This window comes from Methanosphaera sp. BMS (assembly GCF_003268005.1).
GTDB lineage: Archaea > Methanobacteriota > Methanobacteria > Methanobacteriales > Methanobacteriaceae > Methanosphaera.
Map to the genome: position 1 here is coordinate 2,471,201 of NZ_CP014213.1, position 57,671 is coordinate 2,528,871.

Consider the following 57,671-nt stretch of genomic DNA (forward strand, 5'->3'; position numbering starts at 1 on the left):
CTCAACGTAAAAATATAGCTAGAATGAATGAAATAGCACGCGTTCTTATTAAATATGGATTCAATGTACTTGTAAGTAGACTGGGTTTAAGTTATAATATACTGCTTAGAAATAAGGATATCCATGATGATATGAGTGAGGATACTAATGTACGTATTAGAATGGTACTCCAGGAGTTGGGAACTACATTTATCAAGCTAGGACAAACATTAAGTACATATCCGAACTTAATCGGTTTCGATCTGGCCGATGAATTATCAAAATTACAGGAAGACAATTCCGTAACAGATTATGAATTGATAAAAACCACAATCGAAGAAGAACTTGGTAAACCGGTGGATGAAATATTTGAGGAATTTTCAAAGGAACCTATAGCATCTGCAAGTATTGGACAAGTACATACTGCATTTTTAAATAATAAATTAGTTGCAGTTAAAGTTCAGCATTATGGTATAGAAGAGAAGGTAAAGAGTGATTTAAAAATAATGCACGCATTAGCTGATAGAATCCATAAAAATGTTAGTGCATTGACTCCATATAATATTCCCGGACTTATCGATGTATTTCAAAGGGATATGCATAAGGAATTGGATTATACATTTGAAGCTATGAATATGCTTCATTTAGGTTCTTTACTAAAGGATGATGAAGTATATGTTCCTGAAGTATACTCAGATTACACGACAAAAAGAGTACTTATCATGGAATATTTGGAGGGTGTAAGCTTAAACAAGGTAATAGCAGCTCCAGATGATGAATATGACAAAGAAAAAATTGCAACTGTAGGTGTGGATTCATTTATTAAACAGATATTGGTGCATGGTTTTTTCCATGCCGATCCTCATCCTGGAAATATATTCGTACTTGACGATGATCGTCTGGCATTTGTGGATTTCGGTATGGTAGGGCATTTGAATGATGATTTAAAGGGAGACATTGCTAAGCTATTCGTATTTTTATCTCAGCGTGATGCAAGGTTAATTTCCAAACAACTGTTTTATATGGGAATTGTAAAGGATGATTCAAACCTTAAAGAGGTTGAGTATGAAATAATTGATATAATGGATCGATATTACGGTATGGAATTCAATGACTTGACCGCGATAATGCGTGGGATAATGGAGGATGGCTTATTGAAGAAGTATGAAATAGTAATCCCCCGTGATATCATGATGCTTGTAAGGGCATTGAGTATGGTTAATGATGTTGGAAAACAGTTATGTCCCGATTTCAACACTACTGATATCATACGGCCATACGCATTAAGGATGGTTGGTCAAAACTTTAAACCCGGAAGATTGGCTGCCATGACAACTGAAACATATGTTGATATTGAAAATATGGCTAGAAAATTACCAACTTCATTAAACAACATATTTGAAGTATTTGAAAACGGTAATGTCAAGTTATCATTGGATTATGATGATTTTCAAATGTTAGTGGGGTTGGTCTCAAGAATAGTTAATGAGATAGTGCTTGCAATTATAATTGCCGCATTGCTTGTCGGTTCATCATTGATAATGAATACCCAAAGTACCATTAGTTTCTATGGTTATCCAATTCTAGGATTTATTGGATTTTCATTCAGTGCTGTTTTAGGTATTATACTGGTCATATTAATTCTTATGCGTGGAAATTATCTGTAGATGTCTGTTTATAATAACTAATCAGATAACTCATTTTGCTATTTTTTTTGATTATGCTTTTGCACTGATTTTTAAACTCTATCCTATTTTTTAAAATAAAGAAATATTTAACAGAATTCTATTTTTTCATTATAATGATACGTATTATATGATAAATAGTAAAATAAGTAATGATTTAATTAAATTTTAAAAAAAGAGTAATGATTAAAAGAAACTATCTAAGCTTGTTTGTTTTTCATTATTCATAATCTGTTCTTCAGAATAACCAATAGCTTCCAATATTCGTAGTGTTGCCGGTAAAACTTGATGTTCAATATAATACTCCGGATCGTATTCTTTATTTCCCATCAGTTCAACAGGTTGAGCACGTCTACTTATGGGTTCATTGCCTTTGGTTATAACATATTGAATAATTGAACCGCTTGTTACTTTTATACCATGCATTCTAAGTTTTTCAGCAGCAATTACATGCGGTGCTATTTGTTTATAATTTTCTGGTTTTTTAGTAAGCTTAGTATGTATAATAAGATCTGATACATCTACACTACCGCTATTAAGACGTTTGATAACATCCTTAACTATCTTTTTAGCCTTGTTAGGTGATGCATCCTTTAAAATAGCCTCTAGAATGTCATGTTGTGTGTTCTTGGCAACAGGTGCCCAGTCACGACGAACAAGTTCTAGACCTTTAACAACAATGGTGCCCTCTTCTATAAGAGCATACCTTTTTTTGGTTACGAAGAAACCTCTGTCATAATAACCTTCCAGTTCTAACTCCATATCCTCCGGAAGGTTTTGGTTAATGGAGCTAAGAAGCTCCGTTACCTGTTCTTCGATTTTTGCTGGAATACTCATTCGATTAATACGCCGTTAACTATTCCATTTTGTCCTGGTCTTGAAGTAATTCTTACTTGACCAAGTTCGGTTTCTACAATAGCCCCTTTTGTAACGATGTTTCTTCTGATAAAGTGGCTGTTTGCACTGTTATCGAGTACAGTTTTAATTTCAACGCTTTTACTGGAGTTATCTTTAGGATCGATTACGTTGATTTTGTTAGCAACAGTTGCTCTGATTTTTTTACCGTTTCCTCTTACAACTATTTCTTTTTTAACTTCGTCTCCTATTCTTGTTTCTGCTGCTACTCTACCGAATTCAGCGTTTCTTTTATTTCTGTTTCTTCTGGATCTTGCACCAGTAGGTTTTCTTAATGAACTACCTTGCCAAATTGCCATGTTTATTCACCTCATTTTTTTTCTTATATTACATGTACATGTTTATTATTTTAAGTTAACTTTTTTGAATGAATAGTATAATTAAATAAACTCGTAATGCTCATATTTTATAAGAAAATTCAAGAGCATTATTCATCTAATGACTTAATCAGATTAAAAAACAAGTATTAAATACTATACTATTTTTACAATAATACTATAATATATGATGTTACTCATTATATATAATTTTTGCATGTTCAACATCGCGACTCTTTAAAAAATTATGGGAGATGGGGTTTTTCAATGATACTTTCTTCATTTAAGTGTATTCTTGCTAATATTCCTTTGTTTATTCTATACTTTCTTTTATATTTCTTAGACATTGTTTTGGAGAAAAAATTTCGATTTTATTGTTTGTAGGGGCTATTTTTGGCTCTTTTGTGTATAATTTAAAGTTTCTGAATTGGTCTCGTAATCTGTTTTTGATGAATGTTTTGATTTATCTTGTATACTCGTTTAATTCTGACATTAATGTAGTTAGTAGTTCAAATGATTAAGTATAATCATCATTATCGAGTATTTCATATAATTTATATTTTAAATTAGTGTATTTCTGTTTTATGGTGGTTGTATCGTTCGTATGTTTTTGATAAGTTTTCTAAATCTCAATAGAAGAAATATTTTACAATAATTTTCCCTTGTTTTCTTGTATTTTTTTTCATTCGTTTTATTTTTCTTCCAATATATGTATTGATTGTTTTTTTAGTATGAAACACACAGTATTGATGGTTAAATCCTAATTTAGCTATTATTGGCCTGTATTTTTTATCTAAATCGGTAGTTATGCATTTGACACTTATATTCTTAGCGTATTTTCTTAAGAACACTTCAACATTTTCATGATTATATCTTTTATCAGCTATGATTTAATCTTGGTATAACTCATATAATGCAAAACGGTATTTCCATTTTTTCTTCAGTTTAATCCATTGAACATCAAATAATAAATAACCTCTGGAAGCTAACGGAGTATATTTTAACTCTTTAGATAATTCTAAAATGTAATTTTCGATTGATTGATGTGATATAACGTGTTTATATCTTCTTTCCATATCTTATTTTGCTTGAAATAAAGTAATGTCCGTTTCTATAAATTTATTCAGTAGGCCTTCTTTAAAATTATTGGTAAAATTAGCTGATTTATCCACAATTGATGTTAAATCAGCCATAAATGTTCGACTACATCTTGCACACTCATATCTTGGTACTTTAACCCTTACATTTTGGATATCATAAAAATGAAGTGTTTTTCCATTCCATTCATGTACATATATTTTTCGTCTATTACAATAAGGGCATTGACGTTTAATATTCTCTACAATTATCCCCTCATTTGTATATTTGTATAAACATTAACAGAGTCCTTATTAAGCAGTGTAAGAATCTTATTAATTTTAGAATGCATAGATACTAAGTTACCGAAGACTTCACAAATTTGTATTGTCCTGTTGACAATTCACTTATTGTATTTTCTTTCCCTGAGCTACACATGAAAATATATTGTAAGAATCAATATATACACTTATATGCTCTTGAAATTATTATTAAAATTTAATTCAGGTATTTTATGTCATATTGAATTTATATGAAAAATTTTGATTTAAAATAAGCTCTGAAAATCTTTATTTTTGGTAATGGTTATTTTTATTTTTGAAAAATTTTTTTGAAAAATTTAAAGCTCTCAGAAAGAGTTATTCCTTCAATAAATAATGGTAAATGGCATATATTTTAAGAAAAAACTATTAAAGGATTCACCGGGTATCCATATTAGATAGGAAAAAGCAGTAATACTTTTTTGCAAAGTACACCCCCTAAATTAATACAACCCCCACAATTTTTTAAAGTCTCATTGTTTATTTTAATAGTTATGTTTATTAATAACTTAAGACATAACGTTTGATGTTGTTAATCGATTTAGATGTGAAGATATTTAAATTGATTTATACATTTAACAACAAATTAACTGTTTTAATAATTAATTAATCAATAAAAGAATAAAATAGGAGGCTAATATTTATTAATTATAAGAAGATTATCTTGTTTTTGTTTATTATTCTCTCTTGTATTAGTGTAGTATGTGCTATGGATGTCAGCAAATCAAGTAATGCAGACATTAGCACTACGGCAAGTGCAAGTTATGATAATAATATAAAACAGGACATTGATGAAGAGTTATATGATGATGAAATTATTCCTGATAATAATTTCGAGGATGGATATGAAAATTCCGAGATAATAGAATTAAACGATACGACAATTGATGATGAGGAGGAAGAATTTATCGAAGATGATAAATCCACAGATTCAGCCCGTCATAACCCAGATAATATTAAGGGAAGTGGAGATACTAGTGCTATTGTAAGTAACACCACCACGGCTTTAAGTGTAAAGGTAGTTCTAAGTAAACTCACATCCACTACATATAATACTACTTTTAGTGGTGTAAACAACTGTACGGTTTATTATACTTTAAATGGTGCTAATCCAACAACCGGCAGTACCAAATACACAAAGGCATTTGTTTATGATACGAGTAAGACTTTGAAGTATTTTGCCGTTAAAGAAAACGGTGAATGTGGTGCAGTTCTATCCATGAAGCTTAGTGAAGGCTCAACGCCATACATTGTATACAAGACGCCGATAACTAATCAGGCACAAGACGTATACATTTCATATACCTTGCCCACAACCAGCATATATTATACAATCGACGGCAGCACGCCAACAACAAGCAGTACCAAGTATAATGCACCCATAAAGATAAATAACTATACTGACCTACGATTTATCTCAGTATACGGATCAATAACCAGCAACGTCTATAGTTATCGTATGAATGCGGTTAAACCCGTGCTAACAATCAAAAACATTACCGATGTACGTGACAACTATCAGAACATAACGGTAAAAATAAACAAGGCAGGTACAATTTATTATACGAGAAACGGATCAACACCCAATACCAGCTGCAACACATGGACTAACAACACCAAGGTAATGATATCAATAAAAACACAGGTAAGAGCAATACTAATAGATAACGAAGGATTCACATCAACTGTAACATTTTACCAGCCACCGAAGGTAATCACACCACCGATAACGGCAATAAGACCACTGACAACACTGGAAAACAACAAACAAAGAATACAATTCAGCATAAACAAACTAAACTGCACAGTATACTATACAACAGACGGTACAACTCCAAACAATAGTACAACAGTAAAAACAGCCAAAAACAATGATAAAATATACCTAAACAAAAACACACGACTAAAATACTACACACAAGATGACATACAACTTTACAAATCAAAAGTATACAATTACACACCAGTACAGCACCAGGACGAACGACCAACAATCACCATCATAAACGTAACTAACATCTGGAGCAACGGACAGCAAAAAATAATCATACAATCCAATCAGCCAGGAAAATTCAACATAACAAAATACAACCAGACACAAGCACCAACAGAAACACTAAACAACTACGGAAGCTACACAACAGATACCAATACTAAAATAGAAATATACACACAGTATAACACTAAATACTCCAAGACAATCGAGTATCATCCAATTAATGGGTCTAAAACTGTTATGAGATATAATTATACTGTGAATTTTTCAAATATTACTCAGTATGAGTATATTTTCTTTACAGTAGGAAATACTGAATATAAATATCATATGTATAACTCTAATTTAAATAATTATATATTTTTAAGTTTTTCTAATTATACTGTTACAACTAGTACTGTAGACTTTGCTAATGTTGAAGGTTGCATCATACATAAATCAGACATCTTAAGTGTTAAATTTAAGGTAAAAGAGTACGGAGAAATAAATTATGTTAATGTAATCTTTAAATCTTTTACTTCTAAATATGAGAATATAATATTATATTCAAATGATTTAAAATTATTTACAATTACATTAGAGAAAAAACGAATTAAAAAGGAACAAGTAGAAACCATATTCCAAACAAACTCAAACCTGTTTATTAAAAATGAAACATTAACATTTAAACCAAAAGAAGTATATGGATGTGGACAATATGATGTACTACAAACATATTTATTAACAAATCAAGCGATGACTACAGAATACGTTAACCAATCAATAAATTATTTTAAAAATCGTGACCCTAACCTAGATTTATTTAGGATAACACCCCAGGACAGAACAATACTCACAGCAATAATGACATTATGGCAATATGATCAATATGCAAACTACTTGACATATGTATATAACCTAACAGCCATTAGAAGTGATGAAACATTAATCATCACAGGAATAAACTATGACCGGGTAAACTATATACAATATAATGACTTGAAAATGGGATTAGTAACGACGGGAAATGCTACGAATAAATATTTGTTTAATATGCAATCCACGGCAAGATTACCTGAAATAGCAAGAATATCATTAAATTTAATAAAGGAAAAATTAGGAAGAACCGTTGCATCAATGTTTTTAAATTTAGATAAAAACTCAAAAGTATATCGAATTATTAACAATCAAACGAAAACAATAAAGATATGTTCTGAAGATTTGGAGAACATATATGTATTATTTAATGTAGAAACAGGAATAGTGGAGACGATAATCTCTTTAGATAATTGTATTTATAATGGTGCAATATCATATCCTTTAATAGAATATAATGATACAGAAAACAACAGTAAAAACATTAAAAAATCATCAACGATGGAATGTTTTGAAGATAATTGTAATAATAATATGCTAAATAATTCTCATTCATTAATAGGATTCTCTTCAGATAGTGGATGGGCAATAATAGAAAATGCTGTGGGTGGATTTTTAGCAGGAGCAGGTGTATCGATTCTAATAGGAGTAACTTCACCTGAATCTGAAATATTGATTGCTGCAGGTGTTTTAATTGGTTCTGGAATATTTATATTAGCTGATTCTCATGGATTATTCTCTGGACATGCTACTTCTGAAGATATTCTTAATTTTCAGATTGATCTTACTATATTAGCTGTTGACCCAGCAATTACTGGTGTGTGTAATATTGTTGTAAGGAACGCATTTCTTAAAGTTACTGGTGAAGAATTATTCAAAATTAGTGAATTGGAAACATCACAGGAGATTAGAAACTTTTTAACGACAATGGATGAAATTAGAAATGGACTTATGGACTGGGTTAGAGACAAGATTGAAGGATATATATTTGAAAAAACATATGACAACTTAACTAGTTTGTGATTATAATGAATTGGATACTCTTATTTCTATTTAACATTTTGTTCTGGGGAATAATATTCATATTACTTATTGAAAAAGGCATAGTATATAAGTTACCTTTATTTAATAGTGGATATACTATAGTTAACAGGAAAGATTTGGAAAATGATGATGTTGATTTTATGATTTATCATAAAAATAACTCATTATCTTTTCTTAGAAAAAGACAATTTGATGAAAATGGGTATATGAAATTGTTAAATGATAAGGGAATAATCTTTTTTAAATTTATTGAAGCGTTATTCTATTTTTTAATATTTGCACCATGCATAATATTGTTTCCCAATATCTTCTTGACTAATGCATTTATTGCTTTTATTCTAATAATAGTATACGATGCTTTCATGATTTTACTTCGATTTAGATTATCTGATGAATCAATAAGTAACATTAAAACACCAAAGAAATTTAGTTATATAGGATATATGGTTTATTTTAATAGAATAAATGAGATTGCTAGTTTATTCATATTAATCCCATGTTGTAAAGGTAATTATTTGGCTATTATCTTATTTATAGTGGTACTAACAAAAATGCATTTTAATTTATTTGCAGATATATTTGATAAGCATTTCAATTTGAAACTATTGAATGAAAAACTTATTAAGAAACTAATTCAAATAGAGAAATATTTTACATTATTAACGTTGCTATTATCATTCAATTTAATATGATTGGATATAATTGTATCATTTAATCAATAAAAAAGTTTCATTTAATTCAATAATTGGGTTGAAAGGATTAACATGGGTTTTTTAATAGGGGTAATCTGATTATGGGGAGCATAATCTTTTATGTTTTCTAAAAAGAAGTTGGAAGGGGGTTATATGGAGTTACTATTAAGCAGAGAATATAATAAATTGTTAAAATCAAGGGATTATGGGCATAGAATAAAAATTCCAGAAATATAAGAGATAAAAATATCATTTAAGTGGAAATTATTCCAATTAAAAATGGGCAAATGTTTAAGGCAAATTTCACTTATGAAGCACAAAAATATCCACTGGATTTAGATAAAGACAAAGTTATGGGTATTGATCTTGGAGTAAATAATTTTACAACAATAGTTACAACCGAAGACGCCATACATCGTGTACAGGAAAAAATTAAAAAATCAAATGGCAGTGTCCCAAATGCAGTCGGACTTCCTATAAATTTAATATTTTTTCAGTGGGTTGTATTACAAAGACTGGTAGGATAAAATCTTTTTTTCCTAAATATACTCTATAACTCCATCTGGATCTATTAGCCCTCATTTTTCTATCAACACTCTTATCTGTTCTATAATGTTTCTTTAACTTATTACCACATGTAACATTGAAAAATAATTCGACTAAATTATTTGTACTGGGTATTTCATTATTTTCAATGTGTTTAGTTAATTTATCAAATTTTTTATCTATTTTGTCAAGGGCATTGACTATAGAATCGGGTAATTTATCTTTCTCTTCTTTTAATCTGTTTAATCTATTTTTGGCTGTTTTAAGAGTTTTTGATTTGAATATTAAGGATATCTTATCCATATATTTATTTAGTTCTTTATCTTCCTTATTTAACGTTCGGATTTCTTGATTTGGTGTGGAGATCTGTCTGTTTTTGGATCGTATTTTTTCATATAATTTACGCTGTTTAGTCTCGTTTTTTTCGAAATCTACCTCGTTTATGAATGTATTGATTATTCAATTCTGTTAATTTTTCTTCAATAGTCTTAATTTTCTTTGATTTATTTTTCCTTTTCGTATTATTTCTATTTATTATCTTATATGGTTTATCACGCACATTCTGGATAGCATGAAAAGTACATAATGCCTGTTCTATTTCAAATTCTTTACAAATTGATGGATACATTGTATGACCATCAGTAATCATACATTCTCTAGGTAAATTTGATAAAATCATATTCCAGTACTTTAAAGTAGTGTTAGAATCAAATTTATCGTGACTAATAATCATGGCAGATGCATATTTTGTGTTAGCATCAAGCAATTGTAATTTTGCTTTTTTATTTTTGGATACTTTCATAAACTGTTCATCATAATTATAGTTTCCACATGCTCTATTTCTTCTTTTTCAATTTCGGCATCAATTTCTTTTTCAACGGCAGTTAATATTTCATCACTAGTTTGGTCTTGGTTATTATACACAATAGACTTTGGTATTCTTATTCCAAAAATAGCTTCAAAAATTTCACTCATTTTACGATAAGATATCTTTTCAATAAATTGAAGTCTAGAACCCAATTGTTTCATATTATTAGTATAATTAGAACCATCATCAATAAATTTATCTAATTTAGCCCTGTGTTTCTTACCACATTCCTTATCAAGACACCTATAAACAATTCTATAATCATTTGATAATTTATTAGGATAAAATTCTTCAACGGTACTCTCAACCAATTCTAATCCACAATCAGGACGAATTGGATTTGATTTAAAATACAAAACGCTATCAATATCGGAGTTAAAGAATTCTAAAAACGTTATAACATCAGGTGAAACAGTATCTGGTAACATGACCAATAGTTTTTCTTCTTCACCGAAAAATTTAACTACTTCAAAATTAATACATATATCTGTAGGGGTTATTTTGCTTAACATAATATTATATAACTCCCTACACCTATAAACTTATTTTATAACCCTAAACTAACTATAACAAATTTAATAAACCAATATAAATAAACAACGACATATATCAACCATATGTCTAAATACTAATAAAATGGGTCTATTAATTAAATAACATTAAATACATGATTTAATTGAATATTACATAATTGTGTGGCATCATGTTCTATTTTAACATAAATTTAATTAATGAAAAAATAAAATGATTTATCAGATAATGTTATATGGTTTACAGACATCAAAACTCAGACTGTATTTTGGATACTGCCCATGTTTGTCATTATTTGTTTTGAACAAAGGTGAAAATTTAGTATTCAATGCAATATGGATTTGGCCCGGGTTTTAATTCTTAGTAATAAGAAGAAAGGGTGGCTGTATTGTTTATTGTTTTACTTGCTTTAGGATGAAAATTGAGTATTTATCCGTTACATGTTTTTATGGAAGTTTTTTTCCTTCTTAACTTTATATGGGTAATACTTTTTTTGTCTTATAATTATTTTTGCCAAGTCTCTGCATAGAAAAGGGATAAAATAAAATATTACCTTAAACATATCTATAAATTAATATATAATTTAACATAATGGAAGGATTTATTAATGGCATATAATGATGATAAAATTAATATGGTTCATGGAGCTGGTGGAGAAGTAATGCAAGATATGATATCAGACATCATATTGGGAAATATTTCAAAAACCAGTGTAAATGGCGGAATAGGCTTAGAATCTTTGGATGATAGTGCAACAATACCACTTGATGATGAACATGTTGTAGTAACAACCATTGACAGCCATACTGTACAACCATTATTTTTCCCGGGAGGGGATATTGGTCGTATTTCAGCTGCAGGAACATTGAATGACATATCTGTAATGGGAGTAAAACCCGTATCTTTAAGTAATGCAATGGTAATAAGTGAAGGATTTGAAAGAGAAGACTTGGAAAAAATAATCAAATCCATGAATGAAACCTGTGAAGAAGTGGATGCCGCAATAATCACGGGAGATACCAAAGTAATAGACAGTGATAAGTTAGACAGTATGATAATCACAACTGCCGGTATAGGAATAGGACGTAAGGATGAAGTCGTACGGGACTCTGGACTGGAAGTTGGAGATAAAATAATCCTGACAGGTAGTGTAGGGGATCATGGAATGGCAATCATGTCCAAACGTGAAGGATTCGGTTATGAAACAGAACTAAAATCAGATGTAGCACCTGTATGGAGTATGGTCGAGGCAGCCAAAGAAGTTGGAACGATAACTGCAATGAAGGATCCAACACGTGGTGGAATAGCAAATGCATTAAACGAAATGGCAACCAAGGCTTCTGTAGGAATGTATCTTGATGAAGAAAGAATTCCAGTAAAACCCGAAGTGGAAGCAGTTTCCGATATGCTCGGTATTGATCCTTTTGAAGTAGCAAATGAAGGTAAAATAGTGATGGGTGTAAAGGCAGACACTGCCGAAGATGCACTTCAAGCAATACAAAAAACAAAATATGGAAAAGATGCACAAATTATAGGTGAAGTTGTTGAAGGTAAACGTGTAATAATGGAAACCGTTATAGGCGGTGAAAGATTAATCGAACCGCCAATTGCAGATCCTGTGCCTAGGGTATGTTAATTAGAAGGAGGTATACTAATGGAACATTTTACAAAAAGATTATCTGCATGTATAATCGATTTTATCGTGGTATTTTTATTAATTTCAATAGTTAATAACCTTTTGTTTGTTCCAATATCATTACTTAAAGTTCCATTCATATCTGCATATTATCCTTATGCAGTAACGATTATAGTAACAATTGCTTATTTTACTATAATGGAAGCTAAAACAAATAAAACAATCGGTAAAAAGGTAATGAAATTATATGTATCTGATGAAGAGGGATATATTTCATACTATTCAGCATTCATAAGAAATATAACCAAATGTTTTTGGATACCATTAATATTCGATGTTATTATTGGTAAAGTGTTAGGTTTCCCATCAAGGTTATTTGATAAACTAGCCGGAACTGATGTCTATGCAGATTCCGAATTGGAATTATATGACGAAAACAGTATTGGTGAAAACAATCTAACACAATATGAAGATAAATCCGCAATGGAAGATACTAAAGAAGGTGCTGACAAATCAACATCTTTAAACAAAAAAACAGAACCTGTAGGGGAATATAAAACAGCCATAGAAGAAGTTGATGATGATGCCGATGAAGTAATCATTGATAACTCTAACGAAGTAACTAAAGAATCAACAGGCTTCTCAGAGGAAGATACAACACTTTCGGAAGAAGTTTCAGAAGTAGCCCCTGAAGAAGTTTCAGAGGACGTTTCCAAAGAAGAAGTTTCAGAAGAAAAACAGGTGGATGAAGCAGAATTTATCTTTGCAGATGATACTGATATTCACAAAACCTATGACAAGAAAAGAGAAAACAAGGAAAAGAAAGCTAAAAAAGTTACCAGCGTCAGTACCGATGTTATAGAAGAATCTAAAATTAAAGCGGCTAATAAAGAAACATCATACGAAGACGAAATATTGGATTTAATAATTGAAGAAGAAGAGGAATCTGATTCATTTGTTGAATTAACAAGAGATGATTTTTAAATCTTCAATAAACTAAATTATAGGAGTATATACATTGTTAGACATAAAACTATTCAGAGATAACCCAGAAAAAGTGTTGGAATCTGAGAAAAAAAGATTTAGAAGTACTGAAAATGTAGAAAAAGTTATTGAATATGATAATTTATGGAGGGACGGTTTACAAACACTAAACAATCTTCGTTCAGAAAAGAATAAATTATCCAAATCTTTCAAACAAGCCAAAAAGGATGGTAATATCCAAGAGGTTGTTGAAAAATCAAAACAGGTAGCTAATGACATAAAAGAGTTACAGCCAAAAATAGCAGAATATGAACAGATACGTGATGAATACCGATATAAGGTAGGAAACATCATTGATGAGAAGGTACCTGTATCCGATACTGAAGACGATAATAAGATTATCCGAACATACGGAACAAAAAAGGAATTTGACTTCACTCCATTAAACCATGTTGACATCATGGAATTAATTGACGGGGCAGATACACAGACTGCAGCACAGGTATCCGGTTCAAGATTCTACTATTTAAAAGAGGACATTCTCTTTTTAAATTTAGCATTGATTCAATTTGCATTAAACGAATTAACAATTCAAGGATACACACCTCTTCAGACACCATTCTTCATCAAAAGTCAGGTAGCTAAGGAAACATCAGAGCTGGGTGAATTTGAAGAAACACTTTACAAAGTAGAAAATGAGGATTTATTCCTAATAGCAACGGCAGAACAAACATTAGCAGCACTTCATAGGGATGAAATAATAGATTCTGAAGAATTACCTAAAAGATACTGTGCATTATCAACATGTTTCAGAAAAGAAGCAGGTTCTCATGGAAAAGATACCTTGGGAATTTTCCGTGTACATCAATTCGAAAAGATAGAGCAATTTATTTATTCAGCCCCAGAAGAATCTTCCAATGAACATGAAAAACTACTTGAAGTAACCGAACAGATATATCAAAAGTTAGGTTTAAGCTATCAGATAGTTGCCATTGTGTCCTCAGCCTTAAATGACAATGCCGCAATAAAATATGACCTTGAAGCATGGTTCCCGGGATCCGGTGCATATAGGGAATTGGTCTCATGTACAAACTGTACTGATTATCAGGCAAGAAAAACAAAAACAAGAGTTGGAAAAGCAGGTGCTAGTGATTCACAGATATTACACACATTAAACAGTACAGCCATAGCTACCGAAAGAACAATATGTTGTATTATAGAAAATTATCAGCAGGAAAATGGGGATGTATTAATACCTGAAGTGTTACAGCCATACATGAATGGTAAAACTGTTATTAAAGCTAAAAAATAGTTTATAATAGACTCCTTTTTATTTTTTTTAAAAAGACTTAAAAAAGTTCACACTAACTAAAAAAATTTTTTATCAGAGCATGTCTTATCTTAAATTTCATTTAAGCTTTTATATTACTTTAAACAAAATAGTAATTATAAATAATAATTTTCATATTTAATTACTAATTAGATAGTCATGCATTATTTGAAAAATCATTAATTTACAACGAGGCGATAATTATGGAAATAAGCGAAATAATGACTGAAAAAGTTCAAGCAGGATCAGTGCCAGGTACAATAAGTTCTATCTATGAAATTTTAAGGGAAGAAAATTTATCTGGAGTTCCTATTGTTAAAAAACAAACAGGTGAATTGGCAGGAATAATCACACGTTCCGATTTAATTAAAAATCCTGATGAAGATCAGGTTGCAATGGTTATGACAAGAAATCCTATAACTGCAGCTCCAGATGAAGATGTGAAATCTGTTGTTAGAAAGATGATTAATAATAATATAAGAAGAATACCTATAACTGTCGATAATATGTTGGTGGGTATCGTAACCTCATCGGATATTACAAACAAGGCTTTGTGGAAAATTGAAAACAACGAGCCTGTTGAAAAGTATATGGTGCATAATGTTCCAACAGTATGGGATAAAACTCCACTTCCAGTTGCATATTCAATATCCAACTTCTTTAACTTTAAATCAGTTATAGCATTAAATGATGATAGTAAAGCATCAGGTATACTAACAGAAACAGACTTCATACATGAAAGTAGGGTTGTTGAAGAACAAACGGTTCATAATAGTTCTGTAAGTACTGAAGGGGATAAATGGACCTGGAATAGTCAAAGCGTAATGTACATACTTAAAAATAAATTAAAATTCTCTGATAAATTGGTCAAAGATGTATATGGGGATAAATTAGTATCAGTTACACGTAAAACATCAGTTAAGGAATGTGCAAACTTACTAAAAAAACATAATATTGAACAGGTTCCTGTATTAAACATGTCTGATGAACCTATTGGACTTGTAAGAAGTAGTGATTTAATGCGCGCAATGATTGAATAACCATCGGTGGTTTATTTCAATCATCTTTTTTTTTAATTTTAAATTTAACTTTGATTTTCAGCTATTTTTTTAATGTATTCAAGAACAGCTTTGGCATCATCATGCTTGACGTCAAACTTATTCTTTTTAAGATATTCATTTAGATTAACCTTTTTCTCATTGTTTATGGATGATTTGGATATCACATATTCAAAGCTACGTTTAGGATAGTATATGTTTTTTGACGTTAAAAGCAGTTCGTTCATTTCCTCTTGATTTATGATATCATCTTTGCATGCTTTGTTGAAGTTATATTTCATGTTAATCCAGGAATCGGACAGTTGTTCATATGTTTCGGGATTCAAGCTTACTGCTACGTCATCATCTGACTCAATTACTCCGTTTTTGTAATCCTCAAATATGTTTCCGACTCCTATCATCCCGTAGGGGTATAATTCACAGGCCCTTAAGGCACCCATACTTGCACCACCCACAACTGTTATGTTATTGTCGAGTGCCTTAAGTATTTCCTTATGGGCTACTGCCGGACTTTGATGAAATACGCCGTCTATTATTCCTATAATGTCTATGTCATCTTCATTTTCAAGCAGTGCAGATAGGTCTCCCCTTTTTATTGGAGGTTTATACTCTGCCTTTAGAATTTTTTCTGCTTCGCTAAATGAAATGGATAAACCGGTGTATACAATTATTTTTTTCATTTTTTTCTACCTAATAATTCTTCATCAAGTTTGATTAGACGTTCTATGGATTCTTGATTCATATTCTTGTCGGTCCATTTTTTGATTACAAAGTCCAAATCAACCTTTGTTACTCCGTGAACAAGGTTATCCGCATGTGCCACAATCTTTTCTTCCAGTGTTTGAGGTATGTAATTTCTTTCTGGTAGCTTCAATTGTGCGGCTTCCTGTGGTGTTATTCCGGCTCCTATATGTCTTTCAGTTATTTTACATATTTTTTCATCTATGTTTATCTTTCTGAGCAGGTCTGCACCAAGATAGGCATGTCTTATGTCATTTGTAATTGTTCTTCCAACATCATGTAACATTGCCCCACATTTGATTAGCTCTAAATCAACATCCTCATAATATTGGGTAATGTCTTTTGTTCTTTCATAGACTGTTTTACTATGGTCTATAATATAATCACTACATCCTAGTTTTTCATAGGCATATTCGATTATTTCATCTGCATTATTCATGTTTAGCTCCTTAAATAATGTTTTCAAACAGTAAAAAAATTTAAAATAAGTAAGTTTAAGGGGGTTATTCTTCATTTATTATGTAGGATGATTTCCATTGTTTTATGTCATTGATGATGCTTTCATTATCTTCATAGTCTAGTTTTTCATTACATCTTGGACATATGAATTGGAAATCGCTTGCTTCATCAAATGCATATCTACATCCATTTGGACATACAAAGAACATGTTTGTTTCTTCATATTTTAGTGATTCTTTTATTTCTTCGTTATGCTTATTATATTCCTTTTCGATTAATCTTGCAGCTTTTCTTGAGTCAAATTTCCAGTAATATGTGAACCATTGGGTTTCCGGATCTTTTACTCTGGTATAATTTGATATTCCTGCATCGAAGAATTTGTATAATATTTTTCTAACGAAGTTTAGTTTGATACCTGTAGCTTCTGCTATTTGTTCATCAGTTACTTCGGCAGTAAATAGGCAGTCTAATATTTTTGCACTGGTATCTGAATCATTTGTAAGATCATATGCTAATTTTTTTACATTATGTTCATTTAAGAATTTAGAATCATAATCAAAGTTATATACTATTTTTTTTCTAGCCATTATCTTATCTCACTTTTACTTTTATTCTCTACATTATTGTTTTATTTTGGGATTGGCGAGTACAAAATCATATTTAAAAATACATTCTTTTTAAGTATTTGTATTGTGTATTATCAATAAAAAATCTGGTTAAATCTTTAATTTGTAGAGTTTAATCTTTAGATTTGTTTTATGTATGGATTATGTTATCATACATAAATTACTAATATATTACTTTATAGTTAATTATATAAATAGTTATTTAATCCGAAATATAACTGCCGTATATGTTGGATATACTGTTAAATCATGTCGATAACATCGATTTTAGGGTATCGAATTTTCTTATATGGAAGTGGTAGTATTCAAAAATCACTTCTTTTTGATTGAAGTTTTTCATAAGCATATGCAATCTCAATCAGTTCATCACATTTTGGTGGATGGTGGAAGTAATATTGTTGGCCCGGTTTTTTTTGATATACTTTTCAACAAATACTGAATATATTCCAAGACCTTTTTTACTGTTTCAGATTGGAAGAAGTGCTTACTTATCCTTATCATTTCATAAGAACATCCATCGATAATCAAATGATTTCAGTTTAAAAAAAAGTTAATTCTTGGTATTATAACTTACCAAGAGTATCTCCTCTAAGACCACGTCTAAGTGTTTCAAGGGAGATTATGTCATTGAAGTTGATATTTCCAAGGTTAACATCATTTCCGAGTTTTAATATTAATTCGACCTGCTGGTTTTTATTTGGAGCTTCCCACATAACTTTTTTATTGTCAGTATTTTCATGTATATGATTTAACTCCTCATTTTTAATGTTTCCTTTATCGTCATAGATACCTATATTTTTACCGCTTTCTCTGCCTTCAATTATGACCAAATCTGATCCATGCTCCAAATCCCTATTAATCAAATCAATTCTTTGCTGTGTTGAATACTGATGATCCATTTCTGGATTTTTCTTACCAATCTCACTTAACGTATAAAAACCGGAATCTTTTGCCATTTGTATGGCTTCATATCTTGCGGTATCATCTATTGTTGTAGATCCATCAGATATTTCCACGGCATCAAAACCAAGTTTGTCCAGCTGTTCAAGGAATTCCTCCACTTTGTTGTAACTATTTGCAAGTTCAAATAATGTTCCGCCCGTATATGTTTTAATGTCATATGATTGGTATAACTGATTTTTGTCTTTGATTAATTCCTCCTCATATAATATGGATGTTCCCCACCCAAATTTCAATAAGTTAAAGTATTCTCCAGTTAATTTTAAGGAGTCTTCCACATATTTATATCCGAATCCTTTATCCAAAACCATGGTATTGGTAGCGACGCTTTGGATTTTATCTAAAAATGAAAATGCCTTCATGTATCTTTCCCCATTATTTTGTCATTAATAAAAAATCATTTCTTAATCTATATTTTTAATAATTTGATTATTAATTTTATCTACTAAGTCAAAGTATTTAAATCATGACATAATAAATATATCATTTTAAGGGCTCTGTAGAAAACCTTGCTTTGAGTGAAGTATGAGTAATAACTCAAATATAATTTTTTACAGAGGGAAATATTCTATTTCAATATTATCCTTTCTTCATCAATATACAATTCTCACTCATATTGAGTAATTGTATTTGTCATTTGATTCCTGCCTAATTGCCGCCAACGCAGCATAGTAAATGGTACAGGCGATCCCCGGGAAACCCTCGGTTCATATAAATAAATATAATAATCAATATTGTATTTGATTAATTATTTTTAATCCTTCCTGATGTATATTTTTAGCAGCATTAATGTCCCTATCATGTCTATTACCACAATGGGGGCATGTCCATGTTCGGTTGTTTAGTGTTAGGTCTTCTTTGTGGTATTTACAGTTGTTGCATGTTTTGCTGGAGGGGTACCATTGGTCTATGTGTATTAGTTTTCGTCCGTGTTCGTATGCTTTTTGTTCTAGTATTCTGATGAACATGTGCCAGGATTTTTCTTGTATACTTCGTGATAGTCTGCTGTTTTTTAGCATGCCATTAATGTTTAGTGTTTCCATAGAGATTACGTGATATTTTTCTGTTAATCGTTGTGCTATCTTATAGAAATGATAGTCTAGTATGTTATGTCTTTTTTCATATGCTAAGGCTATCTTCTTTTTGATTTTATTGCAGTTTTTGCTGCCAATTTCTTTTTTGGATAGTTTTCTTTGAAATCTTCGTATTTTCTTGTCTAATTGTATGATCTTGTTTTGTTGTGGGAAATGTATTATTTCGCCCGTGTTTATTGTGACAAAACGTGATATTCCCAAATCTATACCACAACTACGATCATTACTCTTAAAAACATTCCTTGTGACATCTTTACATAAAATAGAAACAAAATACTTACCGGATGCTTTTTGTTTAACAGTGACAGATTGTATTTTGCCGGATATCTTTTGATGTGTACGAAATCGAATCCAACCCACCTTAGGAAGACGAATCCATTTATCCATAATTCTGATGTTGTTATTGATATTATTGGTTTTATAAGATTGTACCGGATTATACTTACTTTTATAGCGTGGATACTTGCTAAGGTGTTTAAAAAATCTGTCAAAAGCATTTTCTAAATTTTTCAACGATTCAATCAAAGCTTGTGAATCAACTCGTTTTAACCAAGTCTTAGACTTCTTCAACTCAGTCAACATAGCCGAACAATCATAAAAAGACAAATACTTTCCACTATCTGAGTATAAAGTCTTTTTAGCATCCAGAAAAGTGTTAAAAACAAAACGGCAACAACCAAACTGATTAATAAAAAAACTCTCCTGAACCTCATCAGGATAAATACGAACAACAAAACTCTTATACATAACAACTATCTACACACCAATAATAATAAAATATTAAATTTATATAATAAAATATTATTAATGGTATAGTTAATAATTTTATTTAAAGTAATATATAAATATTTTGATAAAAGTATTACTTTTAATTGTTTTTTTTTCGACTCTGTAGAAATCCCTATTTTTGTACAATTTGAATAGGATCGGTAAATATTATAAGATATATTTTTTTAGTTTTGTTTCTTTTATTTGTAAATTAGTACTTCTACTGCTGTTTATTCCACTAAATTTTCTTTTTTTCAACACTATTTACTCCTTCAACTTGGTTTCTGAATCTGTATATTTGAGGTCTGAATATTGCTCTACATTTGCTTCTATAGGTACCGCTTTTTTTGTCTTGTTTTTATAGGTATCTAGGGGTAATGCGGTTGTTTCTTCAGTTATTGTTTGTTTAATAACTTCAGTATCATATACTTTGTCTACAATATGTATGTTGGTTTATAACATCCTATTGCCAGTATTGCACTTATTGCAAAGTTTGTATCGTATTTTTGGTCCTTTTATAGCATTGTGGTGTCTTATTAACATATATTGTGAATCCACAGTGATATGATTTTTTGATATAACTTCGGCGTGTTTTTTTTAGTTCTGTTGTTGTAATATATGTCGGAATATGAATTAGTGAATCCTGTTCCATCTAAACTGAAGTAACATTCAGATACGGGGTAAGTGTTGTAAAAGTAATGTTTTTATTTGATTTAATTTTTTAACGGGTAATTTTTTAACGGGTAATTTTTTTGAAGAATTTTTGGATAGTTGTATAATGGGGGATTGTTTTAAGCTTTAAAGCCTTTTGTAATTTAGTAGATATCTTTAAATTTTCTATTGTATTCCTATAATCGTATTTATTGTATGTTTTGTATGCTAAAATTGCAAATAATTGGGGTTGTGTGTATTTTTGTTTAGAATATTGTGAAGAATACTTTTTAAATGTTAATTTAGCATAATTATATGCAGTTAAAACAAAATCTAACATCATGTTGCCAGTTAAATCAACTTTTTCAATTTTTGATAATTGATATAAAGAAGGGGTTTCATGTCTTGGCATTCCAAAAATCGAAAAGTTTAAGTTGTCTAGAATGCATATAATTATTTATAGAATAGATATTTCTGGTTTGCATAATAATACCTATTCTATTTTTATTATAAATACTTGTTTTTTCATGTATTACTTTTTAAACTATAATTATGTTGCTGTTGAATATGAGGTTGTTTTTTTTTTAGTTGTATGTGGTTTGGTAGTTGAGTGGTGTGTTTTGGTTTAGTATGTTTCTGTGTGTCCATCGTATTTGTTGTTCTCGTATTCTTCTTTTTAGTCCTTCTAGTGTTCTGTATATTCTTTTTTGACATCTTGGTAGGGTTGTTCTGTAGTAGTTTTCTACTCTGTTGTTTGTTGCTGGTATTGATTCGTTTTCTAGGTGATTTAGCATTACGTCTAATTTGGATTCTATTTTATCTAAGAATGATGCTATTATGGGGTTTAGTTGGTCTTTTTGGTTGTGTATTGTGTCGTATCTTCTTTTTGCTTGTTTGAATGTTTTGGATTCCCATATTTTATGTACTCGTTCTTTTTGTTTGTCAATTTTTTTGAGTTCCTTTTCTATTTCTTTGATTTCTTTTTTGTAGTCTTTTATTTTGTTTTCGTATTTTTTTATTCTTTTTTCTTGTCTTATTGTTTTTTTGTCTGAATATGGTGTTCTTCCTGTATAAATCTTTTTTACTGCCTTGATATTTGCTATTTTTTCTTTATTATCTTTGATTTTTCCTTCTAGTGTTTTGATTTGTCTGTTTTTTCTGTTTATGTATTTGGTTAGTGGTGTCATGAGGTTTTGCATTATGTGGAAGAAGCATCGATGTTGTATTGCTCCTACTGCTTCTATTATGCTTTTGTATCCTTTACGTCCGTCAGTAACTATGACTTCAACTGGTTGATCTTTCAATGATTCTTCTAGGAATTCTTGTATGGTTTGGTTATTGTAATCTTCTTCACATACAAGAAAATCGCCTATAATAAGTTTATTATGGTAATCTATCAATGTAAGTCTTAAATATAGTTTTTTATTTACAAAGACGTACTGTTCGTCAAAGCAATATATGCCGGAAGCTTTTATATCGAGTTCTTTTATTCTTTTGAATTGTAGGTGTTCTAAATATTCGAAGAGTTCTGTTGAGTATTTTTTATGATAATAGAACAAGGTAGATCTGTGGGGTTTTGCACCCATTTGATTGGCTATTTCCTCTGATTTTTTCTCATATGATTCATAATTAACCAAATTAATCAATACGCTCTTTTCTTGTACTGATTTAGTATACGTACAATTTTTTTCTTTAATAGATTTTGCTGAAGCCATACAACTACTGTTTTCACATTTTCTATGGTTATATTTTTGTAAATGTATTTCATCTGTATTGTTGATATAATCAGACTTATATCCATTACGTGTAAGAGGTTTATTACATACATGACAAATAGTTTCTCTTTTTATGATACGTAATTTTTTATTACATATTTTACAGATAACTAAGAGGTGTTCAATTAATTCGGGATTGATATCTTCGTAAACTTCTACATCACCAGAGGGACCACAAAAAATAAATGGAAGTTCACTCAAACATTTATATGTGGAGTTTGTATTTTTCTTCATAATAATATATATTACTCCACACATTATATAAACATTTATACAACCTTATTTTCAAAAATAACATTCTAAACAATATTAATATTTATAATAGACTTAATATTTATCACAATATTAATAAATAATGATATAAATCACTGTTTTAATAATTTAAACAAAGCCCTAATTAAATATTATAAAAACTTACCTAAAACTATTAAAATAATGAATAACAAATATATAATTATCAATTCAAAATAAAAAGAGTTTGTTATTTTTAGATTAAAAAATAAAGATTAATTTATGCAATAATTTCTAATTAAAGTTTTAATAATACTTTAATTTCTGATTTAAGCAACCTGATTTTCAACAGCAACTAATTATTCTTTAAAATCATGTTTACACTTGCTTCAAGTGTAACATGTAAATTTCAAGTGTAAAATTTATGTATTTTAGTATTTTAATTATTTAAAAAAGAGTTTTAAAAATATTTTTTTCATTTCAGTATAGGTTTTCTACAAAGCCATTTTAAGAATAAAAATGAAAAATATTAAATGTTGCTACTGGAAATATGTTTACTCATATAACTCAACTTTATATATTTCCAAGAACAAATAAATATAATAATATAAGATTAATTATTTTAAAATAATTATGTATCTAATAATTAATATTGACAAATATTATAAACTATAATATCATAATAATAGGTATAAAATGAATTAACAAATTCATTATGGAAATAAAAATAGTTTTATCTGTTTTTTTCAAGTATCTATTATAATAACTATTAAAAATAGTTTTTAACGATGGTGTTAACGTAATTATTTATAAAATAATTAAATAATACCAAAGTATTAAAAACTATATATTAATTTATAATTATTGTGAGGGTGTTAAGTGAAATCTCTAATAAAAGATAGCTTAAATGATACAAAAGCTAAAACTACAGAAAGACCAAATATCGCTAGTTCAGGTCTAGATGATGTAAACCAAAAATTAGTTGATATTATAAACAGAAGCAGAGCAAAAATATTTGTTATAGGAGCTGGTGGAGCAGGAAACAATACTATATCCCGTCTTGGTGAAATAGGTATTGAAGGAGCAGAAACTATTTCTATAAATACCGATGCACAAGATTTATTCTTCAGTAAATCCAATGAAAAAATATTAATCGGTGAAGAAACCTGTGGTGGATTAGGTGCAGGTGGAATTCCAGATGTTGGAGAAGCAAGTGCTGAAGAAAGTGAAGAAGAAATAAAAAGAATGATTGATGGAGCAGACATGGTATTTGTTACTTGTGGACTCGGTGGTGGAACAGGAACAGGATCAGCACCAGTTATAAGTAGAATAGCACAAAAATGTGGAGCATTAACCATAGCTGTAGTTACAATGCCATTCAGTGCAGAAGGTTTAAGAAGAAGAGAAAATGCTGAAAAAGGACTTGAAAAATTACAAGCAGCAGCTGACACAGTATTGGTTATTCCTAATGATAAATTATTGGAAGTAGCTCCAAGTCTACCAATAAATAAAGCATTCATGGTTTCAGATGAATTATTAGGAAGAGCCGTAAAAGGCATAACAGAATTGATTACAAAACCAGGACTTGTAAGTTTAGACTTCGCAGACATAAAAAGCGTAATGAAAGACAGTGGAATGGCAATGATTGGTATGGGTGAATCAGATACCGGTGATAGAGCTATTGAATCAGTACATGAAGCTCTCAACAGTCCATTACTTGACTTAGACATATCCAACGCTAAAAGTGCACTTATTAACATAACAGGTAGTAACGATCTAACATTAAATGAAGCTGAGAAAATAGTACAAATCGTAGCTGATGAATTAGACCCAGAAGCAAACATCATTTGGGGTACACAGATACAAGATGATCTTGCAAGCACTGTAAGAACAACTATTGTAGTAGCAGGTGTAAACTCTCCATCAATCCTTGGTTCATCAAATGATGGATATAAGGAAAAACCACGTGGAGAAGAAAAATCAACATCAGATACGGACTTAGAAGGATTTATTGATGACGTATTCTAAATATGAGTTTCATATTTAATACCTCATTTTTTTTCTTGTAGGTAATACTATTTTTTATAGTTTTCTATTTTTCGTATTTTATTCATGCATAGCTTTTTAAGCACAGGGGCATGTTAAAAAAAATTTATGAATATCAAAAAATATCATTAAAATTTTTAAAAAAATTCATTTGATCAAAACTCCTATAAATGTATGTAGTTTAACGTTAGGAGAATGAAAATAATTTTAAAAATTATTTCATGGATGGATCATATGGTTATGTTTAAAAAACCCGATGATAAACTTATTTTCTACTTCTATAAAATAAAAAGATTTATTAATAGTTAGAAGTATATATTATATATGATCCCTATCTTAGGTTTTAAATTTCTCATTTTATGAATTTTTAATGCAGGTAGTTATAATGAATATAAACAAAGAATCAATAAGTAGTTTTTTAAAACAGTGTGAAAGAGTTTTACGAGTGTCCAAAAAACCTGATATGGATGAATACAAAACCGTAGCAAAAGTTACAGGTTTAGGTATTATAATTATTGGGGTAATTGGATTCATAGTATCAATACTATCTCAAGTAATATTCTATTCATAAGCAAAATAATAGTAAAATAAGAGTATTCGTATACTCTTTATTCAAAATGAAGAAAGTTATCTCAAAGAGGAAAAGTGAAAAAATGATATATGCAATGAGAGCAATAATGGGTCGTGAACAAGCGGCCGTAGATTTATTAGCACAAAGTGTTAAACATGAAGACTTAGGAATAACAGCAATTTTATTACCGGAAGGTATGAAAGGTTACTTCTTTGTTGAATCTACCAAAGTATTAGATATTAGGCATCATGCATTAAAAGTTCCTAATTTGAGAGGTATAATCGAAGGCGAAGTATCTTTTGATGAAATTACTCAATATTTAAACCCAGAACCTGCTATGAGCAATATAGTCAAAGGCAGTATTGTTGAATTAACTTCTGGTCCGTTTAAAGATGAAAAAGCAAAAGTTGTTCGTGTCGATGAAGCCAGAGAAGACGTGGTATTGGAGTTAATTGAAGCAGCAGTCCCAATACCAGTTACCGTCAAGGGTGACCAAATCAGATTAATACAAAAGGAGGCTGAATAGTGGCTAGTCAAACTATTGAAATCCTAGTGGATGGTGGAAAAGCCACACCGGGACCACCATTAGGTCCAGCTATAGGTCCATTAGGTATTAATATGATGCAAGTTGTTGAAGAAATCAACAAAAAAACTGCTGATTTCAGTGGTATGAAAGTACCAGTAAAAATAACTGCTGATATGGATACTAAAGAATTTGAAGTATCTGTAGGAACACCACCTACAACAGCTCTAGTTCTTGAAGAATTAGGTATACAAAGTGGTTCACATGAACCAGGTACTGAAGTAGCAGCTGATTTCACAGTTGAACAAGCATTTAAAGTTGCAAGAATGAAATTCGATGACTTACTTGCAAACGATTACAAACACGCAGTTAAAGAAGTAATCGGTACATGTGTAAGTATGGGTATAAACGTTGAAGGTAAAGACGGACGTGAAACTCAAAAAGACATCGATAATGGAGATTATGACGATGTATTTGCACAGTAAATACTTCGTTAGGTTTTTGTAACTAATATTATTATTTAATGATATATTAATCTAAATGATTAGACTTTAAATATAAAAATTTTATACAATGTACGTGGTACATATTTTATACACGTTGGACTCGATGATTGATTCATCGGTTCATTGGAGGAAATTGAATGTCACAAGAAATTGAAGAAGCAGTGAAGAAGGTTTTAGAAGAATCAAAACCGAGAAACTTCACACAGTCTATTGATGTGGTCATAACCATCAACGATTTAGACGTAAACAAACCAGAAAACCGTTTAGATGAAGAAGTGCTTCTCCCTAATGGACGTGGAAAAGATGTAACAGTTGCATTTATTGCTGAAGGTGAATTAGCATACCAGGCTGAAAAAGCTGGTGCAGACATTGTAATTGACAAAGAAAAATTAGAAGAATTAGGTAAAAACAGACCTGAAGCTAAAAAATTAGCAAACACCTATGATTTCTTTGTTGCACAAGCAGATTTAATGCCAACAGTTGGTAGATTCTTAGGACCAGTTTTAGGGCCTAGGAAAAAAATGCCTAAACCAATTCCAGCAAGTGCAAATCCAGAAGTTATATTAGGAAGACTCAAAAGCACAGTTAAAATAAGAGTGAAAGACCAACCATTAATACAATCTATTGTAGGATCAGAAGATATGACTGAAGCTCAAATAGCTGAAAATATTGATGCTGTAATAGATGTTCTTGATAGAAATCTAGAACAAGGTTCCAAACAAATTAAGGCAATGTACTTAAAAACAACAATGGGACCTGTAACGAGGGTGATTTAGATGCCTCATGTTGCAGATTGGAAAAAAGAAAAAGTAGCTGATCTTGAAAACCTAACAAATTCTCATGAAATTGTAGGAATTGTAAACTTGGCTGATATACCAGCACCTCAATTACAAACTATGAGAAAATCTTTATCAGGTAAAGCAATCTTAAAAATGTCACGTAAAAATTTCATTAAAATTGCTTTAGAAAACGTAGGTAAAGAAAACATTGAAGGTTTATCAGATTATCTGGAAGGACAACCAGCAATGGTCTTCACTGAAATGAATCCATTTAAACTATTTAAAATCTTAGAAGATAGTAAAACGGAAGCTCCAGCAAAAGCTGGTGCTATAGCTCCAGCTGATATAGTAGTTCCAGCAGGAGATACATCATTCCCACCAGGTCCAATTCTTGGTGAATTACAGCAAGCCGGTATTCCAGCAAAAATAGACAAAGGATCTATTGTTGTACAAGAAGACGCAGTTGTTGTAGAAGAAGGAGAACCTGTTCCTAAAAACGTAGCAGATGTTTTAACTAAATTGGAAATATATCCAATGGAAGTGGGAATAGATTTATTAGCAGTATATGAAGACAATACAATTTACACTGCTGATGTTCTTAAAATTGATGAAGAAGAAACTAAAACAAGTATTGCAAGTGCTTATCAAAGTGCTATTAATTTATCAGTATTTGCAGGTATATTAAACAGCGAATCTGCTCCTTTACTCATACAGAAAGCAGCAAGAGATGCTATGAACTTAGCTATTAACGCTAACATATTAACCTCAAAAACAACTGATCAAATATTATCCAAAGCATATGCACAGATGCTTGCTATTGCATCACAATTATCAGATGATGCTCTTGATGATGAGTTAAGAGAAAAATTATCATCACAACCACAAGCAGCAGCACCTGCAGAAGAAGCAGTTGAAGAAGTCGAAGAAGAAGAGGAAGAAGAGGAAGAAGATGCAGAAGTATCTGCAGCAGCAGGTCTTGGAGCTCTCTTCGGATAATTTGGCTTTGATTTAAGGAATTAATTGTAATCTTTTTGTAGTTAGGGGTTACTTTTAATATATATATAAAAAAAGATTAAAAAAATAAAAAATTTAAAACTACAAAAAACATATATATAAATTAAAAAGGTGTATTAACATGGAATACGTATACGCAGCATTATTATTAAACGCAGCAGACAAAGATATTAATGAAGAAAACGTAGCAGCTATTTTATCAGCAGCTGGAGTAGATGCAGACGATGCTAGAATCAAAGCTTTAATCGCAGCATTAGAAGATGTTGACATTGAAGAAGCTATCGCAACAGCAGCAGTAGCAGCACCTGCAGCAGGAGCAGCAGCACCTGCAGCAGCAGCAGAAGCTGAAGAAGAAGTAGTTGAAGAAGAAGAAGATGAAGAAGACGAAGAAGAAGTAGCAGCAGCAGGTCTTGGTGCTTTATTCGGATAAGTTCATTATCCATCTTCTTTTTAATCTTTTTTTCTTATGTTAATTAATCAGTTCTATTTTTATTTTTAACTTGTCAGATCTATTTTTTACTTATCTTATCCCAAATTCAATTTATAATTATTTGTATTATGGATTTTCCTTTTAAACCATTAACGTTTATATTATCTAACTGTCCTTTTTTACAGAAAATAATCATGTCCCAATATATGTCTATACCTAACTGATTTTTCATTTACTTGTTATGTGAAAAATTTTTCAGAATAAGACCTCATCATTACCCATCGTAAATTTTCAGTTTTTTCAACGATTATTCAAATCATTATATTCAAAAACATCTTTAATATAACGCTAAGTTATGGTGAATGTAATTGATATAATTAAACATGTGACGAATATAACTAATTACATCATCATTTTTATTATTATGATACTTGAACATATACATCATGCAACACAATAATTGAAAAATAATAACAGATAACTGTCAATGCTTAAAAAATCATCCGACCACGTCGGTTAAAAAAAGGGAAAAGTGGGTGGTTAGTTTGTTATCTTAATTTTTGTCGTACTATTTCTTTGTGACTCGTAGGCCAGTCTGTCCTGTGTTATGACTTCAATCGTGGCGTAGTTCTTGGATGCCGGTACGGGGATATTTTTAAGGTTTAATATTCCATCGGTTGTGTAGAAGTACTGTACATGGGTACCGTTTTTGAGTGTTACCCCATTAACTTTTATTATGAGTTTATTCGGTCCAGTAACCACATTGCCAAGGTAGTCTTTGATGGTAATCTTCATGGATAAAGTGTGTGTCTTGTTGTTTATCGTAGCATTGACTAGGTTGATTGTTATGTCGGATCTTTCTAGTTGGAATGTTGTCGTGTTTTTGATGTTATCTGCGTAGTTTTTGTTGTAGTATACTGCTAGTATTGTATGGTTCTTTGGTGTCATGGTCTTGGTGTCGGTTACGCATGATAATCCTAGGGGTACGGTGTAGTTTATCGTTGCCACGCCGTTTACTACTTTGACTTTAAGCATTTGGCCATTCGCATCTTTGAGTGTTACTCCGTTTATCTTGAAGTATACGAAGTCATCACCTGAAGATATTAAGTTGGTTGTTTTTTTACCACCAGTGGTGTCATATATTTTAGCGGTTATTGTCAGGTTCTGTCCCTGCTTAATTTTTTTCGTATTTGTTGTTACTGTTATCGTTGCTGTTCTAGGTTTTGGTGTTATTTTAGTGGTTGTGCTGTTTGATGCTGTGTAGTCCGTGTTTTCTATGTAGTGTGCTGTGATTTGATTTGCATTTCTCATACTGGAATCGGCCGTTATAGTTGCAGTTGCAACACCGTTTACTACTTTTATCTTGAGTGGGTTGTCACTACCGGATAGTTTACAGTTATCCTTGATTGTCACACCGTTTAGTTTAAAGATTACATTTCCATTATTGACTGCTATTGCATTTGATGCAGTTACTTTTGCTGTAAGTGTGATTTCATCTCCAAGATATGCCGTAACAGTATTTATCGTAGTCTTTGTCGTAATCTTTTTGACATCAATCGTATTGCTTTTGGATGTATTACTATAAGTTTTTGAGCCGATATATGTCACATTTAATATGTTTTTGCCCGCCGGCAAAGTCAGTGATTGTATCAACATTCCTTTGCTGTCAGTAGTTGCATTTATTGTCGTTTTGTTTGGTAAGATTATTCTTATCTGTGCATTTGCTATTTTTTTACCACTTGTCTTATCGCTAACTGTTATGTTTACAGCTGTATTGTTTACAGTGTTGTTTATTGTCGTTAGGGTTAATGTTACTGCACGTTTCTGAACGTTGACATTGTTTAAGGTACATTGGCTGGTGTTATATATCTCGGTTTCCATGAATTTTACCGTCAGATTATATGAACCACTTTCATTTAAGCTTGTTATGATGGTGGTGTTTGCTCCGGTAATTACAGCATTTGCAACCTTTTTCTTGGTTTTCATGTTTATTACTTCAATGTTTCCTCTTGTTATAGGTTGTTTTGTTATCTTATCAGTCACATTCACAGTTAAAGTGACGTTTCCAGCAGTATTATTCGTTAATGCTGCAGTTGTAGTGCTTTCTTGTTTTTTAACAGCTATTGTAATGTTCTTTGTTGCAGATTTTGTTGTGGCGGTTTCATTAATTTTCACTGTTATTGGGTTTTTGCCTGCTTGTACAGGAGCTTGTACTTCATAGTTACCTTTATCATCTGTAGTTGTTTCATAGATTCCATTGCCTATTTCTACTCTTACAGGTGTGTTTGCTACTGGGTTATCATCTTCATCTGTTACAGTTCCATTTATTGTGGTGTTCTGTCCAGCTTTAGCATCAGTTGTTTCAATTGATATGGTAGGTGTCTGTTTTACTACTTCAAATTCTGCGTCTTCACTTGCATCTTCATATAATTCTGAATCTGCTATTTCAACTGTTATGTTGTTTGTTCCACCAATTTCTGTAGGTATTTTTAATGTGAATTTACCTTCATAATCTGTTGTTACTGGGTATTCAGCACAGTTTACACTTACAGTTAGGTCTTCATTTGCTACTGGTACTTCTGTGTTGTTGTTGTTTGTTATTGTACCAGTTATGGTTACATTGTTACCTACTTTGACTGGATCAATTTCATCGATTTCGATGCTTACTTCTGCTTTGACTACTTCGAATTCATCTACTTCAGAGTTGTAACCGTTATAGACAGCTACTACTGTGAATTCTCCAGTTGTTTCTGGTGTGTAGTCTAAGCTGAATTGACCTTCATCATCTAGGACTGCTTTTCCAACTAGTTCATCGTTGACGTATATTTCAACTTCTCCATCGGTTACTGGTTCTTCGTCTTTTGTCACGTCACCAGTAAAGCTTACAGTTTCACCATATACGAATGTGTTTTCTGCTTGTTCGTTTAGGTTTACAATATATCCTTCATCTGGCTCGATTACTACCCATATATAACCTTGTTCTAACTCTTCAGAGTATAATTCGGATGGGTTATATTTGTTGTTACCATAGAATGTAGCATATCCATAGTAATCTAAATCTTCACCAGTTTCGTTTGCTACGATTGTGGTTGCTTTGAAGTATCCGTTATCGTTTGTTCTTACGTTTTCTTCTACTAGAAGACGACCTTCACTTGATTCAATAAGTACGTGTACTGTTGCACCAGCTACTGGTTTACCATCAACATCTACTAATGTAGCGTTGAATGTGAATGGCTGTCCACTTATTACTGTTACAACGTATTCATCGTTGGCTACTAAGAATTTTGTATCAATACCTGTTACTTCGATTTCAGCAGTTTCTTGAGCATCGTATACATTTACAGTTACTGGTAGTGTTCCAGCATTTTCTGGTGTGTATGCTAGCATGAATTCTCCTTCATCATCGGTTGTTGTAGTGTATTCTGTTCCGTTTATGTTGATTGTTACTTCTGTTCCAGATATTACGGGTAAGCGTTCATTTTCATATTCTACATATACTTCTCCTGCAATGTAGTCTTCAACGTCTACTGGTGTAGTGTTGTTTGTGACTAAATCTATTTTTAGGTCTCCAACGAAGTTTGTTGTGGCGACATCACTTGTTTTTGTTTTGACTACAGCGTATATTTTGATGTCACTTGCTTTTGCTTGTGGCATGAAGTTTACAGTAAATTGTCCATCATCAGATGTTGTAGTGTTATATTTTGTGTTGTTGATATATACATCTACCAGAACATTCCCCGTTACCATTCCGTCAATGCTAACAAAGCCGTTTACAGTCTCGTTTGTGTATACCATGTAATAATCATCTATGATAAGTTCCACATCAATCTCTTCGCCAACACCAATCCGATCCGATGATGATGCCCTAATCAAATCGGGTTTAGATGTTTCATCACTTGACTTGATGTGTCGTCTTGAATTTTTATCATATTGTTCATTATTTCTTCTTTCGTTAACTTTTTCGGTTGAATCATCAACCTCTGAATGTTCCTTCTGTCTGTCCAAATCAGGGCCGTTAACTAGAGCCTCCTTGGATTTTTTATCCATCAATTTATTATTATCAATGGTTTTTATAGTGGTCATTGTATTATCTTCGCTAAGTTGACAGGTTAATGTATTGTCATCTTGTTCTACATCTTCATGTGCCGATACTACAGATATGCAAAGTATCAAGATAACCGTTGCCACCATAAAAAAGGCGGCATTTATTTTTTTCATTTTATTCCCTTCTCATGTTTGACTAATCAATCACATTAAATAATAATCTTAACAAATCAATAAAAAAGTTGCAATAGTAATTGATTAATTAATATATATCTACTTTGGTTATTATATTTTTTTTATGAATAGAGTGTTGGTATATATTATGATTTTATAACTGTTTATTTGGTTTTTTTTTTAATAAGATATTAATTTGACCATATTTGTTATAATATTTGCAGAAGATATTTTGTTCTTTGAAATCAGTCTGATAATTTTCTGTTCATATTAAAATATTCATTATAAATTGTTTTTTGATTAAATTCCAATACAGGATTGGTAACTGTTAAATAAGAAGTTTACAATCTCCCATAATACATGGTGTGGGGTCTTTTTCCCAATAATTTCAACTTGAAATCCACAAGATGAACTAGACCTGAAATTTAATTGAATAACTGTATGAAATATTGTCCTATCTGAAATCATTGAATCTCATTATAATTAATTTTTTATACCATAGATTACAAAGATTTAAGCATCTATGAAACTTTAATGTTTACCAATCAATTGTAATAAAATTAAATCATTAAATTCATATTTTATATTATCTTTCATAAAAAAATTTGAGATTAAGTGATGATATTGACTTTAATATTAGAAGAATTAGGATATAAAAAACAAAAATGTCAGAAATGTGGACAAACATTCTGGTCAATAAAGCAACGATCAACATGTGGAGATGCTCCATGTGATGAATACGAATTTATAGGTAATCCCGTAACAGATAAACAATATGACCTTATGGGAATACAAAAGAAATTCCGTGACTTCTTTGCAAATAATAATCATACACCAATAGACAGATACCCAGTACTTGCTAAACGATGGAGAAATGATGTATTTCTTGTAGGAGCATCAATATATGACTTCCAACCATGGGTAACAAGTGGAATGGTAAGACCACCTGCAAATCCACTGACAATCGCTCAACCATCAATCAGATTAAATGATGTTGACAATGTTGGTAGGACAGGCCGTCACATGACCTGTTTTACAATGGGAGCCCACCATGCATTCAACAGTGATGATAACAAAGTCTACTGGCAGGATGATACACTCAGATACTGTCATGAATTCCTTGTAAGTATAGGAATAAACCCTGAAGAAATAACCTACATCGAGTCATGGTGGAAAGGTGGAGGAAACGAGGGACCTTCATTTGAAATATGTGCTCATGGAGTGGAACTAGCAACACTTGTATTTATTCAATATGCAACTACAAAAGAGGGACTTAAAGAAATTCCATTAAAAATAGTTGATACAGGTTATGGACTGGAAAGAATTGCATGGGTAAGTCAAGGAACACCAACAGCATATGATGCTACATTCGGTTCAGTAATAGAAAAATTAACTGATTTAAGTGGAGTTGAACTAGACACGGAAATATTATCTGAAAATGCACGTATAGCAGGTATGATGGATATTGAAGACATATCTGATTTAAAGCTTCTACGTAAAAAAGTAGCAGATAAACTTAACCTTGATGAGGAAGTTTTAAGAAAAGCAACAAGTCCTATGGAAGCAATATACATAGTTGCTGACCACACACGATGTCTAAGTTTCATGCTCGCTGACGGTATAATTCCATCAAATGTAAAAGAGGGATATCTTGCAAGACTGGTACTAAGACGTACAGTCAAATACATGAATGAATTGGGATTGAACGAATCATTATCCGATATAATGAAAATTCAACTTGATTTTTTAAGTCAAACTTATCCTGAAATTAAGGATAATGCCAAACACATCCTTAACATAACCGATTTGGAAGAGGAACGTTATCATACAACACTAACCAAGGGTAAAAACCTTGTTAAACGTTCAATAGACAAACTCAAAAAGGATAATATAACCTCATTCCCAACAGATATGCTTATAAACTTCTATGACTCCAATGGAATACCTCCTGAAACAGTCGAAGAAATATGTAAGGATTATGACTTTGATGCAAACATACCTGATAACTTCTACACACAGATAGCAGCAGCTCACGAAGAGGAAGAGGAAGAAGAAGTTGAGGCACTGGAATTAGACTATCCTCCAACATACCTGGCATTCTATGATGACTTACAACAAAGAACATTCAATGCAAAAGTATTGGGAGTGGTCGATTCAAATAAGATAATCCTTGATCAGACAATATACTACCCTGAAGGTGGTGGACAACCATCAGATGAAGGTACAATAACAAGAGCCGATGGAAGAGTATTGAACATAACCTACGCCGAAAAAGTAAATGGGGTCGTATTGCATCATGTTGCAAAAGATGATATCGATAAACTTGATGGCATTGAAAACGAGGAAATTGAAGGAAATATCGATGCATTAAGAAGAGATCTCTTAACAAGTAACCACTCAGCAACACACCTTATAATAGCATCAGCACGTCAGGTGCTTGGAAAACATATCTGGCAAGCCGGTTCCCAAAATGGAATAGAAAAGACAAGAATTGACCTGTCACACTACAAACGTGTGACGGTTGATGACTTAAAGCAAATTGAAAAATTGGCGAATGAATATGTCAAACAGAACCTTCCGGTTAACATACAGTGGTATGACCGTACTGACGCTGAAGTAAAATATGGATTTAAACTGTACCAGGGAGGTATAGTTCCTGGAAAGGACATACGTGTAGTGGAAATTCCTGGTGTTGATGTTGAGGCATGTGCAGGTACTCATGTAAGCTCAACGGGGGATATTGGAATAATCAAAGTTCTCCGAACCGAAAGAGTACAAGATGGTGTGGAAAGGATAGAATATTCGGTAGCGGATGCAGCTATAGATAGAATCCAAGAAAACGATGATATAATCAGAACAAGTAGTGATGTGTTTGGCGTCGATGCCGAACAACTGCCAAAAACATGTGACAGGTTCTTCAATGAATGGAAAGAACAACAAAAAACCATTAAAAACTTGGAAAAACAATTGGCAGAGGCAAAAATATCAACTTTACAAAATGATGTTGAAGAGGTTAACGGATATAATCTATTGACACAAATTTTAGATGCCGATGCAGGACAATTAAGGGAAATCGCAACAAACCTTGTTGAAAAGGATCAAGTCGCTGATCTTGCAATTGTAATCAATAACCAAGGAAATATCGTGGCATCATCCAATTCAAAAGTAGTTGATAAAGGACTAAAAATGGGGGATGTTATAAAAACAATTGGTGAATATCTGGGTGGACGTGGTGGAGGTAAACCAAACCTTGCACAAGGAGCCGGAATGACTCAACTGGATCATAAAGATGAAGCATTCGATAAAATCAAGGAAGAATTGAATAATTTGAATTAAATTATCATATTCTTCTTTTGAAACATTTTTTTTATATAATTTTTTTTGGTGTTTTTTCGTTATAATTTAAATCATCATAGTATTTTTTGCATATTGTTCCAATATTATTTTTAAGTATTTTCATGATAAGTAATAATTTTTATTACAATATTCATCAATTTAGGTATACTTAAATTTATATACTTTCTATGCAATATATAATATTATATCAAAAAAGGAAGTGAAAACTTGAAATTTAACAAAAGTATTATGTCCATTTTAATGCTATTTGTAGTACTTTCAACAGTATCCACAGCTTTTGCAGCAGATCAAAGCTGGAATGATGTAACATTCACGATTCCTGATGGATTCAGTGTTGGAACTCCGGGAGTACAAAAAATAGGAATGATGGATGGAAAACAAAGTGTTATACTTGAAAAATTTAATGAATCAAGATTAGATGAATTGAAAGAAGCAAGTGCACCTGTTAATGAAAAAACATATAAGATTGAAGATACTGATGTAAAAGAAACAGTATTCGATACGGATAATGGTAAATTACATTTCTTAAAATTTACCAAAGATGGTAAAGACTTTGATTTAGTATATGAAGAATTAATTGGTGAAGAAGAGGAAGAAGAACCTGCTGAAGATGCTAATGCTACTGGAGATGCTAATGCTACTGGAGATGCTAATGCTACTGGAGATGCTAATGCTACTGGAGATGCTAATGCTACTGGAGATGCTAATGCTACGGAAGGTAACTCTACCGAAACAAATGATACTGCGGGAAATGCTACTGAAGATGCTAATGCCACAGAAAATGATGGATTTGATGCTACAAGTGAAGACAGCCCTGCTAATTTAATCATAAAATCACTAAAAATAAAAGGATAACTTTTTTAATCCTTTTTTTTATTAAATTCATGAATTGACATTAATAAACCACTATTTTTTTTATCTAATGATACAACTATTGTTTTAAATATTTTCCACATTTTTAAGATTTTTTTTTATTAAAATTGTCTCTATTATTATCCTTTATGAATAACTGATTTTTAATAATATAATCTACTTGAACTAAGCACGGTGATTAAATCATTTACAAGTATTTAAATCATGTTTAATAAAGAATTATATAATGATGGATTATTGACAGAGTAAATATTTGAATTATTGTTGATTATTGGAATAATAGGTGATTTCATGACTAAAACATTGAAGGATATTCAAGATAAATTAGATTCTAATGAAGCTGCTGTTTTCACGGCTGATGAACTCAAAACCAAACTTAAAAATGGTGAAAAACTCACAGTAGATGATGTGGATGTGGTTACTTGCGGTACCAGTGGGGTAATGAGTGGTACAACCGCCTTGCTTCATATCCCCGTAAGCGAACCTGGTGAATTTAACAAGGCTAAGGAAGTTTACATTAATGGTATAGAAGCTTATCCTGGTCCTTGTCCTAATGAATTGCTGGGTACAATCGACGTATTCCTCTATGGAACAAATCATAGCAGTACAATAAAGGACTATGGAGGCGGATTTTTAATAAAAGACCTTCTTAACCATAAAGAGGTAGAAGTTAAAGTAGTGGATATCGAGGGCAATGAATTCAGAAACACGGTTACATTGGATGACATGCCTACAGCTCGTTTAATAGGTACAAGGATGGCATTTAAAAATTACAATTCATTCACCAATCCAAAACCTAAAGCTGTAAAGTCAATATTCAATGCTTCAGATATGGAAGGACCATATAATTCATTTAGCTTTTCAGGTTGTGGTGATATAAATCCATTGGAAAATGATCCTAATCAACTCGTAATAAAGGAATCTGCAAAAGTACTTGTAAATGGAGCACAGGGTAGAATAATAGACAATGGGACAAGAAGTACTGATGAAAAACCTAACCTGCTGTTAACAGCCAACATACGTGATATGAATCCCTATTATATGGGTGGATTTAAAACTGCAATGGGTCCTGAGATATTTAACTCCGTAGCAATACCGATACCGGTACTGAATGATGAGATTTTGGAAAACTTAAAGGTATTAAATAAGGATATTCAACTTCCGGTATGTGATATTCGTGGAAGACATTTGCCTATAGATACAGTTGACTATACCGTTTGGGATGACGTTGATTACAGGCCACTTACAAATCCCGACAATTGTTTCAGTTGTATTCCATGTCTTCCGGAGATATACTGTCCGGTTAACGCATACAGAAAGGATAAAACTATAGATATGGATTTATGTGTAGGCTGTGGATATTGTGCAACAGTATGTCCGCGGGGTGTTCCCAGCATAAATATGGGAAGTATAAAGATACATGCCGAAGAAAAAGACAGAACAATTCCCGTCACATGCAGACAATCAGATAAGAAACGTGCAATTGAAATATCGATGGAACTTAAAAAACAGATATTGGACGGTTCATTTAAATTAGAGTAGGATATTCTAATTTTTCTTATTTTCTTTTTTTTAGATAATTTTTTTTCACTTAAAATAAATATAAATAATTCAAAATTTAAATTATATATTATATGATAAGAGCAGTATTTTTTGATATGGATGATACATTATATGATACTTCTGGTTTTGCAGCTATTGCTCGTAGAGCAGCCGTTAAAGCTATGGTTCATAACGGACTTCAATGTTCTGAAGAGGAAGGTTATTCTCTTTTGATGGATATTGTTAAAGAAAAAGGTTCTAATTATGATAAACACTTTAATATTTTAGCCAAGGAAGTAAATGGAATTGAAGATCCATTAATTATTGTAAATGGTATTATTACCTATCATAATACTAAATTTGCTATGTTAAAGTTAGAACCGGAGTGTTTTTCAATATTGTTATATCTTAAAAGTAAGGATTATAAGGTCGGTCTCATAACCAACGGTAAGCAATTAAAGCAGTGGGAAAAGTTGGTTCGTCTGGGTTTATACCCTTTCTTTGATGATGTTGTAACAAGTGAATCGGTCGGTGTTGAAAAGCCTAATCCTGAAATATATAAAATTGCCATGAACCGGCTTGACGTAACTGCAGGTACATCCTTGATGATTGGCAATAGTTTTGAAACAGATATAATGGGTGCATACAATGCGGGTATCCCAAGTATGATAATTAACTCTGAATTTACCGAAGAGCAACAGAAATTTATGGATGAGCATAATTATCATGTTAGGAAGTTGTCCTCCTTAATCGATTTGATGAACATATTGTAACGGCGGTTATGTTGCCTGATATTTTATTGGATTGACAGATTGATAATGCATGGTTTTTGCTGGAAATTAAAATGAATTGATAAATTGTATATATCTGATTAGATAGATTTAGTATTAGCATTTAAGATTTTTTTAAATAAAAATAATAGAATATGATGTAAAAATGAATGGGAGGTTAATATATGGTTCAATCAGTTATTCTTTATTCCGAGATTATTCCCACAATATTGGCAATTGTTGGTATTTATTTAATTATTAGTGGTGTATTAGATGATAAAAAGGAATTTACCATTCCTGGTGTTGTAGTATTTTTATTGGCCGTTATTATTCCGTTTGTTATTTTGACTAATCTTATTTAAGAGTTCATGATACTCTTTTTCTATTTTATTTTTTGATGTTTTTAGCACACCCTTGTTTTCAAGTTTATTTTTTGAACATATTGCTGCATATATTCCTGCATTAAATAGTGTTGTTTCATCCTTTTTGGATATGAATGCTGTGATGTACGTATCTCCAAGACCGGTAGGGTCTACTTCTTTCTTAGCTTTTATTGCAGGTATTTTTATTTTTTCATCCTTTGTATATATTGTTGAACCATCGGATGCCTGTGTAATTATAACAATTTTTAATGAGTTGTCTTCAATGAATTTTTTCATGTTTTTTGTGCTTATTTCAACATTGAATGCGGTTTTGAATTCATATTCGTCTGATGATATTATGTCTGTGTATTTAAGGTATTCCCTGTAGTTGTCCCATTTGCGTGCAATGACATTGTTGTCCTTGTCCAATTGTCGTATGTATCCCTGTATTACCAGTGTTGTCTCAATGTCTGCCTTTTTAAGGTATCTTATTAATTGGGCATCTATTTCATAGGGACTAAGTGGTGAAAGAATTGCTTGTGAGTACTCGTCTGCTTTGATATTCAATTTTTCAATATCCTCTATTTTAATGTGGTATTTTGGAAAATAGGCCTTTTGTATGCGGGTATTGTCTTCGAGGTAGATGTTTGTATATTTCATACAGTCTTTTGTAATGATTTTGTGGATGTCGTTGTCTAGGTCAAAGTCACTAATCATTTCAAGCCCATCTTCACCTATCAATATAATCGAAGTATTGTCTATTTTAAGTGTGTTTAATGTTGATGACTGATAATATACTGCACCACCAATTTGAGTATATTCATTGTTATTTCTTATTATGGTGTCCTTTGTAACACTACCTATATTAAGTATCTTTTTTTTCATATTTTTTACCATTTTTTCAATTTACCCTCATGGAGTACTGTTCCAACCAAGAAATTGTTGATGTTTTCTTTTTGATATGCATCAATGGATTCAGCTGTAATTCCACCTGCAATGATGAATTCGGCATCATGGACATTTTTAATGATATGCTCTTCTATTGGGGATTTGTTTGAGACCTTTGTACCGACATGGGTGATGTTTAAGATTATGATCTGGCTGATGTTTGAAGAGTTTATCAAATCTATGATATCATCAAGTGTAATCTCCTCGTTGTCTGTGAGGAGTTTGTCCTCTTTAATGTCAATGCTTACAACAAGCTTATCATTGGGATATTCTTTGATAATCTCGTGGATGTCACTTAGGTTACTCATTGATTCAGTAGCCAATATGTTGTATGTGGTGATATTGTCATTTTCTTTAACATCATCCATATTTTCGATAGCATTGTCAAGCATTACCGGTATTACCTCATTGATTTTGGAGATTAACTCTGAGTTATCACCGACATGTTCCAATCTATCCAAATCAGCAACATACAACAATGAATAGCCAGCTTTTTTTAAATTATTTGCAATCTCCAGTGGGTTGTCTCCGAAGACACTATCTAATTTTTTATAGCTGTCCCTATTGCCACTTTTTCCACTAACACATTCATTGTCTTTAATATCAACTACAGGTATAATCATGTTAATCATCTGTAGATGCATTTCTTTTTTCAATATATTCATCAATTGCTTTGAGACTATTTTCCACGGCTTTTTCGGATAAGTCATCATCCAATGGCATGTCACTGTCCAAACTAATATCTATATCTATGTCAAAGCCATTTTCCAAACTGTCTAAGTTTATTTGAATGTTGATGTCCTCAAAATCCTTTTTATTCATATTTTTCAGAATGGTCTCTTCTGCAGTATTATACGCTAAGTCTATAATTTGATCAATTTCTTCTTCGGTTAAAGCTTTCATAATAATTCTCCTTATATGATTTATAAAAAAAAGTAACTGAATAATTTTTAAGGGCGGTTAAAGAGGTTTAAGTAGTGGATACTACTTATTGCATCTGCTGCATAGCATTTTGTAGGTTTGCTTGTAGTTCTTCAAGTTTGCCTGTTATACGTTTTTCCTGTTTTTCAATTGTTTTTTTCCTTAATTCAAGCATTTCGATTGAATCTTTAAGGTCTGCTTCACTTTCAGCTTTGGTTGTTTTAATAAGGAGCGGACCCGCTGTTTTATAAACATCTTGGTCATCATCTGTTTTAGATAGTTCATCTAAAGCTTTTTTTGATTCATTCATTTGAATTTCAACAGTTTGTTTTTGCATAGCAATAGCTTGAGCCTGTTGTTGAACTTGTTGGAATTGGTTTAATTGTTCTTGTAAATTTTGTTGATTTTCCATTATATCACCTAACTAATATTTTTCAATGATTTCTATAAATTAAAATAATTATTTTTTTCTAACTTCTTAATCATAAGATTAACATTATATATTATCTTTTTCTTAACTTTTATATTTTTAATATTTTTTCGGATAAATTTATCCATCGTACATATGAGTTTATTGATGCACGCAATGATACGATATCCTTGGAAATGATATTAATTACTAATTTTTTTGAATCTAATGTTAAATTGGTCCTTGACCTTTCATTAGTCTCTGCTTCAATTTCCGGTAAAATCGAATTATAGACTATTGAAGCATCTTCGGCACTGTCAAATTCCACAATAAATTCCGTTTCAATCTTTTTGAGTATTCCAGTCATATCAATCGCCGTTTAAATTAAATCCCTTCAGATAAACTTTATACTTACAATCCTCACGATTTTTATCAATGAATGTTATGTTGGCCAAGTTTTCTTCATCATCCCTTATGATGATACAATTCCGGTCAATGTGTTCTGTTGTATTGATTTTTGTCACGCTTTCAAATAACTCATCCAGTGAGTTGCTCTTGTTGATAACAAATATTTCACTTGAATCAACATTAATTCTGTTATTTTGTGCGGGAATTGATATATTAAAGTATAAATTGGCTATTGGATTTTCATCATCCTTTTTAACATCATAAATATCGATATTGCTGGGATTACCTTTAGTTTCAGTTAAAATTAATAGCAATGAGTTCTCATCCTGTTTGGCCATATTGATTATCTTTCTAAAACTCATCTTTCCCCTGTTTATATATGTTGCATTGAAATAATGTTTAATAAACTGGGCAAATCTCTTAGTAATCTGTGATGGCTTTCGACTAGTTGTAATTATCAAATCTGATTTAATGGTATATATCATTTTAAAAAACTCTTATGTTGTCAATGAATAGAAAATTAAAAATAAAATAGTTAAGGAAGAATTCACTTCCCCTAAAAAATAGTAAATTATCGGGCTTTAACTGTACGTTTAACTACAGGAACTTCTTTAAATAAAATCCTATATCTGCATTTAGGACATTTTGATTCAGAGTATTTTTTAATATCTACTGTCTGTCCACATTTAATGCATTTGTACATAATTATTCTCCTCCAGTAATACGTGTAATGTTACGTTTTGCGACTTTACCCATTGGTGTAACAGGAATATAAGCTCCGCCAGTAAATACATTACCACATTTTTTACATTTCCAGATACCAGCATGGGTTCTTTTTACACCAGGTCTGTCACATCTAGGACAAATATGCTTCTTATGCATTTTATCTTCTATATCACGGACAGTTCTTTTAGCTTTTCTACCATATCTAGCACCAAAACGACCTGTAGATCCTACTTTACTTTTTCTTGCCATTTTTTCACCTTCCTTTATTTTTATATTTGAATCATATTATCTTTCGTTATGCTCTAAATATCTTTTGAAGATAATAACAGTTAATTAACTAACAAAAACCTATAAAATGTCGTTAAATAACTATGTGTTCTTTAATTAAAAAAGTTACAGAACCTATACTGTACTTTTCAATAATTAGTTTTAAAAATAATATTATTTCGGAATTAATCTAATAGATACCTAAAATCTATTATCCTTATAATATAGCTATTAATTATATATGCATCTTATCTAATATATAGTTAATCATTTTATTTTATCAATAATGGAAAATAATTCTCTGCTCTTTTTATATGCAATATTGATTGAATTTCTTACCTCTTCAATACTAAATGCATTAAAACCGGATTTTTGAATAGCACATATGCTTCCATCTTCCCTAAATGCAATGGAAATACTTGCATCCATTAATGATTCTTCAACTGCGGACGGATCAACCAGCAGTTGGTCATATAATTTTGCAACACTACATAGAATACTTTTATTCTTAATCGGTAGTTTTATTAAATTATCATAATCAACGTTAATCTCACCGTTAACCGTGTTGACCGTTGGCAGCTTTGTAGTTAAAAGAGCACATACAGCTGCAAGACAAGCAGCATCCATTATATTGCCGTCAAAATCCAATAAGTAAATGTCAATATGTAATTTCCAGCAGGTGGATTCATCAATTATGGACAAATCCTTCAAATCAACCACGGGTGATTCTCTAATAGCCCTATCAACAACTCTTGATATTTCAACAGCAAATTTGTTCGGTGGACCATACTCAAAATTACGGCTGGCAATTGCAAGCAACTCCGTATTGGTAATGATTATTCCTTCATCAGGAGAATTGGCAAAGGGTGTTGTCATACTTGCCTTTACTCCGGCAACTGCGGTGGTAGCTCCAATAGAAACCATTGCAGATCCTTCTGCCTTGGTAATATAATCTGTATTGATGGTTATTTCCCTATATTCATCAAATAATCTGTCATCAACTCGTTTTTCCTGATTCAATAAGTCTACAATATTCTCTTCACAAATCTCGGAGATTATATTTACCATCATTCTCCCTCCTTATGCTTGTTATATAAACATTGCTGCTGCAATTGGTATATGAATTCACAGCCATCAAATGCAAGTTGCAACGCCTCATCAAATTCAGGTCCCGTTAAATGACCATCCATTTGTAAAAAGGTAATTTCTCTTGTTCTTGGAAGTATTGCAATGGGCATATCCGCTTGACCTTCCTTGTCCTCTTTTTCACTTAAATCCAACACTATATGATCATCCACTTTCCCGACGGCACATGCACTAATCAGGTCCTTCATAGGTATTTCAGCATCAGCTAATGCCAGTGAGGCTCCAATTATTCCCAAGCATCGGGTACCACCCTCAGCTTCTAATACTTCGATGGATACATCAATTGATGCACGGGGATATTTTTCAAGGAATATGCATGGTGTGATGGCCTCTGATATTAACTTGGATATTTCAGTAGATCTTCTATCAGGGCCTGGTCTTTTTCGTTCTGTAACACTAAATGGTGCCATATTGTATTTGCAACGAAGGACTGCTGCATCCGGTTTTGAATGTTTTTTGGAGAATAACTCCCTTGGACCATAAACTCCCACAATAATCTTGTTATTGCCGCATTCAATATAGGCTGAACCATCCGCATTGTTTAACACACCTACCTCCAGCTTCATATTACGTAATGTGTTGTAAGTACGTCCATCTTCACGTATAAATTCATCGTTCACTCAAATTCCCTCTTGGATTTATAATTATGCTTTGTACTTTCTTGACGAGATTATGCATAAATGGATTTTCATCAATAAACTCAATAATCTCCACTACTTTGCTGATATTTTCCTTCTTTGAATTAATCCATATCAATCCATTTTTCGCAACAATAACATCAGTATGTAAATATTTTTCTATCAATGATATGATGAATACATTCTCTTCGCTTAAAAAATGTATTGTTGGCTGTTTGACCTTTTTTATTACGCCCTGGTTAAATTTTCCCAAACCATGGGATCTGATTGTTAACTTAATCCTATTGATTTCATCGACATTTGCAACTCTTAAAAGCAATATGTCTTTCACGTTGATTATGGAGTATATGCTTTGTTGATTATCATCATATAACTCTGATGTGGGAAGATAACCATGGTATGTAGTATTTAAGTCAATGGCCCATGAGGAATAGGATGAATTTGTAACTCTACCAATTACCAAATCCCCATATTTTGGATTGTACGAATCTTTAAATGGAATTACATATACTTTATCACTTTCAAAGTATACAAATCCCATTATGTTAGAAAATATTTTACCGTTATCCTTAAAAGTACCATTTCCGGTTTTCAAATTATTGTCCGTTAATAATGAACCGGGAAATACTACTTCCTTGTTTTCTACAAAATACATTTGCTCACTTAGTCGATTAGTTTTGTTTCAACTTCTCCATGTGTAAGACCACTTAGGGCAGTGTAGAATTCATCTTGAAGTCCGCCCGGAATTTCAATAACTCCTATCCAGCTACCGTCGTTCATCCATTCTTCTTTTTCAAGTTTTCCATATTGGGTTATGGTTGAATATGCTTTACCGGCATATGTACCAGGAATTTTTGCTGCGATTTTAACTTTTTCAATTCTGATAGGAATCTTTGTCAGAATAGCTTTTACAGTAGGTTCAATCTGTTCTTCAACTGATTTCATCGGATCAATATGAACCTTGGCTTCTTCCATAGCCTTTTGAATTCTCTGTGGTGGATGAGGAAGTTTTGTCTGTGGATTTATTGCTTCACGTGCAATTTGTGCAATCACCTGTTTTGTCTTTTCTTCCTGCATTTTTCTTTTTTGATTAGCGGTAATCTGAATATTACCCTTTTTAATAATCTTATCTGCTACTTCAAGTGCATCGGTTGTTTCAAAGGCTTTTTCCATAGCTTCTTCGGATGCCTTATCTGCTTTATGTGCATCTTTAAATACTTCTTCCACTGCAAGTACATCTTCAATTGCTATATCTTGACCTCTTTTATAATCTGCTGCTAGCTCCGCATCTACTAATATTTCAAATCTTTCGCCATATGACTCTAATCTTGCTATAACAGCATCATCAACATTAACCATATTATCACCTGTTATTATAATTTTAAACATTTATTTTTTTTCAAATCTTACTCATATATAAATATCTAAAACATAATTAATAAAAATAATGTCAAATAAAAAAAAATTATTAAAAGGGTATTTGGGGTGGTTAGGGGGTAAATAATAGCAGTTACATTTATTCTTCGGAAGTTTCATCAGTGTTATCGTCAGTCTTGTTTTCTTCAGTTGATGTTTCTTCTTCAGATTCTTTTTCTTCACGTTCAGCTTTTAATTGGGCTTTTCTAGCTTCTTTTTCTTCACGTTCCTCTTCAGCTTTTCTTTCAGCTTCAAGTCTTTCTTCCTCTTTTCTATCTAGAAGTTTTTTGACATATCCTTCTATTTCATCTTTTGGAAGTTTTTCATATTTGGCAGTTTCCTTGTCAATGATTGATATTTCAATGCTGTCTTCAGTAACCTTGCCACTGTTTGCTTCATATATTCCATCAATGGCTAAATCTATAGCATCTTCTATAGTAATGTCATCCTCATATTTTTCTTCAAATAGTTCTAGTGCTTTGTCTCTTCCAAGACCTATTGCTGTTGCCTTGTATTCAACTATAGCTCCACTAGGATCTGTCTCATATATTTTACATTCACCGTCGGATACTCCTCCGATGATTAATGAAATACCAAACGGTCTTACTCCACCGCTCTGGGTGTACATCTGTTCCAAGTCTCCAAGGTATTTGGCAAGTCCTGTAACAGTAATCGGTTCATGGTATCTTAACCGGTTAACCTGTGCCTGATTTCTAGCTATATCAACAAGACGTCTGGCATCGGCTACCAATCCACTGGATGCGGTTGCAATGTGTTCATCGATTTTAAAAATCTTTTCGACGGATGTTGGTTCTATGAGTTTGCTTTTGATTTTCTTATCAACTGCAAATATTACTCCATCTTTTGACTTGATACCTATTGCTGTTGTACCTCTTTTAACTGCTTCCCTTGCATATTCTATCTGGAATAAACGTCCATCAGGGCTGAATAATGTTAATGCCCTATCGTAACCTGCACTTTGGAATTGTTGCATTTTATCTACCTCTCTATTTTTTAATTTAATTAATTAGAATGTTGTTTTTTTAATTCAATTTTTTTTGTTTATATTTTTTACTTTTACATATTATATATTTGCACATACTTATTATTACCTTTTGTTATTTTTATATTTTTTGCTTTATGACAATCTTGAAATATGGTGATATGATTGAAAGTAATGTATCTCATATAATAGGGGTATTCTTGAAGTTAACATATATTGTTTTCATCTTTTCGAAGATGTCCTTCTTGAATATTAAATCTTTTAAAATAGGTATATGCTTATTTGCATAGTATTTTGGTAGAATACTTATAATCATTTTTTTGATATTATTGGGAGAATTCTAATCAGTGTAAGACATATTGTTTATGATTATTATTCATTTGAAAATAAGACTTCATTTGAAAAGGACTTTATTAATAGATGTTTTTGATAAAAAAATAATAATTATTAAGCATTTTTGGAATAATCGATAACATAATTAACTTAAATTCAATCAAACGAATGTCTGTAGAACTCATGAATACTTTTGATAAAAGACAGGATTATTTGTATTCCAAGTTATAATTTATAACTGTAATTTTTAAATTTTGATTAAATATAAATATTATAATGATTATAACAATACATAATTAATAAACTTAATTATAACAGAGGGGTTTTGATGGCTATGAAAACTATAAGAGTATCTGAAGAGATTCATACCAAACTTTCACATTTAGGTTTAAAATCTGAAACGTATAATGATATTATTGGAAGACTAATATCTGCATATGAAGAGCAATATTTAGATGATTTCACAGATGAAGAAGCTGCTTATTATAATGAAAGAATTAGGCAGTTTGAAAATGGAAATTATGATGGAACTGTTGAAGTTGATCTTGAGGCTCTAAGAAAAAAATATGATTGATAACATGAATTATAGAGTTTTTAAAGATAAAAATGTGGAAAAATTTTTGGATAAAAATTCTGATGATGTTAAATTAATTGAACGAGTAGAGAAAAAAATATTAGAATTATCTGAAAATCCATATTTATGTGCAGAAAGATCTTTTAAAAGTCGAAAATGTCCAAAATGTAAAAAAACTAGAATTGGTGATTATCGAATTATTTATCACATCTCAGATAACACTAATTTTGTTGAACTAATTGATATTGGTCTTCGAAAGAATATTTACAAAAAGTGGGATTAATTGCTTAGCTAAATTTGGATTTATATGATGAGTTAAGAAGTGAGTTTTTCAGTAATGGAGGTCATTTTCCTGATGATATTGTTGTATTGGAAGCACATAATCGGGGATTGAGGGTGGAATTAATTTTCGTTATCGGTGATGAGGCTATGTATAATGCTGTTTGCAGAACCGGTGTTTTTTCATTTACTGACTGTATATTATGCAAAGTTAATTAGCATACAGTTTTTTTTTACTTTTTTTCTAACATTTCTTTAACTTTCTGGATATTGCTACTTAAATGATAATAAATCGTTATTATGGTTAAAAAAAGGGAGGTGTGGAAGTTTACCTGTTAATAACTTCCTTAGCATTGGCAATTACATTATCAACAAATTTATCACTACTACCAAGGTAGGTGTGAGGATCTAATGTTGCATCAATTTCTTCAATGCTCATGTACTCGAGTATTTCATCTTTTTCAAGTATGATTTCCTTAAGGCCTGTGTTTCGTGCGTATGCTTCCATTGCACATCCTCTTACTAAGCTGTAGGCACTTTGTCTTCCCATGCCGCACTGTGTGAGCTTTGACATGAATCGTTCTGCCATTATAAGTCCGTTACTTGCATTGAGGTTGCGTTCGATATTGTCCTCGTAGAAGTCAAGTTTTGAGAATAACTTGATTGATAAGTTCAATATATAATCAGTCAGTATTGCTGATTCGGGTAGGATGATTCTTTCACAGGATGAATTTGTAAGGTCACGTTCATGCCATAACGGATTGTTCTGCAGTGCCGCATTAACGTATGACTTTACAACTCTTGAGACGCCGCATATTCTTTCACCAGTAATAGGGTTTCTTTTATGTGGCATGGTACTGCTTCCCATCTGTTTTTCAGGGTCGAACTTTTCACCAACTTCCATGAGTTCGGTTCTTTGAAGATTACGTACTTCTAATGCCATCTTTTCAAGACTGCTGCAGATATTTGCAAGTGTCATAACGTATTCTGCATGATTATCACGTTGAACTACCTGATTTGATATGTTTGCAGGGGTTAATCCCAGTATTTCGGATACTCTCATGTGTATGTCATATCCTACCTCTCCTAATGCCGCGGTTGTTCCGACAGCACCGGTCATCATACCGACACAGACATGCTTTTCGGTCAAGTCAAGTCTTTCGAGCTGTCTTAACAGTTCATCTATGTATATTGCGAATTTCATTGCATATGTTGTTGGAAGAGCGTGTTGACCATGTGTACGTCCTATTGTGACTGTGCTCTTATGTTCTTCTGATAGGTCAATGAGTATCTCTATGAGCCTCACAATCTTTTCGCGGATAATCTCTATTGATGCCTTAAGTTGCAGTGACTGTGACGAATCGATTATGTCATTACTTGTTGAACCGTAGTGAACGTATTCACCGGCATTGTTATCACATACTTCCTCTAGTGCCTTCATCAATGCTCCAATATCATGGTTTGTTGCACGTTCTATTTCATCTACTCTTTCTTGCTTAACATATTCTGTTGTAGCTTTCTTGTTTATTTCATCTGCAGCTTCCTTAGGGATTAATCCTATTTCTCCTTCTGCCTTAGCCAGTGCTGCTTCAACTTTCAACATATTTTGTAGTTTTGATTCTTGTTCCCATACGGCCTTCATCTCTGGAGTACCGTATCTGAATTCTATTGGATGTATTGCCATAATAATCATTTAAAATAATTTTTATAATTAAGAATATATAATTCTATTATTAAATAAATCCTTGTTTAATAATAATATAATATATGTATTTTTAACCTTTTAATTATATGTCATATTTTCAAGGTCTTGTTTCATATATTCCTGACTTTTCTAGTGGTGATGGAAGTACATTTCAATAGCTTAAAATGAGTATTTATGTATTTTTGGAGTTTAAAATTCTTGTATTTATACACTTTTGGATTATGATAAATAACATACTTAAAAAAAGTGTTGGAACTGTTTAATGTCCCGTTAAGATATTCTTCTTTTGAATTAGAATTTATCTCTAAGACTTTGAATAGTACCTGATGTGGAGAGTGAGTGTACGGTCATTTGATTTTTTCTAAAGTTTGAAATGGTATAAAAGCCCATCACGGCCTTTTTCTCATATCCCCTGTTGCATCTGACTATAATGTTGTATTCATATCTGTTGGGATTATCCACTTCTTGAAAATCGATAAGCCATAGGTTAATCATGCTGGATTCTATTTCACCGAAGGTGTTAATTGCACTGTTCCATAATATCTGTATGCATTCCTCTTTTGAGACTTCATTTTCCGCGTACAACTTAAGTGCAATGTACCTTTTTTTCTGTCTTAATGTAGGGGGCAATATCTTTAATTTCATCAAATCAAATCCTCATCTTATAATTTTCACGCCATCCACAATGCTGTCTTTTTTTGTTTGGATGTTTCTGATTATGTCCTCGACATTGGTTGTTATGGACTTTCTTATGACATTAGGGTCTGTGTCAAATAAGTTTCCCAGCATTAGCATAGCTTCCGGACTTTTCACATCATAAAAACTTTTACTTCCACTGCTTATTATTGTTCTGAATTGGTATTTTTCCTGTAGATGGAATAACTGATTTATCTGACTTAATATGCGAGCTTTGTAATATCCTCTACTTCTTAAAATGCTATTATAGTTAATATTGATGCTGATATTGTTCTCTATAAGCATTTTGGAGAGTATGTGGTTAATGCCGCTATTGTTATTGGATATGTATGGTTCATTGATAATATCGATTTGTGGCATTTGGCATGCGGTTCTGTTGATGTTGTCCTTTCCACCGTTAACCATTATGATATCACTTCTTCTATGGTATTTCAGTACGGTTTTTGTTAGCAGTTGGGGGTTGGTGTGATTTATGTAAACTCCATGGTATAAGTCTAATTTTGTTGATTCATTAATTGTATTGAATTTTTTTAATATTTCATCTTTGTTATCATCTAATGCTGTTGAATCATGGAAGATGCATGCAGCCTTAAATCCAAATTTTTCCAAAGTTTCAATAACTTCTTCATTTAATTTAATATTAAAGTCGTAAAAATTAGTCATATTGTTAGAACCTAGTGTTTAATTAAAGCGTATTTAAAAATAAAAAGAAAAATATTTTTATTAATATTATTCCAAGAAGTTAAAGATTTTCTTAGCTACAATCGTAGCATTCTTTTTGCTTACAGGATAACTTGCTATCTTTATTCTCATATGAATAGCATCACCATCATAAGTCAGTTTGAGATTTTCATCATAAGCCTCTTGTTTATCAAAACGCAGGAACAGATTACCCTTATCGTCCATACGACGACTAAGTTCATCACTTATTATCTTCTTATCCTCAGTTGATAAATTGTCATTGAGAAATTTGACGATATCCTTAGTAAATCTTTTCTTAGAAATCTTTTCGGATAAAATAAATATTTTGTTACCAAAGTGATCTTCGGTAATGGTTTTAACAGGTGAAGGTTCAGAAAAGATGTAATTAAGGGACTTAACTACATTCTCTTCCTCTTCGGTTGAATAAACAAATGTCCTGTACGAAATGTTATGGATCATCTATCTAACCTTTTCGGCACCTTTACCTTTTTTACGTAATCCTCTACCTTTTTTACCAGCACTAGTTAAGCCTCTGAATGCTCTTCTGGTGTGTTGTTTCTCACATATCCAATTGATGTTGTTATCATTGCGGATTTCAGGTCTTTGTGGGTCAACAAGAATTACTTCATAATATTTAGCTTTACCATCTTCCCAAACCCAGTAAGAGTTTAATACTTCTAAGTTAGGATATTTACGTGCTACACGTTCTTCAGCCATTCTTTGAATGGATTTTTTACCTGAGATTTTGTTTACACCCATTCTTTTTGGATCTCTACCGTTTTTAAATCTAGGTTTTCTTCTTGATCCTCTTCTTACTCTGATTCTTGCGAGTACGTATCCTGTCTTAGCTTTGTATCCTAAACGGCGTGCTCTGTCTATTCTTGTAGGTTTATCAATTCTTACAATAACAGGTTGTCTTCTCCATTTAGGTAATCTTTCCATCATAAGTTCTTTAACGTATGATTCACTTGGGTTTTTCCATGCTTCTTTCATATACTTGTACATTTAATCTACCTCATTGTTCAGCCTTCTGGCCACATTCAATTTAGTTTATTTGTGTATATTGAAGGAGTAGAGTACTGGAAAACAGTAAAACTCTTTTAAATTTCTCCTAAAATATAAAAAGCCAACGTATTGGCCTTGATATTATTTTACCGATTAAAAATTAAACTTTAATCTCAATAATAAATTATATAAAATTAGATTATATTATCGTATAATCTTTATACTATATTATTTATTGTATTCATTATATATTAAGTTATTGATTGGGGGGGGGGGGGGGTTATCTTTTTTTTGTTAGGAGTCCATCAAATGGTAAAAAATGGGATTGAGAGGAGTACAATTTTACACTAAGCCATAGATGGAACTTGTAATCAGATATATTGAAGTTATGATTATTGCAACTGCAAATATTCGTGGAATGATTTTAGTTTTTGAAATGAATCCTTCAAGATTGATTTTGGATAAAAGAACGCCAATGATTGTCATGGATAACATAAATCCCAGGGAATACAATACTATATTGAACACGGCATATGATGAATTGGCCGTTGCTGCAAGTAATGAGATTAATGAGATCAGATATGCACCGTAACAGGGAGTCCATGAAACGGAGGTCACCAGCCCCAACAGAAACGCATTTACAGTACTGTTTTTATACTTTTTCGGCTTCAATGAAGTTAGAGTGATCGAAGAGTCTTTTAATATAAGTATTCCAACAAACAGGAGTATTACTGAAGAAACGATTCTAAGATAACTGATATAAGCATAGGTTATGGCCGTGAAAAAAGCCGTAAAAAATATTGCAATGACAAATACGCTAATAAATCCACATATAAATGATACGGATTCCATTTTTCTTCCACAGTTAAGACAGACTGCAACAAATACTGGTAAAACAGGCAGTATGCACGGGGATATTACAGATATTGCCCCAGTTAAAAATGAAAAGATGGGAAGAATCTCCATTCATATCCCCTTTAGTTTCTCCAGAAATTCATCCGGCGGAAGATAGCCTTCATGTCTTTCAACTTCATTGCCGTTGGTGTCTAAAAATATGACCGTTGGCGTACCGTATACCGAATACTTTGAAGCGACTTCCGGATTTCTGTTGATGTTTACTATGACGGTTATGTAGTTGGAATTGAGCTTTTCAACAACTTCTTCATTGTCCAGAGTGTTTCTTTTGAAGGCTTCACACCATGAACATGATTTCTGGTCAAAAAGTAGTACGATACTTTTGTTTTCAATTTTTGCATTTTCCAACGCCTGCGTGTAATTATCACTGGCGTTTAGTAAATTATGAGTATCACCTTCACTGGAAACGGCGTTGACTGATATGATTGTCGTTATGATAAGTATAAGCATTACCATATTTTTCATCAAGTTCCTTCTCATAAATATCCCCTTTTATTTATGTTATTTATCCCTTTTTGATATGTTTAGCTAAATTATCTAATCATTAATTTGATTTTCCTAAATTATATATTTTAATAATGACAAAGATTTTCTTAGATTTTATTATATTGATTGTTTAGAGGTTTCAAATGGAGTTCTGTCCCAAATGTGGAAAGGTATTAATTCCACACAATAGAATATTAAAATGTTCGCTATGCGGTTATACAAAAAAACTCAATGATGAGGATAGCAAGGATTACATATTATCTCATGATGTATCCGATAAGCGGAAAGTCATAATATCTGGAGATAAGGTAAATGCCATGCCGACGACGAGGGGATTATGCTATCGCTGCGGCAACCGCCAACTGGAGTGGTGGATGGTGCAGATGCACAGAAGTGATGAGGCAGAAACCAGATTCTATCGCTGTACAAAATGCGGAAATACGTGGCGAAGATCAAATTGAACGGTATGTGGAGAATATTTCCAAAATTAGTTATCCAGTCAATTTAATCTCTAAAATAAATAATCGGAATCTAATAGTTATTGTTAGGGGTTTAATTGTTTTTTTTACTTCAATCTAATGTTTGGTGGATTGTTGAAAAATTAGTCCATACCATGTTTTTCTTCACTATTTCTCTTTGTATCCTAGCTTTTTTGTGTTTTTTTAATATTACTTTTAGTCGTTTAGGGGTTTCGTATCTTATTTTTAAGAATCAGGTTATGGTTGTTTTGTAGTATAATTCTACGGTGGTGTTGAGTTTGCCATTTCTTTTTCATATGACACTGGCAGTTTTTCAAAGTTGTTATCTATTTTTTGGTCATCGTAGATATATTTACGGTAGAATGTTTGTCTTGTTTTTAAATATGTTAATTGTCTTTGTGCTTCTTTATTATCTTCTGATTTAATTGTATCTGAAATTTTAATAGATATTCGAGAGTATTTTGAAGTCTTGAATAATCATATCATTTCAAGTTTTAATCCATTAAAACATTATAATACGTAATTTAAATCAATATAATTTTCCTCAAAACACCCTCATTAATTTTTAATTTAATCATGATTATTATCCATCATTGTGGATTAAAGTATTATTTTTGATGATACTTATTATTCTAAGATTTTCTAGTCATAGTAAGATATGATTGGTATAATTTTTGAAAATTCACTATTGTATTTAATTATTAATCCGTAAAATATTTGGAATGTAGCAAATGAAGACAAATAGAATTTTATTGCCAATACAATTATCAATGAAATGCCCTCCAATAAAACGGAAATATATATCATACACACCATTATGCAAGTAAATAACAAACCCTCTCTGTATTTTCCAATGAATATAAATGGGATAATAACTAAAATTATCCTAATAATTACTAAAAACAAAATATTCATTTACTACTGTCATAATTATATCAGTTAACATAAATGAAAAGAAAATTAAGAAGATTAATTTTTCATTAAATAATTCCATAATTAGATAATCATGATAGTTAGTATCACCTCCAAAAAATCTATTTAGAAAACTAACAATTTTCTTACCATATATCCTGTTTAATACATAATAACTATAAAACAGTAACAGATTAAAAATACAAGGGGGTAAATGTTGATTAAACCCAGTATATCCAAAAAATGAAGCACAAATATCTAGGGGAATACAAGCCAACAAGACTAGTAATAAATCATTAAATTTCAAATTAAGAGTTTCATTTTTGATTTTTAATTTTAAATTCATAATAACACCAAATAGAAAACTTTATTAAATATTTATTCAACTCATCAAACAATATTATTTAAAAAAAATAAATTAAGCCGGATTTCTTATAGGCAATCCCCATAAAAAATCCCATACATTATCATAATCTTTAATATACTCTACTTCATCGGGAGTTGGATTATGCATACCTGTATTGTCCACGATAACAATATCTGATTTATCTAATTTACCCCAAGTAGTCAATTTAATTCTCATGATTCTTTCATTTTCCATCCTAAAATCATGTTTAACTAATTCAACTGAGGAATAATCGTAATAATTCATTGAAATGGATGCATAACCATCCCAATAATCATATTTTTCAATTTCATCAACTTTCATATTCTCTGGACTATACTTGTCCTGATCTTCCAAGGTATGCCAATGACATATTCGTCCTATAATACAAGCTTCTATAAATGTTACAACTGTTGATTCAGCAAATGTCATTCCACTACTTATTATTATTTCACATGGTTCATCAATATAATTTATAATTTGAGCTAAATACTCCACATTATAACCTTGTTTAACTAAAATTGATACTATAACTCCGGGACCTATAAATTGTCGAAGATTATATTTGTCAATTCTATTTAAAAACATATCAGTCATTTGATATAAACACATGTATCTATATCTTGTTATTCCAGGTGTATGTAATTCATCTAATAATAAACCACCACTTAGTGATGTTCCATAAACATTATTAGTCCAATTGGCATTGTTTTCATTTATTTCTTTTAGGAATAAGCATGCTTCACATTCTCTATTACTGGCATGGAACAGATCATCATCTATTAATGAACCATCACTAACAAGACCAGTTGACATATCAACGGATATGAAAACATTATTTAATGAATCTATAATAAAATAATTATTTCCTATGTGTCCTGTTATCAGATTATCTTTATTTTCAGCAAAGTTAGTGAATATGATTTCTAGAGTTGATTTGGTTTTGTCTGGTCCTGTTTTGTTTCTTAGTATATTTATTACATCTGCTTCTATAACATTTAGCATTGAAGTTGTTGTAAATTTGTATATCCATTTGTTTATTGTTTCTCCTTGAATTTGCATTCCCATATCTGGGTTGAATGAGTGGATAATTATTTTGGATGCATTTACATAGCAAGTTGTGGTAATTGTGCTTGTACGGTTATATGTGACATTGTAGTAGTCTTGGTATTCATTTGCTATTGAATCG

56 protein-coding genes (2 of these 56 running past the window's edge) are annotated in these 57,671 nt (G+C 31.5%); 22 read left to right on the forward strand and 34 right to left on the reverse strand.

Annotated elements, in window-relative coordinates:
- Positions 1-1,646 carry the 3' portion of an AarF/ABC1/UbiB kinase family protein gene (locus AW729_RS09350; RefSeq protein ID WP_112124861.1) on the forward strand. The gene continues 13 nt to the left of window position 1, outside the view, so the window shows 1,646 of its 1,659 coding nt (coding positions 14-1,659); its start codon lies off the left edge, out of view; its stop codon occupies positions 1,644-1,646.
- Between the two features lie 204 nt (positions 1,647-1,850).
- On the opposite strand, the gene AW729_RS09355 is transcribed toward AW729_RS09350, so the two are convergent.
- Together AW729_RS09355 and AW729_RS09360 are read right to left on the reverse strand one after the other, a co-directional pair.
- On the reverse strand, positions 1,851-2,501 hold the full coding sequence (locus AW729_RS09355) for a DNA polymerase domain-containing protein (protein ID WP_112124862.1): 651 nt from the start codon (positions 2,499-2,501) through the stop codon (positions 1,851-1,853).
- Positions 2,498-2,878: a 30S ribosomal protein S8e gene (locus tag AW729_RS09360; protein ID WP_112124863.1), complete on the reverse strand. Its 381-nt coding sequence runs from the start codon at positions 2,876-2,878 to the stop codon at positions 2,498-2,500. Before AW729_RS09360 ends, AW729_RS09355 begins: the two co-directional genes overlap by 4 nt.
- 2,124 nt (positions 2,879-5,002) lie before the next feature.
- Here AW729_RS09360 and AW729_RS09365 point away from each other — a divergent pair.
- The 3 genes from AW729_RS09365 (at position 5,003) to AW729_RS11330 (ending at position 9,407) form a co-directional block, all read left to right on the forward strand.
- A complete protein-coding gene (locus AW729_RS09365) occupies positions 5,003-8,167 on the forward strand; it encodes a chitobiase/beta-hexosaminidase C-terminal domain-containing protein (RefSeq protein ID WP_112124864.1) in 3,165 nt (1,054 codons plus the stop codon).
- A gap of 5 nt (positions 8,168-8,172) precedes the next feature.
- The gene (locus tag AW729_RS09370) at positions 8,173-8,880 is read left to right on the forward strand and encodes a hypothetical protein (RefSeq protein WP_112124865.1); all 708 of its coding nucleotides are present in this window, start codon (positions 8,173-8,175) and stop codon (positions 8,878-8,880) included.
- A gap of 287 nt (positions 8,881-9,167) precedes the next feature.
- Positions 9,168-9,407, forward strand: coding sequence for a hypothetical protein (locus AW729_RS11330; protein WP_162685886.1), 240 nt, complete (start codon positions 9,168-9,170; stop codon positions 9,405-9,407).
- Here the strand turns inward: AW729_RS11330 and AW729_RS09375 are convergent.
- From AW729_RS09375 to AW729_RS09385, 3 genes are all read right to left on the reverse strand, one after another.
- On the reverse strand, positions 9,355-9,729 hold the full coding sequence (locus tag AW729_RS09375; protein ID WP_112124866.1) for a hypothetical protein: 375 nt from the start codon (positions 9,727-9,729) through the stop codon (positions 9,355-9,357). The two genes, AW729_RS11330 and AW729_RS09375, sit on opposite strands and share 53 nt — an antisense overlap.
- Before the next feature lie 106 nt (positions 9,730-9,835).
- The gene (locus AW729_RS09380; protein WP_112124867.1) at positions 9,836-10,228 is read right to left on the reverse strand and encodes a hypothetical protein; all 393 of its coding nucleotides are present in this window, start codon (positions 10,226-10,228) and stop codon (positions 9,836-9,838) included.
- The gene (locus AW729_RS09385; protein WP_112124868.1) at positions 10,225-10,806 is read right to left on the reverse strand and encodes a hypothetical protein; all 582 of its coding nucleotides are present in this window, start codon (positions 10,804-10,806) and stop codon (positions 10,225-10,227) included. Before AW729_RS09385 ends, AW729_RS09380 begins: the two co-directional genes overlap by 4 nt.
- Before the next feature lie 626 nt (positions 10,807-11,432).
- On the opposite strand from AW729_RS09385, the gene hypE reads away from it, so the two are divergent.
- The 4 genes from hypE (at position 11,433) to AW729_RS09405 (ending at position 15,815) form a co-directional block, all read left to right on the forward strand.
- On the forward strand, positions 11,433-12,461 hold the full coding sequence (gene hypE, locus AW729_RS09390; RefSeq protein WP_112124869.1) for a hydrogenase expression/formation protein HypE: 1,029 nt from the start codon (positions 11,433-11,435) through the stop codon (positions 12,459-12,461).
- An 18-nt stretch (positions 12,462-12,479) separates the two neighbouring features.
- Positions 12,480-13,445: an RDD family protein gene (locus AW729_RS09395; protein ID WP_112124870.1), complete on the forward strand. Its 966-nt coding sequence runs from the start codon at positions 12,480-12,482 to the stop codon at positions 13,443-13,445.
- Between the two features lie 34 nt (positions 13,446-13,479).
- The gene (gene serS, locus AW729_RS09400) at positions 13,480-14,757 is read left to right on the forward strand and encodes a serine--tRNA ligase (protein ID WP_112124871.1); all 1,278 of its coding nucleotides are present in this window, start codon (positions 13,480-13,482) and stop codon (positions 14,755-14,757) included.
- A gap of 221 nt (positions 14,758-14,978) precedes the next feature.
- Positions 14,979-15,815 carry a CBS domain-containing protein gene (locus AW729_RS09405; protein WP_112124872.1) on the forward strand — a complete coding sequence of 279 codons (837 nt, stop codon included), beginning with the start codon at positions 14,979-14,981 and terminating at the stop codon, positions 15,813-15,815.
- A 44-nt stretch (positions 15,816-15,859) separates the two neighbouring features.
- Here the strand turns inward: AW729_RS09405 and AW729_RS09410 are convergent, their stop codons facing one another.
- The 7 genes from AW729_RS09410 to AW729_RS11335 form a co-directional block, all read right to left on the reverse strand.
- A complete protein-coding gene (locus AW729_RS09410; RefSeq protein ID WP_112124873.1) occupies positions 15,860-16,513 on the reverse strand; it encodes a TfuA-related McrA-glycine thioamidation protein in 654 nt (217 codons plus the stop codon).
- Entirely contained in the window at positions 16,510-17,013 is a 504-nt protein-coding gene (locus AW729_RS09415) for a TIGR00295 family protein (RefSeq protein WP_112124874.1), read from the reverse strand. The genes AW729_RS09410 and AW729_RS09415 overlap by 4 nt, the downstream gene beginning before the upstream one ends.
- 64 nt (positions 17,014-17,077) lie before the next feature.
- Entirely contained in the window at positions 17,078-17,620 is a 543-nt protein-coding gene (gene tfe / locus AW729_RS09420; protein WP_112124875.1) for a transcription factor E, read from the reverse strand.
- Positions 17,621-18,222: 602 nt separating this feature from the next.
- Positions 18,223-18,981, reverse strand: a complete 759-nt coding sequence (gene comA, locus AW729_RS09425) for a phosphosulfolactate synthase (protein ID WP_112124876.1) — start codon at positions 18,979-18,981, stop codon at positions 18,223-18,225.
- A 366-nt stretch (positions 18,982-19,347) separates the two neighbouring features.
- The gene (locus tag AW729_RS09430) at positions 19,348-20,460 is read right to left on the reverse strand and encodes an RNA-guided endonuclease TnpB family protein (protein WP_112124877.1); all 1,113 of its coding nucleotides are present in this window, start codon (positions 20,458-20,460) and stop codon (positions 19,348-19,350) included.
- Positions 20,461-21,217: 757 nt separating this feature from the next.
- Positions 21,218-21,544, reverse strand: coding sequence for a hypothetical protein (locus tag AW729_RS09435; protein ID WP_112124878.1), 327 nt, complete (start codon positions 21,542-21,544; stop codon positions 21,218-21,220).
- A gap of 172 nt (positions 21,545-21,716) precedes the next feature.
- Positions 21,717-23,141, reverse strand: a complete 1,425-nt coding sequence (locus tag AW729_RS11335; protein WP_162685841.1) for a hypothetical protein — start codon at positions 23,139-23,141, stop codon at positions 21,717-21,719.
- Positions 23,142-24,080: 939 nt separating this feature from the next.
- Between AW729_RS11335 and ftsZ the strand changes: the two genes are divergently transcribed.
- The 7 genes from ftsZ (at position 24,081) to rpl12p (ending at position 29,007) form a co-directional block, all read left to right on the forward strand.
- Complete coding sequence (gene ftsZ, locus AW729_RS09450; RefSeq protein ID WP_394339571.1) at positions 24,081-25,166, forward strand: cell division protein FtsZ; 1,086 nt, start codon at positions 24,081-24,083, stop codon at positions 25,164-25,166.
- Between the two features lie 403 nt (positions 25,167-25,569).
- Entirely contained in the window at positions 25,570-25,755 is a 186-nt protein-coding gene (locus AW729_RS09455) for a protein translocase SEC61 complex subunit gamma (protein ID WP_112124880.1), read from the forward strand.
- 82 nt (positions 25,756-25,837) lie between these two features.
- Entirely contained in the window at positions 25,838-26,281 is a 444-nt protein-coding gene (locus AW729_RS09460; protein ID WP_112125280.1) for a transcription elongation factor Spt5, read from the forward strand.
- Positions 26,281-26,763: a 50S ribosomal protein L11 gene (locus AW729_RS09465; protein WP_112124881.1), complete on the forward strand. Its 483-nt coding sequence runs from the start codon at positions 26,281-26,283 to the stop codon at positions 26,761-26,763. The genes AW729_RS09460 and AW729_RS09465 overlap by 1 nt, the downstream gene beginning before the upstream one ends.
- 158 nt (positions 26,764-26,921) lie before the next feature.
- A complete protein-coding gene (locus AW729_RS09470; protein ID WP_112124882.1) occupies positions 26,922-27,560 on the forward strand; it encodes a 50S ribosomal protein L1 in 639 nt (212 codons plus the stop codon).
- Complete coding sequence (locus AW729_RS09475) at positions 27,561-28,559, forward strand: 50S ribosomal protein L10 (protein WP_112124883.1); 999 nt, start codon at positions 27,561-27,563, stop codon at positions 28,557-28,559. It abuts the gene before it with no gap.
- Between the two features lie 139 nt (positions 28,560-28,698).
- Positions 28,699-29,007, forward strand: a complete 309-nt coding sequence (gene rpl12p, locus AW729_RS09480; RefSeq protein ID WP_112124884.1) for a 50S ribosomal protein P1 — start codon at positions 28,699-28,701, stop codon at positions 29,005-29,007.
- Positions 29,008-29,547: 540 nt separating this feature from the next.
- On the opposite strand, the gene AW729_RS09485 is transcribed toward rpl12p, so the two are convergent.
- The gene (locus AW729_RS09485; protein ID WP_112124885.1) at positions 29,548-33,225 is read right to left on the reverse strand and encodes an Ig-like domain repeat protein; all 3,678 of its coding nucleotides are present in this window, start codon (positions 33,223-33,225) and stop codon (positions 29,548-29,550) included.
- Between the two features lie 618 nt (positions 33,226-33,843).
- On the opposite strand from AW729_RS09485, the gene alaS reads away from it, so the two are divergent.
- From alaS to AW729_RS09505, 4 genes are all read left to right on the forward strand, one after another.
- Positions 33,844-36,561 (forward strand): alanine--tRNA ligase, encoded by a 2,718-nt coding sequence (alaS, locus tag AW729_RS09490; RefSeq protein ID WP_112124886.1) that lies wholly within the window; start codon positions 33,844-33,846, stop codon positions 36,559-36,561.
- Positions 36,562-36,789: 228 nt separating this feature from the next.
- Complete coding sequence (locus AW729_RS09495) at positions 36,790-37,437, forward strand: hypothetical protein (RefSeq protein WP_112124887.1); 648 nt, start codon at positions 36,790-36,792, stop codon at positions 37,435-37,437.
- Positions 37,438-37,746: 309 nt separating this feature from the next.
- Entirely contained in the window at positions 37,747-38,997 is a 1,251-nt protein-coding gene (locus AW729_RS09500) for a methanogenesis marker 16 metalloprotein (protein ID WP_236951222.1), read from the forward strand.
- 92 nt (positions 38,998-39,089) lie between these two features.
- On the forward strand, positions 39,090-39,770 hold the full coding sequence (locus AW729_RS09505; RefSeq protein ID WP_112124888.1) for a TIGR02253 family HAD-type hydrolase: 681 nt from the start codon (positions 39,090-39,092) through the stop codon (positions 39,768-39,770).
- 311 nt (positions 39,771-40,081) lie between these two features.
- On the opposite strand, the gene AW729_RS09510 is transcribed toward AW729_RS09505, so the two are convergent.
- The 13 genes from AW729_RS09510 to psmA form a co-directional block, all read right to left on the reverse strand.
- The gene (locus AW729_RS09510; RefSeq protein WP_162685887.1) at positions 40,082-41,014 is read right to left on the reverse strand and encodes a PfkB family carbohydrate kinase; all 933 of its coding nucleotides are present in this window, start codon (positions 41,012-41,014) and stop codon (positions 40,082-40,084) included.
- 5 nt (positions 41,015-41,019) lie between these two features.
- Positions 41,020-41,709: a HisA/HisF-related TIM barrel protein gene (locus AW729_RS09515; RefSeq protein WP_162685888.1), complete on the reverse strand. Its 690-nt coding sequence runs from the start codon at positions 41,707-41,709 to the stop codon at positions 41,020-41,022.
- The gene (locus AW729_RS09520; RefSeq protein WP_112124891.1) at positions 41,702-41,980 is read right to left on the reverse strand and encodes a DUF3194 domain-containing protein; all 279 of its coding nucleotides are present in this window, start codon (positions 41,978-41,980) and stop codon (positions 41,702-41,704) included. Before AW729_RS09520 ends, AW729_RS09515 begins: the two co-directional genes overlap by 8 nt.
- Before the next feature lie 85 nt (positions 41,981-42,065).
- The gene (locus tag AW729_RS09525) at positions 42,066-42,410 is read right to left on the reverse strand and encodes a prefoldin subunit beta (protein ID WP_112124892.1); all 345 of its coding nucleotides are present in this window, start codon (positions 42,408-42,410) and stop codon (positions 42,066-42,068) included.
- 109 nt (positions 42,411-42,519) lie between these two features.
- Complete coding sequence (locus AW729_RS09530; RefSeq protein WP_112124893.1) at positions 42,520-42,774, reverse strand: KEOPS complex subunit Pcc1; 255 nt, start codon at positions 42,772-42,774, stop codon at positions 42,520-42,522.
- 1 nt (position 42,775) lies between these two features.
- Positions 42,776-43,300 (reverse strand): hypothetical protein, encoded by a 525-nt coding sequence (locus tag AW729_RS09535; protein ID WP_112124894.1) that lies wholly within the window; start codon positions 43,298-43,300, stop codon positions 42,776-42,778.
- 86 nt (positions 43,301-43,386) lie between these two features.
- Positions 43,387-43,518: a DNA-directed RNA polymerase subunit P gene (locus AW729_RS09540; protein WP_112124895.1), complete on the reverse strand. Its 132-nt coding sequence runs from the start codon at positions 43,516-43,518 to the stop codon at positions 43,387-43,389.
- A 2-nt stretch (positions 43,519-43,520) separates the two neighbouring features.
- A complete protein-coding gene (rpl37A, locus tag AW729_RS09545; protein WP_112124896.1) occupies positions 43,521-43,790 on the reverse strand; it encodes a 50S ribosomal protein L37Ae in 270 nt (89 codons plus the stop codon).
- A 285-nt stretch (positions 43,791-44,075) separates the two neighbouring features.
- Entirely contained in the window at positions 44,076-44,876 is an 801-nt protein-coding gene (gene rrp42 / locus AW729_RS09550; RefSeq protein ID WP_112124897.1) for an exosome complex protein Rrp42, read from the reverse strand.
- Complete coding sequence (gene rrp41 / locus AW729_RS09555) at positions 44,876-45,574, reverse strand: exosome complex exonuclease Rrp41 (protein WP_112124898.1); 699 nt, start codon at positions 45,572-45,574, stop codon at positions 44,876-44,878. Before rrp41 ends, rrp42 begins: the two co-directional genes overlap by 1 nt.
- Positions 45,564-46,247 (reverse strand): exosome complex protein Rrp4, encoded by a 684-nt coding sequence (locus AW729_RS09560; protein WP_112124899.1) that lies wholly within the window; start codon positions 46,245-46,247, stop codon positions 45,564-45,566. Before AW729_RS09560 ends, rrp41 begins: the two co-directional genes overlap by 11 nt.
- An 8-nt stretch (positions 46,248-46,255) precedes the next feature.
- Positions 46,256-46,951, reverse strand: coding sequence for a ribosome assembly factor SBDS (locus AW729_RS09565; protein WP_112124900.1), 696 nt, complete (start codon positions 46,949-46,951; stop codon positions 46,256-46,258).
- 157 nt (positions 46,952-47,108) lie between these two features.
- The gene (gene psmA / locus AW729_RS09570; RefSeq protein ID WP_112124901.1) at positions 47,109-48,002 is read right to left on the reverse strand and encodes an archaeal proteasome endopeptidase complex subunit alpha; all 894 of its coding nucleotides are present in this window, start codon (positions 48,000-48,002) and stop codon (positions 47,109-47,111) included.
- Positions 48,003-48,672: 670 nt separating this feature from the next.
- Between psmA and AW729_RS09575 the strand changes: the two genes are divergently transcribed.
- Both AW729_RS09575 and AW729_RS09580 read left to right on the forward strand, forming a co-directional pair.
- Complete coding sequence (locus AW729_RS09575; protein WP_112124902.1) at positions 48,673-48,918, forward strand: hypothetical protein; 246 nt, start codon at positions 48,673-48,675, stop codon at positions 48,916-48,918.
- On the forward strand, positions 48,911-49,201 hold the full coding sequence (locus tag AW729_RS09580; RefSeq protein ID WP_112124903.1) for a type II toxin-antitoxin system RelE/ParE family toxin: 291 nt from the start codon (positions 48,911-48,913) through the stop codon (positions 49,199-49,201). The genes AW729_RS09575 and AW729_RS09580 overlap by 8 nt, the downstream gene beginning before the upstream one ends.
- A gap of 324 nt (positions 49,202-49,525) precedes the next feature.
- Here the strand turns inward: AW729_RS09580 and purB are convergent, their stop codons facing one another.
- The 7 genes from purB to AW729_RS09620 form a co-directional block, all read right to left on the reverse strand.
- A complete protein-coding gene (gene purB / locus AW729_RS09590) occupies positions 49,526-50,881 on the reverse strand; it encodes an adenylosuccinate lyase (protein ID WP_112124905.1) in 1,356 nt (451 codons plus the stop codon).
- Between the two features lie 312 nt (positions 50,882-51,193).
- Positions 51,194-51,547, reverse strand: a complete 354-nt coding sequence (locus tag AW729_RS09595) for an Rpp14/Pop5 family protein (protein WP_112124906.1) — start codon at positions 51,545-51,547, stop codon at positions 51,194-51,196.
- A 12-nt stretch (positions 51,548-51,559) separates the two neighbouring features.
- Entirely contained in the window at positions 51,560-52,261 is a 702-nt protein-coding gene (locus tag AW729_RS09600; RefSeq protein WP_112124907.1) for an RNase P subunit p30 family protein, read from the reverse strand.
- 66 nt (positions 52,262-52,327) lie between these two features.
- Entirely contained in the window at positions 52,328-52,759 is a 432-nt protein-coding gene (locus tag AW729_RS09605; protein WP_112124908.1) for an RNA-binding domain-containing protein, read from the reverse strand.
- Complete coding sequence (locus AW729_RS09610) at positions 52,760-53,305, reverse strand: 50S ribosomal protein L15e (RefSeq protein WP_112124909.1); 546 nt, start codon at positions 53,303-53,305, stop codon at positions 52,760-52,762.
- Positions 53,306-53,647: 342 nt separating this feature from the next.
- Positions 53,648-54,271 carry a cytochrome c biogenesis CcdA family protein gene (locus AW729_RS11790; protein WP_112124910.1) on the reverse strand — a complete coding sequence of 208 codons (624 nt, stop codon included), beginning with the start codon at positions 54,269-54,271 and terminating at the stop codon, positions 53,648-53,650.
- Positions 54,272-54,700 (reverse strand): thioredoxin family protein, encoded by a 429-nt coding sequence (locus AW729_RS09620; RefSeq protein WP_112124911.1) that lies wholly within the window; start codon positions 54,698-54,700, stop codon positions 54,272-54,274. It abuts the gene before it with no gap.
- Between the two features lie 149 nt (positions 54,701-54,849).
- Here AW729_RS09620 and AW729_RS09625 point away from each other — a divergent pair, with 149 nt between their 5' ends.
- Positions 54,850-55,167 (forward strand): transcription factor S, encoded by a 318-nt coding sequence (locus AW729_RS09625; protein WP_112124912.1) that lies wholly within the window; start codon positions 54,850-54,852, stop codon positions 55,165-55,167.
- A gap of 1,348 nt (positions 55,168-56,515) precedes the next feature.
- Here AW729_RS09625 and AW729_RS09635 read toward each other — a convergent pair.
- A protein-coding gene (locus AW729_RS09635; RefSeq protein ID WP_112124914.1) for a hypothetical protein crosses the window boundary here: on the reverse strand, positions 56,516-57,671 show its 3' portion. It continues 758 nt past the right edge of the window; only the last 1,156 of its 1,914 coding nucleotides appear in the window; its start codon lies beyond the right edge, outside the window; its stop codon occupies positions 56,516-56,518.

Excerpts from the sequence above, each read along its gene's own strand:
- comA (WP_112124876.1), bottom strand. The coding sequence starts at position 18,981 with ATGAAGGCATTTTCATTTTTAGATAAAATCCAAAGCGTCGCTACCAAT.
- AW729_RS09365 (WP_112124864.1), top strand. The coding sequence starts at position 5,003 with ATGGATGTCAGCAAATCAAGTAATGCAGACATTAGCACTACGGCAAGT.
- AW729_RS09620 (WP_112124911.1), bottom strand. The coding sequence starts at position 54,700 with ATGAGAAGGAACTTGATGAAAAATATGGTAATGCTTATACTTATCATA.
- AW729_RS09575 (WP_112124902.1), top strand. The coding sequence starts at position 48,673 with ATGGCTATGAAAACTATAAGAGTATCTGAAGAGATTCATACCAAACTT.
- hypE (WP_112124869.1), top strand. The coding sequence starts at position 11,433 with ATGGCATATAATGATGATAAAATTAATATGGTTCATGGAGCTGGTGGA.
- AW729_RS11790 (WP_112124910.1), bottom strand. The coding sequence starts at position 54,271 with ATGGAGATTCTTCCCATCTTTTCATTTTTAACTGGGGCAATATCTGTA.
- AW729_RS09600 (WP_112124907.1), bottom strand. The coding sequence starts at position 52,261 with ATGACTAATTTTTACGACTTTAATATTAAATTAAATGAAGAAGTTATT.
- AW729_RS09560 (WP_112124899.1), bottom strand. The coding sequence starts at position 46,247 with ATGTATTTTGTAGAAAACAAGGAAGTAGTATTTCCCGGTTCATTATTA.
- tfe (WP_112124875.1), bottom strand. The coding sequence starts at position 17,620 with ATGGCTAGAAAAAAAATAGTATATAACTTTGATTATGATTCTAAATTC.
- purB (WP_112124905.1), bottom strand. The coding sequence starts at position 50,881 with ATGGCAATACATCCAATAGAATTCAGATACGGTACTCCAGAGATGAAG.
- AW729_RS09525 (WP_112124892.1), bottom strand. The coding sequence starts at position 42,410 with ATGGAAAATCAACAAAATTTACAAGAACAATTAAACCAATTCCAACAA.
- alaS (WP_112124886.1), top strand. The coding sequence starts at position 33,844 with ATGATATTGACTTTAATATTAGAAGAATTAGGATATAAAAAACAAAAA.
- rpl12p (WP_112124884.1), top strand. The coding sequence starts at position 28,699 with ATGGAATACGTATACGCAGCATTATTATTAAACGCAGCAGACAAAGAT.
- AW729_RS09520 (WP_112124891.1), bottom strand. The coding sequence starts at position 41,980 with ATGAAAGCTTTAACCGAAGAAGAAATTGATCAAATTATAGACTTAGCG.
- AW729_RS09410 (WP_112124873.1), bottom strand. The coding sequence starts at position 16,513 with ATGAAAAAAATAATTGTATACACCGGTTTATCCATTTCATTTAGCGAA.
- AW729_RS09385 (WP_112124868.1), bottom strand. The coding sequence starts at position 10,806 with ATGTTAAGCAAAATAACCCCTACAGATATATGTATTAATTTTGAAGTA.
- AW729_RS09580 (WP_112124903.1), top strand. The coding sequence starts at position 48,911 with ATGATTGATAACATGAATTATAGAGTTTTTAAAGATAAAAATGTGGAA.
- AW729_RS09470 (WP_112124882.1), top strand. The coding sequence starts at position 26,922 with ATGTCACAAGAAATTGAAGAAGCAGTGAAGAAGGTTTTAGAAGAATCA.
- AW729_RS09455 (WP_112124880.1), top strand. The coding sequence starts at position 25,570 with ATGAATATAAACAAAGAATCAATAAGTAGTTTTTTAAAACAGTGTGAA.
- AW729_RS09405 (WP_112124872.1), top strand. The coding sequence starts at position 14,979 with ATGGAAATAAGCGAAATAATGACTGAAAAAGTTCAAGCAGGATCAGTG.
- AW729_RS09460 (WP_112125280.1), top strand. The coding sequence starts at position 25,838 with ATGATATATGCAATGAGAGCAATAATGGGTCGTGAACAAGCGGCCGTA.
- AW729_RS09535 (WP_112124894.1), bottom strand. The coding sequence starts at position 43,300 with ATGATATATACCATTAAATCAGATTTGATAATTACAACTAGTCGAAAG.
- AW729_RS09380 (WP_112124867.1), bottom strand. The coding sequence starts at position 10,228 with ATGAAAGTATCCAAAAATAAAAAAGCAAAATTACAATTGCTTGATGCT.
- AW729_RS09605 (WP_112124908.1), bottom strand. The coding sequence starts at position 52,759 with ATGATCCATAACATTTCGTACAGGACATTTGTTTATTCAACCGAAGAG.
- AW729_RS09505 (WP_112124888.1), top strand. The coding sequence starts at position 39,090 with ATGATAAGAGCAGTATTTTTTGATATGGATGATACATTATATGATACT.
- AW729_RS09475 (WP_112124883.1), top strand. The coding sequence starts at position 27,561 with ATGCCTCATGTTGCAGATTGGAAAAAAGAAAAAGTAGCTGATCTTGAA.
- AW729_RS09430 (WP_112124877.1), bottom strand. The coding sequence starts at position 20,460 with ATGTATAAGAGTTTTGTTGTTCGTATTTATCCTGATGAGGTTCAGGAG.
- AW729_RS09375 (WP_112124866.1), bottom strand. The coding sequence starts at position 9,729 with ATGGATAAGATATCCTTAATATTCAAATCAAAAACTCTTAAAACAGCC.
- rpl37A (WP_112124896.1), bottom strand. The coding sequence starts at position 43,790 with ATGGCAAGAAAAAGTAAAGTAGGATCTACAGGTCGTTTTGGTGCTAGA.
- AW729_RS09500 (WP_236951222.1), top strand. The coding sequence starts at position 37,747 with ATGACTAAAACATTGAAGGATATTCAAGATAAATTAGATTCTAATGAA.
- AW729_RS09485 (WP_112124885.1), bottom strand. The coding sequence starts at position 33,225 with ATGAAAAAAATAAATGCCGCCTTTTTTATGGTGGCAACGGTTATCTTG.
- AW729_RS11330 (WP_162685886.1), top strand. The coding sequence starts at position 9,168 with ATGTTTAAGGCAAATTTCACTTATGAAGCACAAAAATATCCACTGGAT.
- AW729_RS09355 (WP_112124862.1), bottom strand. The coding sequence starts at position 2,501 with ATGAGTATTCCAGCAAAAATCGAAGAACAGGTAACGGAGCTTCTTAGC.
- AW729_RS09395 (WP_112124870.1), top strand. The coding sequence starts at position 12,480 with ATGGAACATTTTACAAAAAGATTATCTGCATGTATAATCGATTTTATC.
- AW729_RS09540 (WP_112124895.1), bottom strand. The coding sequence starts at position 43,518 with ATGTACAAATGCATTAAATGTGGACAGACAGTAGATATTAAAAAATAC.
- AW729_RS09360 (WP_112124863.1), bottom strand. The coding sequence starts at position 2,878 with ATGGCAATTTGGCAAGGTAGTTCATTAAGAAAACCTACTGGTGCAAGA.
- AW729_RS09610 (WP_112124909.1), bottom strand. The coding sequence starts at position 53,305 with ATGTACAAGTATATGAAAGAAGCATGGAAAAACCCAAGTGAATCATAC.
- AW729_RS09370 (WP_112124865.1), top strand. The coding sequence starts at position 8,173 with ATGAATTGGATACTCTTATTTCTATTTAACATTTTGTTCTGGGGAATA.
- AW729_RS09435 (WP_112124878.1), bottom strand. The coding sequence starts at position 21,544 with ATGCCAAGACATGAAACCCCTTCTTTATATCAATTATCAAAAATTGAA.
- rrp42 (WP_112124897.1), bottom strand. The coding sequence starts at position 44,876 with ATGGTAAATATAATCTCCGAGATTTGTGAAGAGAATATTGTAGACTTA.
- AW729_RS09565 (WP_112124900.1), bottom strand. The coding sequence starts at position 46,951 with ATGGTTAATGTTGATGATGCTGTTATAGCAAGATTAGAGTCATATGGC.
- AW729_RS09595 (WP_112124906.1), bottom strand. The coding sequence starts at position 51,547 with ATGAAATTAAAGATATTGCCCCCTACATTAAGACAGAAAAAAAGGTAC.
- AW729_RS09510 (WP_162685887.1), bottom strand. The coding sequence starts at position 41,014 with ATGAAAAAAAAGATACTTAATATAGGTAGTGTTACAAAGGACACCATA.
- AW729_RS09515 (WP_162685888.1), bottom strand. The coding sequence starts at position 41,709 with ATGATTAACATGATTATACCTGTAGTTGATATTAAAGACAATGAATGT.
- AW729_RS09415 (WP_112124874.1), bottom strand. The coding sequence starts at position 17,013 with ATGAATAATGCAGATGAAATAATCGAATATGCCTATGAAAAACTAGGA.
- AW729_RS09625 (WP_112124912.1), top strand. The coding sequence starts at position 54,850 with ATGGAGTTCTGTCCCAAATGTGGAAAGGTATTAATTCCACACAATAGA.
- AW729_RS11335 (WP_162685841.1), bottom strand. The coding sequence starts at position 23,141 with ATGAAGAAAAATACAAACTCCACATATAAATGTTTGAGTGAACTTCCA.
- psmA (WP_112124901.1), bottom strand. The coding sequence starts at position 48,002 with ATGCAACAATTCCAAAGTGCAGGTTACGATAGGGCATTAACATTATTC.
- AW729_RS09530 (WP_112124893.1), bottom strand. The coding sequence starts at position 42,774 with ATGACTGGAATACTCAAAAAGATTGAAACGGAATTTATTGTGGAATTT.